This is a genomic window from Ureibacillus manganicus DSM 26584, from assembly GCF_000772945.1.
Taxonomy (GTDB): Bacteria; Bacillota; Bacilli; order Bacillales_A; family Planococcaceae; genus Ureibacillus; species Ureibacillus manganicus.
The window spans coordinates 1-57,671 of the sequence record NZ_JPVN01000019.1 but is presented as its reverse complement, the minus strand read 5'-3'; the positions used below and the strand labels follow the sequence as shown (position 1 = coordinate 57,671).

Annotated in this window: 68 protein-coding genes and 2 other annotated features (1 of these 70 running past the window's edge); of the genes, 59 read left to right on the top strand and 9 right to left on the bottom strand. The window is 33.8% G+C overall.

What is annotated here, in order from left to right; genetic code table 11:
• The 38 genes from CD29_RS14635 to lysS form a co-directional block, all read left to right on the top strand.
• On the top strand, positions 1 to 181 hold the end of the coding sequence (locus CD29_RS14635; RefSeq protein WP_036188415.1) for a GNAT family N-acetyltransferase. The gene continues 287 nt to the left of window position 1, outside the view; the window shows 181 of its 468 coding nt (coding positions 288-468); the start codon falls outside the window, past its left edge; it ends in the stop codon at positions 179 to 181.
• A gap of 106 nt (positions 182 to 287) precedes the next feature.
• Positions 288 to 536: a hypothetical protein gene (locus tag CD29_RS14630; RefSeq protein WP_036188414.1), complete on the top strand. Its 249-nt coding sequence runs from the start codon at positions 288 to 290 to the stop codon at positions 534 to 536.
• A 213-nt stretch (positions 537 to 749) separates the two neighbouring features.
• Positions 750 to 1,202 carry a MarR family winged helix-turn-helix transcriptional regulator gene (locus CD29_RS14625; RefSeq protein WP_036188413.1) on the top strand — a complete coding sequence of 151 codons (453 nt, stop codon included), beginning with the start codon at positions 750 to 752 and terminating at the stop codon, positions 1,200 to 1,202.
• Between the two features lie 13 nt (positions 1,203 to 1,215).
• Positions 1,216 to 1,734, top strand: a complete 519-nt coding sequence (locus tag CD29_RS14620) for a GNAT family N-acetyltransferase (RefSeq protein ID WP_036188411.1) — start codon at positions 1,216 to 1,218, stop codon at positions 1,732 to 1,734.
• A 56-nt stretch (positions 1,735 to 1,790) separates the two neighbouring features.
• Positions 1,791 to 2,192 carry a hotdog family protein gene (locus CD29_RS14615; protein WP_036188409.1) on the top strand — a complete coding sequence of 134 codons (402 nt, stop codon included), beginning with the start codon at positions 1,791 to 1,793 and terminating at the stop codon, positions 2,190 to 2,192.
• Positions 2,189 to 3,022 carry an aminoglycoside phosphotransferase family protein gene (locus CD29_RS14610; RefSeq protein ID WP_036188407.1) on the top strand — a complete coding sequence of 278 codons (834 nt, stop codon included), beginning with the start codon at positions 2,189 to 2,191 and terminating at the stop codon, positions 3,020 to 3,022. Before CD29_RS14615 ends, CD29_RS14610 begins: the two co-directional genes overlap by 4 nt.
• Positions 3,023 to 3,279: 257 nt before the next feature.
• Positions 3,280 to 4,224, top strand: a complete 945-nt coding sequence (locus tag CD29_RS14605) for a VOC family protein (protein WP_036188404.1) — start codon at positions 3,280 to 3,282, stop codon at positions 4,222 to 4,224.
• 55 nt (positions 4,225 to 4,279) lie between these two features.
• On the top strand, positions 4,280 to 5,530 hold the full coding sequence (locus CD29_RS14600) for a sensor domain-containing protein (RefSeq protein ID WP_036188402.1): 1,251 nt from the start codon (positions 4,280 to 4,282) through the stop codon (positions 5,528 to 5,530).
• 264 nt (positions 5,531 to 5,794) lie between these two features.
• The gene (locus tag CD29_RS14595) at positions 5,795 to 6,430 is read left to right on the top strand and encodes a nitroreductase family protein (protein ID WP_036188400.1); all 636 of its coding nucleotides are present in this window, start codon (positions 5,795 to 5,797) and stop codon (positions 6,428 to 6,430) included.
• Between the two features lie 127 nt (positions 6,431 to 6,557).
• The gene (locus CD29_RS14590; protein WP_036188398.1) at positions 6,558 to 6,977 is read left to right on the top strand and encodes a hypothetical protein; all 420 of its coding nucleotides are present in this window, start codon (positions 6,558 to 6,560) and stop codon (positions 6,975 to 6,977) included.
• Between the two features lie 725 nt (positions 6,978 to 7,702).
• The gene (locus CD29_RS14585) at positions 7,703 to 8,353 is read left to right on the top strand and encodes a 2OG-Fe(II) oxygenase (protein WP_036188396.1); all 651 of its coding nucleotides are present in this window, start codon (positions 7,703 to 7,705) and stop codon (positions 8,351 to 8,353) included.
• 222 nt (positions 8,354 to 8,575) lie between these two features.
• On the top strand, positions 8,576 to 8,767 hold the full coding sequence (locus tag CD29_RS14580) for a hypothetical protein (protein ID WP_235801848.1): 192 nt from the start codon (positions 8,576 to 8,578) through the stop codon (positions 8,765 to 8,767).
• Positions 8,768 to 8,886: 119 nt separating this feature from the next.
• Positions 8,887 to 9,408, top strand: a complete 522-nt coding sequence (locus tag CD29_RS14575) for a hypothetical protein (RefSeq protein ID WP_036188390.1) — start codon at positions 8,887 to 8,889, stop codon at positions 9,406 to 9,408.
• Between the two features lie 110 nt (positions 9,409 to 9,518).
• Entirely contained in the window at positions 9,519 to 10,079 is a 561-nt protein-coding gene (locus CD29_RS14570) for a GNAT family N-acetyltransferase (RefSeq protein WP_036188387.1), read from the top strand.
• Positions 10,080 to 10,132: 53 nt separating this feature from the next.
• On the top strand, positions 10,133 to 11,005 hold the full coding sequence (locus tag CD29_RS14565) for a lysophospholipid acyltransferase family protein (RefSeq protein ID WP_036188384.1): 873 nt from the start codon (positions 10,133 to 10,135) through the stop codon (positions 11,003 to 11,005).
• Between the two features lie 31 nt (positions 11,006 to 11,036).
• Positions 11,037 to 13,298: a PEP/pyruvate-binding domain-containing protein gene (locus CD29_RS14560; RefSeq protein ID WP_036188382.1), complete on the top strand. Its 2,262-nt coding sequence runs from the start codon at positions 11,037 to 11,039 to the stop codon at positions 13,296 to 13,298.
• Positions 13,299 to 13,360: 62 nt separating this feature from the next.
• Positions 13,361 to 14,227 (top strand): aminoglycoside phosphotransferase family protein, encoded by an 867-nt coding sequence (locus tag CD29_RS14555; RefSeq protein ID WP_081976279.1) that lies wholly within the window; start codon positions 13,361 to 13,363, stop codon positions 14,225 to 14,227.
• 99 nt (positions 14,228 to 14,326) lie between these two features.
• Positions 14,327 to 14,788: a VOC family protein gene (locus tag CD29_RS14550; RefSeq protein ID WP_036188377.1), complete on the top strand. Its 462-nt coding sequence runs from the start codon at positions 14,327 to 14,329 to the stop codon at positions 14,786 to 14,788.
• A 1,054-nt stretch (positions 14,789 to 15,842) separates the two neighbouring features.
• Positions 15,843 to 17,033 (top strand): hypothetical protein, encoded by a 1,191-nt coding sequence (locus CD29_RS14545; RefSeq protein ID WP_036188376.1) that lies wholly within the window; start codon positions 15,843 to 15,845, stop codon positions 17,031 to 17,033.
• A 97-nt stretch (positions 17,034 to 17,130) separates the two neighbouring features.
• Positions 17,131 to 18,306, top strand: coding sequence for a M20 family metallopeptidase (locus tag CD29_RS14540; protein ID WP_036188374.1), 1,176 nt, complete (start codon positions 17,131 to 17,133; stop codon positions 18,304 to 18,306).
• A gap of 144 nt (positions 18,307 to 18,450) precedes the next feature.
• Positions 18,451 to 19,617 (top strand): hypothetical protein, encoded by a 1,167-nt coding sequence (locus CD29_RS14535; RefSeq protein ID WP_036188370.1) that lies wholly within the window; start codon positions 18,451 to 18,453, stop codon positions 19,615 to 19,617.
• A gap of 132 nt (positions 19,618 to 19,749) precedes the next feature.
• Entirely contained in the window at positions 19,750 to 20,304 is a 555-nt protein-coding gene (locus CD29_RS14530) for a hypothetical protein (protein WP_235801847.1), read from the top strand.
• A gap of 15 nt (positions 20,305 to 20,319) precedes the next feature.
• Complete coding sequence (locus CD29_RS14525; protein ID WP_036188365.1) at positions 20,320 to 21,162, top strand: hypothetical protein; 843 nt, start codon at positions 20,320 to 20,322, stop codon at positions 21,160 to 21,162.
• 188 nt (positions 21,163 to 21,350) lie between these two features.
• A complete protein-coding gene (locus CD29_RS14520; protein ID WP_036188363.1) occupies positions 21,351 to 21,536 on the top strand; it encodes a hypothetical protein in 186 nt (61 codons plus the stop codon).
• Positions 21,533 to 22,177 (top strand): DsbA family oxidoreductase, encoded by a 645-nt coding sequence (locus CD29_RS14515; RefSeq protein WP_036188360.1) that lies wholly within the window; start codon positions 21,533 to 21,535, stop codon positions 22,175 to 22,177. The genes CD29_RS14520 and CD29_RS14515 overlap by 4 nt, the downstream gene beginning before the upstream one ends.
• A gap of 194 nt (positions 22,178 to 22,371) precedes the next feature.
• The gene (locus tag CD29_RS14510; protein ID WP_036188357.1) at positions 22,372 to 22,716 is read left to right on the top strand and encodes a MerR family transcriptional regulator; all 345 of its coding nucleotides are present in this window, start codon (positions 22,372 to 22,374) and stop codon (positions 22,714 to 22,716) included.
• Positions 22,713 to 23,162, top strand: a complete 450-nt coding sequence (locus CD29_RS14505; RefSeq protein WP_036188354.1) for an SRPBCC family protein — start codon at positions 22,713 to 22,715, stop codon at positions 23,160 to 23,162. The genes CD29_RS14510 and CD29_RS14505 overlap by 4 nt, the downstream gene beginning before the upstream one ends.
• Before the next feature lie 123 nt (positions 23,163 to 23,285).
• Positions 23,286 to 23,978, top strand: coding sequence for a Crp/Fnr family transcriptional regulator (locus CD29_RS14500; protein ID WP_052124185.1), 693 nt, complete (start codon positions 23,286 to 23,288; stop codon positions 23,976 to 23,978).
• A gap of 12 nt (positions 23,979 to 23,990) precedes the next feature.
• Complete coding sequence (locus CD29_RS14495; RefSeq protein WP_036188352.1) at positions 23,991 to 24,638, top strand: HAD family hydrolase; 648 nt, start codon at positions 23,991 to 23,993, stop codon at positions 24,636 to 24,638.
• Positions 24,639 to 24,690: 52 nt separating this feature from the next.
• Positions 24,691 to 24,891, top strand: coding sequence for a hypothetical protein (locus tag CD29_RS14490; protein ID WP_036188349.1), 201 nt, complete (start codon positions 24,691 to 24,693; stop codon positions 24,889 to 24,891).
• Between the two features lie 500 nt (positions 24,892 to 25,391).
• Positions 25,392 to 25,622, top strand: a complete 231-nt coding sequence (locus CD29_RS20325; RefSeq protein WP_140422915.1) for a hypothetical protein — start codon at positions 25,392 to 25,394, stop codon at positions 25,620 to 25,622.
• A 200-nt stretch (positions 25,623 to 25,822) separates the two neighbouring features.
• A complete protein-coding gene (locus CD29_RS14480; RefSeq protein WP_036188344.1) occupies positions 25,823 to 26,044 on the top strand; it encodes a hypothetical protein in 222 nt (73 codons plus the stop codon).
• A gap of 83 nt (positions 26,045 to 26,127) precedes the next feature.
• Positions 26,128 to 26,301: a hypothetical protein gene (locus tag CD29_RS20320; RefSeq protein WP_156111897.1), complete on the top strand. Its 174-nt coding sequence runs from the start codon at positions 26,128 to 26,130 to the stop codon at positions 26,299 to 26,301.
• A gap of 456 nt (positions 26,302 to 26,757) precedes the next feature.
• On the top strand, positions 26,758 to 28,413 hold the full coding sequence (locus tag CD29_RS14475; RefSeq protein ID WP_036188341.1) for an SLC13 family permease: 1,656 nt from the start codon (positions 26,758 to 26,760) through the stop codon (positions 28,411 to 28,413).
• A gap of 165 nt (positions 28,414 to 28,578) precedes the next feature.
• The gene (locus tag CD29_RS14470) at positions 28,579 to 29,955 is read left to right on the top strand and encodes a hypothetical protein (RefSeq protein ID WP_036188339.1); all 1,377 of its coding nucleotides are present in this window, start codon (positions 28,579 to 28,581) and stop codon (positions 29,953 to 29,955) included.
• 213 nt (positions 29,956 to 30,168) lie between these two features.
• A complete protein-coding gene (locus CD29_RS14465; RefSeq protein ID WP_036188337.1) occupies positions 30,169 to 30,567 on the top strand; it encodes a VOC family protein in 399 nt (132 codons plus the stop codon).
• Between the two features lie 18 nt (positions 30,568 to 30,585).
• Entirely contained in the window at positions 30,586 to 31,050 is a 465-nt protein-coding gene (locus CD29_RS14460; protein WP_036188335.1) for an SRPBCC family protein, read from the top strand.
• Positions 31,051 to 31,131: 81 nt separating this feature from the next.
• Positions 31,132 to 31,390 (top strand) — a binding site (T-box leader).
• Positions 31,391 to 31,593: 203 nt separating this feature from the next.
• Positions 31,594 to 33,054, top strand: a complete 1,461-nt coding sequence (gene lysS / locus CD29_RS14455) for a lysine--tRNA ligase (protein WP_052124184.1) — start codon at positions 31,594 to 31,596, stop codon at positions 33,052 to 33,054.
• A gap of 174 nt (positions 33,055 to 33,228) precedes the next feature.
• Here lysS and CD29_RS14450 read toward each other — a convergent pair whose 3' ends face one another.
• The 3 genes from CD29_RS14450 to CD29_RS14440 form a co-directional block, all read right to left on the bottom strand.
• Complete coding sequence (locus tag CD29_RS14450) at positions 33,229 to 33,654, bottom strand: SRPBCC family protein (RefSeq protein ID WP_036188333.1); 426 nt, start codon at positions 33,652 to 33,654, stop codon at positions 33,229 to 33,231.
• Between the two features lie 179 nt (positions 33,655 to 33,833).
• A complete protein-coding gene (locus tag CD29_RS14445; RefSeq protein ID WP_036188331.1) occupies positions 33,834 to 34,328 on the bottom strand; it encodes a hypothetical protein in 495 nt (164 codons plus the stop codon).
• A 46-nt stretch (positions 34,329 to 34,374) separates the two neighbouring features.
• Positions 34,375 to 34,650 carry a hypothetical protein gene (locus CD29_RS14440; protein ID WP_036188329.1) on the bottom strand — a complete coding sequence of 92 codons (276 nt, stop codon included), beginning with the start codon at positions 34,648 to 34,650 and terminating at the stop codon, positions 34,375 to 34,377.
• Between the two features lie 580 nt (positions 34,651 to 35,230).
• On the opposite strand from CD29_RS14440, the gene CD29_RS14435 reads away from it, so the two are divergent.
• The 7 genes from CD29_RS14435 to CD29_RS14405 all read left to right on the top strand — a co-directional run bounded on the left by CD29_RS14435 (position 35,231) and on the right by CD29_RS14405 (position 41,440).
• Complete coding sequence (locus CD29_RS14435) at positions 35,231 to 36,367, top strand: cation:proton antiporter (protein ID WP_036188327.1); 1,137 nt, start codon at positions 35,231 to 35,233, stop codon at positions 36,365 to 36,367.
• A 101-nt stretch (positions 36,368 to 36,468) separates the two neighbouring features.
• Positions 36,469 to 36,711, top strand: a binding site (T-box leader).
• 83 nt (positions 36,712 to 36,794) lie between these two features.
• The gene (tyrS, locus tag CD29_RS14430; RefSeq protein WP_036188325.1) at positions 36,795 to 38,009 is read left to right on the top strand and encodes a tyrosine--tRNA ligase; all 1,215 of its coding nucleotides are present in this window, start codon (positions 36,795 to 36,797) and stop codon (positions 38,007 to 38,009) included.
• A gap of 100 nt (positions 38,010 to 38,109) precedes the next feature.
• Positions 38,110 to 38,547 carry a hypothetical protein gene (locus CD29_RS14425; protein WP_036188323.1) on the top strand — a complete coding sequence of 146 codons (438 nt, stop codon included), beginning with the start codon at positions 38,110 to 38,112 and terminating at the stop codon, positions 38,545 to 38,547.
• Between the two features lie 118 nt (positions 38,548 to 38,665).
• Positions 38,666 to 39,232 carry a hypothetical protein gene (locus CD29_RS14420; RefSeq protein WP_169716191.1) on the top strand — a complete coding sequence of 189 codons (567 nt, stop codon included), beginning with the start codon at positions 38,666 to 38,668 and terminating at the stop codon, positions 39,230 to 39,232.
• 24 nt (positions 39,233 to 39,256) lie between these two features.
• Positions 39,257 to 39,559 carry a YciI family protein gene (locus tag CD29_RS14415; protein ID WP_036188320.1) on the top strand — a complete coding sequence of 101 codons (303 nt, stop codon included), beginning with the start codon at positions 39,257 to 39,259 and terminating at the stop codon, positions 39,557 to 39,559.
• Positions 39,560 to 39,609: 50 nt separating this feature from the next.
• Complete coding sequence (locus CD29_RS14410; protein WP_036188317.1) at positions 39,610 to 40,491, top strand: GNAT family N-acetyltransferase; 882 nt, start codon at positions 39,610 to 39,612, stop codon at positions 40,489 to 40,491.
• Between the two features lie 325 nt (positions 40,492 to 40,816).
• Complete coding sequence (locus tag CD29_RS14405; protein WP_036188314.1) at positions 40,817 to 41,440, top strand: ECF transporter S component; 624 nt, start codon at positions 40,817 to 40,819, stop codon at positions 41,438 to 41,440.
• Between the two features lie 105 nt (positions 41,441 to 41,545).
• Here the strand turns inward: CD29_RS14405 and CD29_RS14400 are convergent, their stop codons facing one another.
• Together CD29_RS14400 and CD29_RS14395 are read right to left on the bottom strand one after the other, a co-directional pair.
• Positions 41,546 to 41,917, bottom strand: coding sequence for an iron chaperone (locus CD29_RS14400; protein ID WP_036188311.1), 372 nt, complete (start codon positions 41,915 to 41,917; stop codon positions 41,546 to 41,548).
• Between the two features lie 37 nt (positions 41,918 to 41,954).
• Complete coding sequence (locus CD29_RS14395; protein ID WP_036188308.1) at positions 41,955 to 42,434, bottom strand: GyrI-like domain-containing protein; 480 nt, start codon at positions 42,432 to 42,434, stop codon at positions 41,955 to 41,957.
• A gap of 109 nt (positions 42,435 to 42,543) precedes the next feature.
• Between CD29_RS14395 and CD29_RS14390 the strand changes: the two genes are divergently transcribed.
• The 14 genes from CD29_RS14390 to CD29_RS14325 all read left to right on the top strand — a co-directional run bounded on the left by CD29_RS14390 (position 42,544) and on the right by CD29_RS14325 (position 53,309).
• Positions 42,544 to 43,503: a helix-turn-helix transcriptional regulator gene (locus CD29_RS14390; protein ID WP_036188305.1), complete on the top strand. Its 960-nt coding sequence runs from the start codon at positions 42,544 to 42,546 to the stop codon at positions 43,501 to 43,503.
• 139 nt (positions 43,504 to 43,642) lie between these two features.
• On the top strand, positions 43,643 to 44,284 hold the full coding sequence (locus tag CD29_RS14385) for a kinase (protein ID WP_052124187.1): 642 nt from the start codon (positions 43,643 to 43,645) through the stop codon (positions 44,282 to 44,284).
• A gap of 60 nt (positions 44,285 to 44,344) precedes the next feature.
• On the top strand, positions 44,345 to 44,842 hold the full coding sequence (locus tag CD29_RS14380; RefSeq protein WP_036188301.1) for a GNAT family N-acetyltransferase: 498 nt from the start codon (positions 44,345 to 44,347) through the stop codon (positions 44,840 to 44,842).
• A 52-nt stretch (positions 44,843 to 44,894) separates the two neighbouring features.
• Positions 44,895 to 45,803 carry a PhzF family phenazine biosynthesis isomerase gene (locus CD29_RS14375; RefSeq protein WP_036188298.1) on the top strand — a complete coding sequence of 303 codons (909 nt, stop codon included), beginning with the start codon at positions 44,895 to 44,897 and terminating at the stop codon, positions 45,801 to 45,803.
• Between the two features lie 378 nt (positions 45,804 to 46,181).
• Entirely contained in the window at positions 46,182 to 46,520 is a 339-nt protein-coding gene (locus tag CD29_RS14370) for a hypothetical protein (protein ID WP_036188295.1), read from the top strand.
• A 116-nt stretch (positions 46,521 to 46,636) separates the two neighbouring features.
• Positions 46,637 to 47,122: an NUDIX domain-containing protein gene (locus CD29_RS14365; RefSeq protein WP_036188292.1), complete on the top strand. Its 486-nt coding sequence runs from the start codon at positions 46,637 to 46,639 to the stop codon at positions 47,120 to 47,122.
• A gap of 190 nt (positions 47,123 to 47,312) precedes the next feature.
• Positions 47,313 to 47,822 carry a GrpB family protein gene (locus tag CD29_RS14360; protein ID WP_036188288.1) on the top strand — a complete coding sequence of 170 codons (510 nt, stop codon included), beginning with the start codon at positions 47,313 to 47,315 and terminating at the stop codon, positions 47,820 to 47,822.
• Positions 47,823 to 47,990: 168 nt separating this feature from the next.
• Complete coding sequence (locus CD29_RS14355; protein ID WP_235801849.1) at positions 47,991 to 48,845, top strand: methyltransferase domain-containing protein; 855 nt, start codon at positions 47,991 to 47,993, stop codon at positions 48,843 to 48,845.
• Entirely contained in the window at positions 48,835 to 49,230 is a 396-nt protein-coding gene (locus CD29_RS14350) for an NUDIX hydrolase (RefSeq protein WP_036188285.1), read from the top strand. The genes CD29_RS14355 and CD29_RS14350 overlap by 11 nt, the downstream gene beginning before the upstream one ends.
• Before the next feature lie 137 nt (positions 49,231 to 49,367).
• The gene (locus tag CD29_RS14345) at positions 49,368 to 49,844 is read left to right on the top strand and encodes a GyrI-like domain-containing protein (protein WP_036188282.1); all 477 of its coding nucleotides are present in this window, start codon (positions 49,368 to 49,370) and stop codon (positions 49,842 to 49,844) included.
• Between the two features lie 175 nt (positions 49,845 to 50,019).
• On the top strand, positions 50,020 to 50,370 hold the full coding sequence (locus CD29_RS14340) for a VOC family protein (RefSeq protein WP_036188280.1): 351 nt from the start codon (positions 50,020 to 50,022) through the stop codon (positions 50,368 to 50,370).
• Positions 50,371 to 50,408: 38 nt separating this feature from the next.
• Positions 50,409 to 52,379, top strand: coding sequence for a S9 family peptidase (locus tag CD29_RS14335; RefSeq protein WP_036188277.1), 1,971 nt, complete (start codon positions 50,409 to 50,411; stop codon positions 52,377 to 52,379).
• 145 nt (positions 52,380 to 52,524) lie between these two features.
• Entirely contained in the window at positions 52,525 to 52,722 is a 198-nt protein-coding gene (locus tag CD29_RS14330; protein WP_036188274.1) for a hypothetical protein, read from the top strand.
• Positions 52,723 to 52,823: 101 nt separating this feature from the next.
• Positions 52,824 to 53,309 (top strand): GNAT family N-acetyltransferase, encoded by a 486-nt coding sequence (locus tag CD29_RS14325; protein WP_036188272.1) that lies wholly within the window; start codon positions 52,824 to 52,826, stop codon positions 53,307 to 53,309.
• A 143-nt stretch (positions 53,310 to 53,452) separates the two neighbouring features.
• Here the strand turns inward: CD29_RS14325 and CD29_RS14320 are convergent, their stop codons facing one another.
• From CD29_RS14320 to CD29_RS14305, 4 genes are all read right to left on the bottom strand, one after another.
• Positions 53,453 to 53,881, bottom strand: coding sequence for a HEAT repeat domain-containing protein (locus tag CD29_RS14320; protein ID WP_036188269.1), 429 nt, complete (start codon positions 53,879 to 53,881; stop codon positions 53,453 to 53,455).
• 225 nt (positions 53,882 to 54,106) lie between these two features.
• Entirely contained in the window at positions 54,107 to 54,967 is an 861-nt protein-coding gene (locus CD29_RS14315; protein WP_235801846.1) for a glycine betaine ABC transporter substrate-binding protein, read from the bottom strand.
• 37 nt (positions 54,968 to 55,004) lie between these two features.
• Entirely contained in the window at positions 55,005 to 55,661 is a 657-nt protein-coding gene (locus CD29_RS14310) for an ABC transporter permease (protein ID WP_036188264.1), read from the bottom strand.
• Positions 55,654 to 56,793 (bottom strand): betaine/proline/choline family ABC transporter ATP-binding protein, encoded by a 1,140-nt coding sequence (locus tag CD29_RS14305; protein ID WP_036188263.1) that lies wholly within the window; start codon positions 56,791 to 56,793, stop codon positions 55,654 to 55,656. Before CD29_RS14305 ends, CD29_RS14310 begins: the two co-directional genes overlap by 8 nt.
• Positions 56,794 to 57,671 lie beyond the last annotated feature (878 nt).

Here is a 57,671-nt window from a genome sequence, read left to right as displayed (position 1 = left end):
TACTGAAATATTTGTGAGTGTCGATCCTATAGAGAACACTAAAATGGTAAAGTTAATAAAAAAGCACGGTTATGAAACTATTTCAGAACCATATATAAAAAAAGCAACTTATTATAAAGATGATGGTTCTTCTTTTGATAAAACCTATACAAGAATTGATTTGAAAAAGTTGTTGTACTAGCAGGGACTATAAGGAAGAAATGTTCAGTAATGATAATTTTGTATGAACTTCAATCTAATGAACAAGAATCATATTGTATATAACTAACTAAATAGGGAGTTATGTAATGAGTGAAATAGATAAAAGAAAAAGGCTAATTGAAGGTATTTTTGATTTTCTAATTACGAAAAAAGGAACAGTCATCATTTATTACGAAGGGAAACAAATCAAGATAATAAAGGATAAGGAAGCCGAACGTCTTATAAAAAGAATTGAAGAAGCTGCTAATGATCATACAAAAATACAATTGTTGTTAGCTAAAATTACGGGCAACTTCAAGCGCGGGAATGAGAAACAGGGAAAAAATAATAATTAGGGCATTTCTTTAAGGAGAGTTTTATTTTATAAATTTACTAAATATTACATCAAAAAACGCTCATTTCTGAGCGTTTTTACTTTCCGTTTATAAGTTTTAAACAGGATATAGTCTTCATGTTATTTTGTTGCAAATACAACAAAATAATTGTAAATTTAATTTATGCTATTGTTGTAATTACAACAAAATACAATTCTTAAAAAGGAGCTATAAATGCAGGATATTTTACGAGAAATCGGTATGATTGCAAGGGCACTTGATTCGATCAGTAATATTGAATTTAAAGAATTCGAACTGACAAAAGGACAGTATTTATATCTAGTCCGAATTTGTGAAAACCCGGGAATTATCCAAGAGAAATTAGCTGAAATGATTAAAGTTGATCGTACAACTGCTGCAAGAGCTATTAAGAAACTTGAAATGAGCGGATTTATTCACAAGAAAGATGACGAACAAAACAAAAAAATAAAAAAGCTCTTTCCGACTGAGAAAGGAAAGAATATTTATCCCTTTATTAAAAGAGAAAATGACTATTCCAACAGTGTGGCCTTAAAGGGATTTTCCGAAAGTGAAGCAGAAGTCATACTCCAACTCCTTCTTAGAGTTCGAAAGAATGTAGAAGTTGACTGGGAATTTGTTAAAAAGGGTAATAAGAGAATTTATTAGGAGTTGTTTATAGATGGATATAAAAATAAAAGAATGTAACTTTGAAGATGTACTCACACTTCAAAAAATAGGGATTGAAACGTTTGATGAAACATTTAGAGACCAAAATTCACCGGAAAATATGAAGTCCTACTTAGAAAAGGCATTTCACGTAGACCAATTAACAACAGAATTATCAAACCTTTCCTCACAATTCTTCTTGGCATACGTAAATAACGAAATTGCTGGCTATTTAAAAGTCAATACAAACGAAGCACAGTCTGAAGAATTGGGCAACGAAGCATTAGAAGTCGAACGAATTTATATAAAAGGCACATTCCAAAAAAATGGACTTGGCAAACTTTTAATCAATAAAGCGATTGAAATTGCAATGGAGCAAAATAAAAGGAAAATTTGGCTAGGTGTATGGGAAAAGAATGAAAATGCCATTGCCTTCTATGAGAGAATGGGGTTTGTGAAATCAGGAACTCACTCTTTTTATATGGGCGATGAAGAACAGACGGATTATATTATGACAAAAATTCTCATATAACCTTTATGACGGGATTCTTAAGCTATTAATAGAAATAGATTTTAAGGGGAGATTCTATGTCTTTAAAAGTGGGAGATTTAATTACGTTTCAAAGGATATTTACGAAAAGAGATGTTGAGCTGTTTATAGAAATTTCAGGTGATGCAGGTGTCCATCACCGAACAACAGATGAACAGGGGAGACTCGTCATTCAAGGATTACTAACAGCAACACTACCAACAAAAATCGGTGGAGACTTAAACGTTTTAGCTCGTACAATGCATTTTGAATTTTTGCGACCTGTATTTACAGGGGATACGATTACTTGCCATGTTAAAATTGATAAATATGAGTTGGACAAGAATAATCGAATAGCAATCAATACATCCTTTACTTGCAATAATCAGAATGAAAAAGACGTGTTAAAAGGGGATTTTATAGGTTTTATCCTCCCTTCAAATCATGAGGAGACTCGATGACACTAGGTAGAAAATTAGGTGAAGGTGGTACGTCGGAGGTTTTTGAATGGGAAGGCAGCACGAACAAAATCATAAAATTAGCAAAACCAAATGCAACGTTATCGGATTTGCAGAGAGAACTTAAGAACAATCAAATTGTATGGGAATTAGGAATTTCAGTTCCTGAAGCATTTGAAATTGTACAGGTGAATAATCGTCCTGGTATCATTTTTGAGAGAGTATATGGTGAAACAATCAAAGAAAGATTATTCACTCAACTAGCTAAAAAGATTGATAAAGGTGAACCCATTCTTGATTTGGTGGATGTTCGTAATATTGCTCGCCTATTAAGCAAGCTCCATCAACTAACACATCCTGAAATGCCCCAGCAAAGAGAATATTTAACGAGACAAATCTTGCGAGTGAACTATTTAAGTGAAATTGAAAAGCAAAGTGTAATTGATCATTTAGCACATTTACCAGTTAATAACAAAATTTGTCACGGCGATCCAAACCCTAACAATGTGATCCTCAAAGATGGTGAGCTTGTTTTAATTGATTGGAATGACGCCTCAATTGGAAGTCCAGAAGCAGATATAGCTGAATTCATCGTCATGATTAAATTTGCCGTACTACCACCCAATACACCAAAACAAATCGTTCACAACTTTGATTCCAATAGAGAAATTATCATCCGAGTTTTTATGGATGAATATACACTTCATACGGGTATGAACTGTAATGACATGGAACCGTGGATTGTTCCGATCGCTGCACGTAAGCTTTCTGCTGATGCGATTTCAGAGAAAGAAAAGCAATTACTTGTAAACGAAATTAGAAAAAGACTCTAGGTGTGTTATGCCGAAGGTAATACATCTTTAAATAGCGTTAATCCACGATAAGGATTAATGCTATTTTTTTTTGAAGCTTGTGCTATTATTGACAATCAATGAACTATTATGTTAAATTTATCTCGAATTTAAGATAATTGAGTTCAAGGTAAAATGTGAAAGCTATACAAAGTTCATTATTTGAAATATTAATACCCTCGTATATCTCGAATTCGAGATAATATGGAAACATATTAAATAAACTATAGGTGATACAAATGAAAAACATCGCAGGACATCATCACATTTCGATGATTACTAAAAATCTAAAAGTGAATAATGGATTTTACCAAAACATTCTTGGTCTACGTAGAGTAAAAGTATCAGTAAACCAAGATGATCCATCAATGGTTCATGTTTTCTATGGTGATTTAGTAGGCAGCCCTGGTACTGGGTTAACTTTTTTTGAAATGCCGTTGGTTGGAAGAACTCACAGGGGAACCGATGCGATTACTAGAATTGGATTATTAGTTCCATCTTTTGAAAGTCTTGTTTACTGGAAAGAACGTTTTACAATTCTTGGCGTAAAACATGGAGAAATTACGGAATATGCAGGGAGATCAGCACTCCATTTTGAAGATAATGATGGCCTAAGGTTAGTTTTATTAAATAACAATGAAGAAACTGTGCCTGAGTTTTGGACAGAATGGGATGATTCAAATGTATTACCTCAACATAGAATTGTTGGTATGGGACCTGTAGAAATAACAGTCCAGTCGTTAGATACATTATCAAATGTGTTACAAAATATTTTTGGTTATATCATTAAATCCAATTCTGACAATCAGGTAGTTTTACAATCAATTCAAGGTCAATCCTTTGGTGAAATTGTAATAGTCAAACATGGTGGACCAAAAGAGAAACCAGGCCGCGGAAGTGTTCACCATTTGGCGATTCGAGTAAAAAATAGTGATGACCTACGTTATTGGGAACAAAGAATAAAGGATTTTGGCTTTATCATTATGAAATTTACTGATCGTTACTATTTTGAAAGTTTATATTTTAAAGAAGAAAACGGCATAGTTTTTGAATTAGCAACAGACGGTCCAGGATTTACACGGGACGCTTCAATTGAAGAACTTGGATCGAAATTAGAGTTACCGCCGTTTTTAGAATCAAAGCGTAAAGAGATTGAAGCGAAAATAAGGGGTATTGAGTTTTAAAAGGTTTAATCCATTATGGAAGCGCTACTTCAATCTTTTAAGGGGAGGTTTACATATGACAATCAAACAAACGAATATCGATCAAAATATATTAGAACTAGTATGGAATAATACGAATGATGCTATATTCACTATAGGTTATGATGGACAAATACTTTCTGCTAACCCTGCTTTTACATCAATCTTAGGGTGGGTACAAGAAGACTTTAACAAACAAAATTATTTTCCGTTTTTTTCTAATATATCTGATGAGGAACATAAACAAATGTTGGCGTCTTTTAGGGAAGGTTATGATATTCCCTACTATGTAACCAAGAGGCGAAGAAAAGATGGAATAGTACTAGATATTCTTGCATCGTATCGTGCTATTAATAAAGGTGAAGTACTAGCTGTAGGTATGTATAAAGATTTCACAGAACAGATGGAAATTCAGCGAAAACTTCAAGCAAGTGAGGATTGCTACAGAAATTTGGTTGAATTCATTCCAGATGCCATCTTTATAGAAAAGAATGGGCAAATTACTTTTGTAAATCAACCAGCTATAAAGTTGGTAGGAGCAGCTTCTGCTGAAGAAGTTCTTGGTAAGCCAATTAGCCAACTAGTTGCAAAGACGGAATCACTAGACTTCATTAAGAGAATAAGAGATACTTCCTCTACGAATAAGCCAATTATTGAACAAATTTGTCGTTTTGATGGAACGCTCATATGGGGTGAAATTATTACGATGAAGATTAAATTTAAAGATGATGATGTACTGCAAATATTAATTCGTGATATAACAGCGAAGAAAAATTATCAGCAAAAACTAGAGTACTTAGCTTATCACGATCCATTAACAGGCTTATCAAATCGTCGCTATTTTACAGAACAAATTAATAGTGTATTTAAACAAGCTCATAAAGAAAATAAAAAGTTAGGAATCATGTATATCGATATCGATAAATTTAAAATGATTAATGATTCGTTCGGACATGAAATAGGGGATCAATTTTTAAAACAATTTGCAATACTATTAAAAGAAAATGTTCGCGAAGCTGATATTCTATGTAGAATTGGTGGGGACGAGTTCCTTGTATTATTAAATGGGCTTAAGGATATGAACGACGCTGCTTTAATTGCTTCAAAGCTGAACAAAGAAAGTCAAAAACCTGTGATGATATCAAATAATAAAATTGAAGCATCTTCAAGTATTGGAATTGCCCTCTTTCCCCAACACGGAATAGATTCAATGACTCTTATCCAACGATCTGATGAAGCGTTATACAGAGCGAAGAAAACACGTAATACTTACATATTTTACGAATAGAGTTGTCTATTAAATGAAGTTTCATTAATAGGTAAAAAAGACACATATTTGAGGGAAATCATCTTCAATGATGTAATTTTACGAGATTCATTATAGTAATTAATTTACAAAGAGTTTGAAAAAGTTCATTTCATTTTAGTTCATATTTGAGATAATGGAAATGTTGATATTTTACAATAATATGAAAATGAAAATGTTATATCAAAGAACTACCCACAAAGTTACCGACCATTAATACTACAGAATGAAACGGAGTATCGGAACATGACATTTGAAGAACTAGTAAAATCTCGCCATTCAGCAGTCAATTTTATAGAGAGTGAAAAGATGACGGATGATGATTTTAAAAAAATATTCGAACTAACAAAATTAGCACCAAGCGCATACAATTTGCAATTTGCAGATTATCTGGTCATCACTGACGTAGATAAAAAAGAAAGAATAAAAGAATTAGCTCATAATCAATATAAAATTCATACAGCCAGTGCAGTCGTTATTGTAATGGGGAACAAAAACAGTTTCGAGGATTTTGAGGCAGAAAAGATCTATAGCCCTATGAAAATGCTCAAAATGATGGATGAATTAGAATATGAAATGACGATGAATCAAATAAAAGGTTATAGAGAAGGATTAAAAGCAAATGGAAGTGCGTTAGACATGGAACTAGCACGAAATGTTGGTCTTCATGCAATGCTATTTATGTTAAGTGCGAAGCATTACGGATTTGATACATGTCCAATGCATGTACATAATGTGGATGAACTAAGAAAAGAATTTTCTATACCTGACCATCTTGTGCCAATATTGATGATTACTATCGGAAAAAGCGTTGATAAAATGCGTCCGCGCGGTTATCGCAAACCTGTTGGAGAGTTTGTTAATTTCAACGGATACAAGTAAATATGAAAAAATTAAAGGACTATCTATAGGATGGTCTTTTTTCGTGTACATTCCATTCTGCTGGAAAAGGAAGTATAAATATTCCACAACATTGTTAAAGATAGTAGTTGAGGAGGGACATCATAAATTGAAAAAAATTTTAGCTGTATTAATTTTCTTTTTAGTAATAACTATGGTAAACGGGCACACGGAAGTTTTTGCAGATGAACACAATACAACATTAAATGAATTAAATGATAGAAAAATACCGCAAACATTCCAATTTAAATACAATTACGATGAGCTATATAATTTCCTTGGAGTGACTGAGGAAGATTTTCAGTCCAAATGGGAAAGTGGTAATACAATTACTGAAATAGCGAAAAGACAGAATATTACTCAGCAACAGTTAATATTGTACCTAGCAGAAAAACAATTTAAATCGCTCGATAAAGCACTTGAAGATGGAGACATCGATCGGTACTTTTATTATGACTATGCAATTTCTTATATGAAGGGCGATATAATCGAGTTCATTAATCGAAATCCAAATAAGAAGGAAACATGATGTTACGCGTTAATATCTAATTGAGACTCGCTTTTATATAAGGAAAGAAATAAAGAAAGAACAGCTCAGATTTAAGGGGATGTTCTTTTTTTTTCACAATATTTTATTAGTAAATTCCGGTCAATTAGCAGAAGAAATTCGAATTAAAGTTTTGGAAAAAAGACTTACAGTATATTATTTCAGGTAGACCCCCATTATTTTCAAATTTAGATATTATTTAAATAACTTACGTGACAGAAGCCGCTGTTTTGGAGGCGGTGTTATATAAATAAGCCAAGAAATAAGACAGTAACCGTTGTTTTAATAGTGGAGTTGCCCCAAAAATCCAAGAGACGGGCGAGTTTCCAACCTCTAACCACTATCAAATCCACCACATTTAACTCTAAAACATAGAAAAAATCAATAAAAAAATTTTCAGATTAGAAAAAAAATAGAAGGAATTATTAACTTTACGTAGTATTATAAATTAAGTATTTTAATCATTCATTAGAAGTCTCCCATTTCTGTATGTAGTTTGTTGAATGCAATCAGTTATCCCTCAGAATGGGTTCAAGCTACTACTGAATGAAGTTAAATCTTCCGGCGACTGCACAGATTTTAAAGGTAATTATAGAGCTAGCTCGATAAAATCTGGGCGCACGTGTTTTAAGCTGCACCGAAAGCTTGCGACAGGTGCAAATACGCCAAGGCACATTTGATTAGAAACAGGGGTTGATGAATGAACGATGGAAGTTAGAGATGCAAAATTGAAAGAACAAACTATATTTAGCCATAATGGTAACAGAATTAAAACAGAAGACAGAGACATCAATATCATTGCTAGGTTTGAAGAACCGCTAGTAGTTGTTTTAGGCTCAGTACTGGATGATGAAGAATGTGAGGCGCTTATACAATTGTCAAAAGACCGCCTTCAGCGTTCGAAAATTGGAAGTACGAAAAAAGTGAGTGACATTCGAACAAGTAGCGGCGCATTTTTAACAGACATCAATAATGAAATCTTAGCTCGGGTAGAAAAAAGGATTTCACAAATTATGGAGATTCCTACAAATCATGGAGAAGGACTACATATTCTGAACTACACACCGGGTCAAGAATACAAAGAACATTACGATTATTTTGCTTCTACAAGTAAAGCAGCGAGTAACAATCGCATTAGCACGCTTGTATTATACTTAAATGATGTGGAAGAAGGGGGAACAACTTTCTTTCCAAAGCTAGGGTTAACTGTATGTCCACAAAAGGGTATGGCAGTTTACTTTGAATATTTTTATAATGATCCATTGTTGAATGAATTGACATTACACGCAGGAACACCTGTTGAAAAAGGTGAAAAGTGGATTGCCACTCAATGGATGAGAAAACAGAGAGTAAATTAAATTGTTTCGCTAAGATAAATTAATAGAAATAATAGAAAGAGCGCATTTCCTGTGGGGATTGTGCTCTTTTCTTTTTGAACCTATAGTACTTTTGTTGAAAATTATTCCATTTATATTAAACTACAAGTAAACTACTTAGCTATGATTGATAAATGAAATGACTAAGTAATAAGCTAATTTGAGCTTGTCTAATATTAGTTAAAAGGGGTGATTTACTTGCTCATGTTCGCAGAGATTTTACTATATATTTCGACTGGAATTTTAATTATATCTTCTGGCTTATTTTTGCGATACTTATTAAAAACAAAGAAACAGAGAAAACTTACAAAATTTGAATTTACAATGTATATTGTACTTCAAACTGCATTTATTTTATTTGGAATTAGTTTTATCATCACTAGATTTATCATTTAATAATTTAAACATTGATTGAATGAAATTGCTGCCTTTTTGTTGGCAATAGAAAAATTAGACAGGACTTCATGTTTATTACTAGAATTGTTTAATTAAATATATTTTGGAGGATCAAACTTATGGTCGAAATTGTAAAAACCTATAAACAATCTATTCCTGCACTTCGTTTTATTGGTATAAAATATGGTGATCAAGATCGAGTGAATGGAAGTTATGCAGCAAAATGGGGGGAATGGTTTGAAAGTGACCGTTTCAACAAACTGCAGTCTCTTTTAACAAATAACTTTAAGGACGACTATGAAGATGCTAACACAAATATCGGCCTTATGCGCTGGAAAGAAGGCGAGCCATTTGAATACTGGATTGGGATGTTTCTTCCAGAAGATGCGGTAGCGCCAGAGGGATTCGGCTATATAGATTTTCAAGCTTCTAATTTAGGTGTGTGTTGGGTAAAAGGCAGCATTCCAGAAGTATATCGTAATGAATTAGAATGTGCTAATAAGCTTTCAGAAGAAGGCCATGAAATCATTAAGGACGAACAAGAGGCTTGGTGGTTCTTTGAACGATATGGTTGTCCTCGTTTTACGAGACCTGATGAAAATGGAAACGTTATTTTAGATATATGTCATTTTGTTAATTAGTTGAAATAAAACAAATCTAGCTGCCAATTTGGCAGCTCTATTTTTTAACAAGGGTTTTCCAGAGTTTTGTAGAATTGAATAAGAATGATGTCGAATTAGGAGGGAAAACAATGTTTACATATAAAATCAATGAAGATACTGAATTAAGATTACTAGAAGTTAGACATGCAGAAGCACTTTTTGCACTAACTGATGAATCAAGATCATACTTAAAAGAATGGTTGCCCTGGTTGGATTTTACCCAAACAGTCAATGATTCGAAACAATATATTGAGGGTACGTTAAAACAATTTTCTAGTAATAATGGCTTCCAGGCCGGGATATGGTATAAAGGGGAATTAGCTGGAGTAATCGGTTTACATAGCATTAATTGGGCGAATCAATCGACTTCAATTGGATATTGGCTAGGTAAAAAATTCCAAGGTAATGGATTTATGACAATTGCATGTAAAGCATTGGTAGATTACTGTTTCAGCGAATTAAAGTTAAATCGGATCGAGATCCGTGTTGCAACAGAAAATGTAAAAAGTCAAAAAATCCCACAAAGAATAGGGTTTCAGAAGGAAGGTTGCATTAGAAATGCAGAATGGCTTTACGACAAGTTTGTAGATCATTATGTATTCGGTCTGTTACGCGAAGAATACAATAACAAAGAACTTCTAAGTGAGTAGGGACCGTCTTTAGAAATTATGAGTCAACAATAAAGAAAGGATGAGCTGATAATATGATGTGGCTTGTCCGTCTACTAGCAAAGATATATTTTAGTAAGATTGAAATAAAAGGAACATTTCCAAACGAAGCATCTTTTTATGTTAGTAATCATCGAAATGGTGTAGTAGATGGATTTGTAATTCTTTCCATTTTTAAACAGAAAATGAAAACTGTTATTGGGAAAAACTTAACGAAAAATGCAATTTTGCGCTATTTATTCCGGGACCAAATTGCAATTTATCGTTACCCAGTAAATATGAATGAAATGCGTCACAACAGAAAAGAATTAAGCAGAATCAACAAGGAAATAGAAAACGATACAAGTGTTTTGATGTTTCCAGAAGGTACGAGTCACTTAGGTAAGGGGCTTCTTGAAATAAGAGAAGGGGTATCACATGTGGTGTCTTCACTAAATGATCCTAAAATCGTACCCATTGGACTTCATTATGAAAAAGGGTGGAGCTTTAGAAGTCATGTTTTTATTCAAATTGGAGAACCAGTTACACTTACTTTGAACAATAAAAAAGAGACGACCGAAGAAATAAAAAATCAATTGGAACTTGTATATGACGACGGTTTGCAATTTAAAGAACCCAAAAAAAATCCTTTGCTTGCCATCTCTTTATTTCCTATTGTTCTATTATTCTTTCTTTCAAATTTGCTAGTTCTGTTGATTCCTTACTATGTCTCAAAAAAATTTGCCGATGATAACAACGTGATTGCTCTATGGCGGATTTTGTCTGGAGTGCCTATCTTCATATTGCAATCAATAATTTATATAGGCTTTTCAATTTTTTATCCATTTTTATTAGTAGGGTATTTGATTATTACCTTAATTGGTCTTTTTATTTATCGAATTTGGAAAGATGCAGCTGGACTAGATTAAACTGACCATTACTTTTGAAAAGGAGAACAATGTGAAAAAATATATTTCTACATTTCAAGAACAAGGTAGTACCCAGCAAGATGGTGGCAAGGGTCACAATCTAAAAGTGTTAACTCATAGCGGGTTTAATGTTCCTGAAGGACTTGTACTACATGCAAACTTCTATCAAGAGCATTACGAAAAACCAACTGCTTTTAATTATTCCGATACAGAAAAGTTATTGAAACAGTGTGAAGAAATGCAGACTAAAGTAAAAATTCAAGCATTACCTTCTGCATTGATAGAGGAGATCAAACGACATACCAATCCTAATTTTTTATACGCTGTTAGGTCCTCATCAACCTTCGAGGATTTAGAAGGATCTGCCTTTGCAGGACAACACGAAACCTTTTTAAATGTATCCGTAGATAAATTAGAAGATAAAATAAAAGATTGTTTTGCCTCTTTATGGAACATGCATGCTGTCGTTTATCGAAACGAACGAGGGTTTTCACAGGAAGAAGCAAGTATGGCCGTAGTCATCCAAAAAATGGTTCCGAGCGAAAGTGCAGGTGTGGCATTTTCAGTGGACCCTATTAGCGGAAAATTCAGCCGCGTATTAATAGAATCTAGTTTTGGACTTGGAGAAAATGTGGTTGCAGGGGAAGCTTTAACAGATACGTGGATAGTAGATACAAAGAATAACACAGTAAAAGAAAACTTAGCTGATGAAAAAGCGAGTTTAACTAAAGAAGAAGTGCTAAAGATCGCAAATCTCGCTAAACAAATTGAAAGACACTATGCATCTCCGCAAGATATCGAGTGGGCCATTTATGAAGGTGAAATCTATTTACTACAATCAAGACCGCAAACAACGATTCCTGCGTATCTCACTCGAGATGAATCTGCAGAACGTTTCCCAGATGCCATTACGCCACTCACATGGGATTTTGTTGAAGAAGGTTTTAATAGTTCACTAGAATACTCACTAAAACTAATGAATATTGACTTACCTACAAAACCATGGTTTGCAATGAAAAATGGGTTCGTATATGGAAATCAAACGGCTGTGGAAATCCTTGCGATGAAACGTCCACTCAAAATTTCTAAATTACAGGAAATAGCGCTCTTAGATGAAAAATACTTTTGGGCAGAGTCTTTAGCTAAAAAGTGGAGGGATGATTTATCCCTTTATTTAACTCGTATCGGGGAACTTAATATCTTACCAAAAGAATCAGATTCGCTGGAAACTTTTAGAGAATACTATGATCGATTGTTTTATACGGCAAATGAATATTTTAAGCCAAATATTGCGATTTCTATGACACAAAGCTTTATCGTGGGAACATTGTTTGAAGCATTGTACCACGTATATGGAGATCAACAAATTGCAAAAGAAAAACTCGACAATGTGCTATCACTTGCAAACATTCGTACAGCGAATATCAATGCAGAATTAGCTAGTATTGAAGATAGAAGTCTAACAAACTCTGAGTTTATATTATTCCTTGAAAAATATGGACATCGTGAGCTGACATTTGATTATTATTATCCAACTTGGGCGGAAAAACCAGAAGTGCTTATGGAATTAGTGATTCCATGTCAAACGAATACTCAAAGCAACGATGTTGGCATCGATACATTAAAAGAATTACTTTCTGTTCCATCAGATGACATTTCAAAGGCTTTATATAAACTAGCAAATCTTGCTATTATATATACGGAACTTGATGATGAAGAACATTTTCAAACAACACGCGTGAACTTACTAGCAAGAAAATCTATTGCTCGATTAGGAAGTAAACTTGGCTTAGAAGATCCATATGATTTATTTTTCTTAACGAAAAATGAACTTTTCGAAGTGTTAAATGGGAATGAAGTAAATGAGCGTGGGTTAATCGAGAAAAGAAAAGAATATCAAAAACTTTTAAAGACATCTCCTGATTGGAATTATTCTGAGCAAGAGGAAGAAGAAGTGTATGTAACAGACGGTATATTAAAAGGCGTTCCGGGAAGTGCGGGTATGATCGAGGGAGAAGTTTGTATCGTTCGAAGTATAGAGGAATTTAAATATGTAAGAGAAGGAAGCATTTTGGTAACACGAACAACGAATCCTGCCTGGACGACATTATTCTACTCCGCAAAAGGGCTTATTACAGAATCAGGAGGCCCATTATCCCATGGGGCTGTTACTGCGCGGGAGGTTGGTATTCCTGCTGTCATGAGTGTTCGAAATTGTTTAACGAGCCTTAAAAATGGAGATATCGTCATTGTAGATGGTACAAGAGGAACAGTTACAATAAAGGAAAATTAAATAAAGACTAGCAGAGTGTGTTCGCTCTGCTTTTTTCAACTTATTAGAAAGGGGAGATAAGCTTGTTACAGCGAGTCCTTGAGCAATTTAATTTAGATGTGATTTCAGTAGACGAGGTGGATGATTCTCATAGCTCAACCGTTTATAAATGTCATTTGAAGAAGGGTGAAACAATCTTCGTGAAAATCCCTTACACAAAATTGAAATTTGAGCGGGAACTTGAAGCCTATGAAATTTTAAAAGGAAAAGTGGCAACACCTGAACTGTTGGATTATTGGACAGGAGACGAGGAATGTCCTGGTGCATATTTATTGTCAGAATTAAAAGGACAACCTTTAACTATAGACGTATCACCAACTGCTGCCTATCATGTAGGAGTGCTACATGCGTCAATGCACTTGATACACCCACCTATAAATAAAGAGTTAAAAGGCATACAAAACGAATTTGCAAACTGGTCGAAATTTATAGAAAAACAATTTTATAGTTTTGCTGTAGATGTAAAAGATGTACTTGATGAGACTTTATATTTAAAGGCAATAGATATGTTTGAAAGAATGAAAGGTCAACTACCTCTACCAGATGGCCCTGGCTTTGTACATATGGATTTCCGTCCAGCAAATATCATTGTTAATGGTGACAAAGTTTCCGGGGTCATTGATTTTGAAAGTGTTCGATTTGGATCAACAGAAATTGATTTCACTAAATTGTACCGTGACTTTTTAAGTTACGATTCTAGGTTTTATCAATCATATAAAGAAGGATATAAAAGCATCAGACCGATAATCGATTTAGAGATTGTATTACCTTTTTATCGTTTTATTGACTCCTTCAATAGTATTGGTTGGTGCAAACGGCGAGGTATCGAAAAGAATGCTGCATTTCTTGAAGAAAATATTCTGAGATTAAAAGATTTCATTCTCCAATAAGTGTTTACTTGTAATGTTTTGACCGTTTATAAATCCAACTATTTTACGAGTTCATTAATTTACAAATTTTAGTATGCTTTATGTTAGGAGGGATTCTTTATGATAAAAGGCTTGTACGAAGCACATTTACCTGTTCGAAATTTAGAAATTTCAATTGAATTTTACAGTAAACTAGGTTTGAAATTTGCTTGGCGAGATGAAGATACCGCCTTCTTTTGGATTGAAGAAGGGAAAAGCTGGGTCGGTTTATGGGAGGGGAGAGAGTATGAAACTCAATACCATCCATCATTAAGACATATTGCATTTCGTGTCACCTATGAGGATTTAAAAGAATCTTTACAATGGTTGAAATCGATTCAAGTAGAAGCTGTCCCATTTGGAAATCGAACATCTGTCGAACCATTCATAAGACCACATCAAGGAAATGCTTCAGTTTACTTTGATGACCCAGACGGAAATAGTTTAGAACTGATGTGTTTTGTAGATGTACCTGATGAGCTGAAACATATTACTGAAAAATTTACATTTGGAGAATGGGAGAATTTAGTAAGTAATTTATAAAACTTTATTGTAACTCTATGGGCAAAGCAACTCTCAGTGCTCAAATGGAATTGGAATAAGCCTAAAAGGTAACAGATAACAGCTCTCAGTGCCCAAAAAGAATCGAAATTCACCTAAAAGGTAACAGAGAGTGTTCCTCAGTGTCCAATCAGATTTGGAATACGTCTCAAAGGTAACAGAGAAGGCTCTCAGTGCCCGAACGGAATCGAAATTCGCCTAAAAGGTAACAGAGAGTGTTCCTCAGTGCCCGAACAAAATTGGAATTTGCCTCAAAGGTAACAGAGAAGCGCTCTCAGTGCCCAAATGGAATCAAAATTCGCCTAAAAGGTAACAGAGAGTGCTCCTCAGTGCCCAAACAGAATCGGAAATTGCCTCAAAGGTAACAGAGAGTAATCCTCAGTGTCCAATCAGATTTGGAATACGTCTCAAAGGGAACAGAGAAGCGCTCTCAGTGCCCGAACGGAATAGGAATGCACCTAAAAGGAAACAGAGAAGCGCTCTCAGTGCCCGAACAGAATAGGAATGCACCTAAAAGGTAACAGAGAGTGCTCCTCAGTGCCCGAACAGAATAGGAATGCACCTAAAAGGTAACAGAGAAGCGCTCTCAGTGCCCGAACAGATTTGGAATACGTCTAAAAGGTAACAGAGAAGCGCTCCATTACATATCGTAATCAAAATCACAATTGGAATAAAAATATCGCTATCACTCTTTCAATCAGAAGAACCCGCCCATATCTCCTCACATCTCTATTTGTTATCCCAAACAACAAACGTAATAATGAAAATTGTTTCAAGTTAATTTATTTCCCATTATGTTCCAACGCCTACGTTCCTCAAGCTTCACCTACTATAATCTCAATAAATTACGCTAAATAGTTGATAAATAACAAGATGCAAACCAATTTATATAAGAAATTAAAGGAATTTCCAATAATATGAACGTATTATGACGTTGTAAGAAAATTGTATACAAATTATTTCCCGGCATGATATTATATGAAAACATTATTTATTAAAAATATTTTAATAATTTAGACAAAGGAGAGGTTTTCATATGCCGCAAATGGTCGCAATCGTCATACTACTATTCATCTTATATATAGGGGATTTTATCTCTATTCGTACAAAAGCTTGGATCCCTTCCATGTTCATTAGTGCGGTATTATTCTTAATTGGTTACTGGACATTCTTCCCACAAGATATCGTTGCAATTGCAGGGATTCCGAATACGGTTGCTACATTGCTAATCTATCTATTAATCGTAAATATGGGAACTCTACTGTCGGTCAAAGAGTTAATTGCACAATGGAAGACAGTTGTCATCTCATTATCGGGAATTTTAGGAATCGTTGTTCTGTTATTTGGAATTGCATCATTCATTTTTGATATGAATACTGTTATCGTTGCCATTCCACCATTGGTTGGGGGAATTGTCTCAGCTTTAATTATGTCAGATGGGGCTGCACAGGCAGGACTTACTTCATTATCAGTATTTGCCATTGTTATTTATGTAATGCAAGGATTTGCGGGCTATCCATTAACTTCTATCGTGTTGAAAAAAGAAGGAAAGAAACTTTTACAACAATTTAGAAATGGCGAGTTAGTAGTTAAAGAGGAAGTTGAAAAAACTGATAATACAACAGAGAAGAAACATGGTTTGAAAATTTTCCAAGTGCCTGAAAAATACAATACAGATTACTTTAAGTTCTTTAAAATTGCTTTAGTTGGTTGTTTAGCGTATTTAACATCTACTTTCTTAGCACCTGTGGTTGAAATTAATGGAGCTGTTCTTGCATTAGTGTTTGGGGTTATTGCAAAAAGTATCGGTTTCTTAGAAACACATGCATTACAGAAAGCAAACGGATTTGGTTTTGCAATTATGGGATTAATGCTGTTTGTATTTGATGCATTAAAAAGTGCAACGCCAAGTATGTTGTTAGATCTTTTAACACCATTAGTTGTTTGTATAGTATTAGGTGTTTTCGGAATGTATATTTTCTCATTCATTGCTGGTAAAGTACTAAAAGTAAGTAAAAACTTAGCATTTGCTGTATCGTTAACAGCTTTATATGGATTCCCAGCGGACTATGTCATTACAAATGAGGTCATTAAATCATTAACATCAGATGATGAAGAAAGAAAAGCATTAACTAGTGTTATGTTACCGCCAATGCTGGTTGGAGGATTTGTCTCGGTAACGATTGTGTCAGTAATATTAGCTGGAGTTTTCGTAACATTCTTATAATTATAAAAAATATGGTATATTATCTATAAATCTATTGGCTAATTAATAGAGTGAGTGTTCGCCAACATGAATCGTTTAGTATTTAGGAGGAGTAACAATGATCAATGAAAAAATAAAACAAGGTATCAAAAAATATGGAGAGGAACTTACAGCCATCCGACGAAAATTACACAGTGAGCCTGAATTATCATGGGAAGAATACGAAACGACGAAATTCGTTTCGGATTATTTAACACAATTAGGAATCGAACATAGAAAAACTGAACCAACAGGTGTAATCGCAAATATTAAAGGTGGGAAACCTGGGAAAACAGTCGCATTACGCGCAGATATGGATGCTCTACCAGTTGAAGAACTAAATACTGAACTTCCTTATGCTTCAAAGGAAAAAGGGAAGATGCATGCTTGTGGTCATGATGCCCATACGGCAATGCTATTAATTGCAGCTAAAGTATTGAATGAGCAGAAAGAAGACATACCAGGAAATGTACGATTAATTTTCCAGCCAGCTGAAGAATCAGTAACTGGGGCAAAAGCGATGGTTGAACAAGGTGCAGTCGAAGGTGTAGACAATGTATTCGGTATTCATATTTGGTCGCAAATGCCAACAAATAGAGTATCTTGCAACCCTGGTCCTACTTTTGCCTCTGCTGATATTTTCACGGTAACATTCAAAGGTCGTGGAGGACATGGTGCAATGCCTCATGATACGATTGATGCTGCTGTAATCGCATCTTCGTTCGTGATGAATGTTCAATCGGTTGTATCAAGAACAATCAACCCTCTACAACCAGCAGTTGTCACTGTAGGTAAAATGGTAGTAGGTACACGTTTTAATGTTATCGCTGAAAATGCTGTAATTGAAGGAACTGTACGTTGCTTTGATGGAGCAACTCGCGATCATATTGAGAAACAACTGCAAATTTACGCAGAAAATGTAGCAAATGTTTATGGAGCAACTGCTAAGGTTGACTATATTCGAGGATCACAAGCTGTAATTAACGATGAGGATAGTGCGAAATTAGTGCAACAAGTTGCAGCTGATGCATTTGGTGTGGAATCACTATATGATGAAAAACCTACAATGGGTGGAGAAGACTTCAGCTTTTATTTAGATGAAGTACCTGGAAGTTTTGCCCTTGTTGGTTCAGGGAATCCGGAAAAAGATACAGAATGGGCTCACCACCATGGGAAATTCAACGTTGACGAAGATGCACTTGTTACGGGATCTGAACTGTATGCTCAGTATGCTTGGGTGTATTTAAATAAATAATTTAATGAGAGATCAACCAGTCGAGGTTGGTCTCTTTTTATGTGATAAAAGGGCTAATTATTGCAAAATTGGTAAAATTTGAAACTTAACTCAAATTAAGACGTACTAATTAAGAATAGTATTAAATAAAGGGGTTTAGTTACTATGCTTAAAAAATCTTCACTTTTATATTCTGCTTTCATTCTATCCATTGTTCTTACTGGTTGTTCTTTTACCCAGTCTGATCAAACTACTGAAATGAATGATACAGATACTATCGAACAGAACATTGAAACTAATGAAATAGAAGAAGCTTCCGCAACACCAGAAGTACCCTCAATCGACCGTCAATACCATACGCTCACAGAGCCGGATTTTAAATATATAAGTGAGTATTTATTTAGCATTAAAGATCAAATTAAATATATTTCAAAAGACAGTGTAAATGGATTTGCAAACCATAGTCTTCATGGCTTCGGCTACCAAACAAAGGTTCATGCAAGGCATTTCGCTGCACAAGAAGAAAATCCAGAAGCTGTTGAGCGATTAGATAAAATGGCGATGCTTGCCGATAGTATTCATCGTGAGGAGAATACAGAAAATGTAATCGATATGATGTACGAGTTAAATAGCCTGATCGATGAATTGACTGTGATTCTAAATGTAAATCGTAATACGGCTACAGAATTAGCAGAGGAAGAGTATTTACAACAACTACATACGGAACTTCAATCGAGATATGATTTAACAGTTGTGGATGACCCTTCAATTTGTGCCAATGAAGAAGTGTTCTGCTTTAAGTATGAGGATTCCTTGAACACGATTGTACAAATGACGTTCGATAATGCCCAAATGGAATTTTATAACTTATTACTAAATTATCAGCTTCCAGAAGTGCCAAAGGAAGGGGATGAACCAGAGGGTTATTCTGGAATTGTATTCTATGAAAATGGTTATTCGTTTTACAAAGAGTCGAAAACTTTATTCCGAGCGCCCGATTATTCTTTTGATAAGGTTAAACCAACGGAAGATCAAATGTTCGGCATAGTAATATCATTGGCCCATTCATATGGAAGGAACTTTTATATAGATTTCTTTAGAACAAAGGTTGATGCAACAAGAACGTTTAATGGAATGGCGTATCTTAAGGAATTTGCTAGAGACAAAGTAGTATTAGATTGGATTGAGGAATCTTCAGAAGCGATTCAAAGATATATGAATGCTGAAGATGAAGATGAAACACTACGTATTGAAGCGTGGAAACAGTTAAACTATCTTGGGAATGTAGTAGATGTTTATATGTATGAAAATAATTTTAATTTTTACTATTGATTGAAGAATTGGGGTTTTTAAATGATAGGAAATAAAATAGCGTTTTTTAGCTCTCTCGTTCTTCTATCCATCTGTATGCTATTGTTTTTCCCGTACCCGAACCACCCAATGTATGGAATGCGATCATCTTTCATGTCGTTTCCGATCCGTGATCATGAGGGATATATAATGTTAGGAATTTTTGGGTCGATACTATTTGTCATTGCAATGATTTTACTTGTAATAGGATTGAAGAAATATCACTTTCGTTCAGTTCTTTTAGTAGCGATTATTTATTCCCTTTTACCGAATGCTCTCATTTTTATATATCAAGAAACTTTTGCAACGGGCATTTACGCTGTTTCATATGATCAGATGGGACGATGTGAATTCGATACTATTGACGAAGACTTAAAGATAATGGAAGGCGAGTGCCAACTAGAATTAAAAAATCATAGTAATAAACCAGTTACTTTTGAATTAGAATTTTTAGATTCTTATATAGCTAAAGAAAATCGTAGTGAGTCACTTATGAATGTTGCTGGACCATTTGCTATTACAATCGAAGGAAATCAAAAAAAGTTGATTGATCTAAAGGAAACACTCGACGTATCAACGATTCCGAATCATATTCATTCAGGATACTCTAATAATGTTCACATTAAGATAATTGATAACAAGGCTTCTCGAATATTATCGGGATTATAATTAGGGAGGAAAAATATGAATAAACTAAGGCTATCTTTTGTGATCCTTTTATTTTTCACTCTAGTAGGATGTTCGGGTGTAGATGAGAAGGTAAAGGAGTATCCAGGCGATTTGGCAAATTTCACTCAACAAACATCCGAATTTACAAAAGAAGATGCAGTTGCTATATTTTACGAACAACATGATGTTAAAAATTACGAAATCACAGATTTGATTTTAGTGAATGATGAGAAAATACCTGAGTTAAAAGCCGTTATTTCTTATTTTGATAAAATAGAAAATAATAGTAGTAATCTTGCTTTCATTTACGAAGATATAAGTTTTAGAGTTGGTTTTGCTGTAAATGAAGAGGAAGGCATTAGATCGTTTGAAAATGTGGAAGATAGTCAGCTAACATATATCGGAGACGGTACAGTAACTACATCTATCAGAAATGTAAAAACAAATGAAATCCTAGATTATAAAATAACCTTTTCCCGTGATGACTCTATCCCAAAAACACATTTTATAGTAGATTCTGAGGAACGACAAGCAGCAAATCAAGTAAGCTCAGTTGTAGTAGAAGAACGACAAAACGATGAGTATATTTTAATAAAAGAAATAATTCTACTTGAGGAAATTAAGACTGTGATCGAACTTCTTGAAAATACGAAGTGGGAAGAAAACATTAAAGTTACAATGGCAGGCGAGCCAGACTACCGTTTTACACTTGATTCAATAAACTATGCAATTTGGATAACCCCAAATGGAAATCGGTTAGAAGTCATTCCAGAGGGTCAAGCAAAATATACTAAACTTCCAATTGAGGATTCGATAATATTATTTAAAATACTGACAGGTAGAGAACTATCAAGGTAAAAATGTACTAGTCCATTCTTGGTTTAGTGCATTTTTTCTTTTTTAAATTAGATAATCTTTAATCTTAATAGTTTGACATAAAACCTGCTTGTAACTAAAATGATTACATGTAATAAAAATAGTAACGGATTAAGAAACATCATCTAGCTCTTTTCGGAAATACTTTATTAGTAGAGGAGGAATCGGAGATGTTAAATGATAAGGAAAAAATGGTATCTGACGGAAATAAAGAGGTTAGAAAAGTTCAACTAACGGAACTAAAAATGATTCAAGATTTAACAATCCTTGGGTCTGACGATTCTGCAGATTTTTTCTGTGATGTTAACACAGGAATCTGTGGCCCAGTCCCAGAAAAGAAAGAGGAAGAAAAATGAAAATAACAATTTGGTCTGATTTTGTATGTCCATTCTGCTACATAGGTGAGTCACATTTAGAAGAAGCATTGAAAAAATTTGAACATGCTGATGAAGTTGAAATCGAGTATAAGAGCTTCCTTCTTTCACCAGAATCACAATATACACCTGGAAAAAACTATTACCAAGCATTTGCGGATGAAAAGGGAGTTCCTTTAGAACAAGCAAAAGCCATGATGGGTCAAGTATTAGATATGGCGAAGCAATCAAGTGTGTCAATCAATTACGATATTGCGAAATTTACTAACACAGTTGATGCACATCATGTATTCCAATATGCGAAAGCAGAAGGAAAAGGCAATGAATTTTTCAAACGATTTTACGATGCACATTTTAACGAAGGTGAAGTTTTAAGTGATAACGAAACAATTGTCCGTTTAGCTAAAGAAGTAGGCTTAGATGAAGTAAAAGTACGTAATATTATTGAAACTAAAGAATATTCAAATGAATTAACACATGATCTTGCTGAATCACGTCAGGTTGGAGTTCAAGGAGTTCCTTTCTTTGTATTCGACAACAAATACGCACTATCTGGTGCACGTCCAGCAGAATACTTTACACAAGTACTAGAAAAAGTTTGGGAAGAAAAAGAAAGCAAGTAATTGTTAAACTACAAAATATTTTTGCATTTTCAAACAAATTAATAAAGCAAACAACATCCGACCACTTATAGAAAAAATTTGATCGGTTGTTGTTTTTTTAATAGCTTTTTTTAGGATAATAGTAGTTGAATAATAAATAATTGTATTGACTTAGTAGTGCACCCCACACTTTATGATATTTTTGGAGGGACGTTATGTATAAAATTAGTGACTTTTCAGAGATGACCGGTTTAAGTAAAGAAACTTTACGCTATTATGCAGAAGTTAAACTACTCGAGCCTGCTTACATTGATCCGAAAAATAACTATCGCTATTACGATGACGGAAGTTTTTTTCTTGCTACCCTCCTTATGAAATTGAGAGGATTTGGTTTTACGATTCAAGAAATGATTTCTGTTATGGAGGACGAGTCATTTGTTAATCTAGAAAACTTGTTACTTCAAAAAAGAAATAACATTCGAAAACAAATAAAAGAACTACAAAATCAAATTGAAGAAATTGAAATTTTTCTTCAATCTGGAAAGGATGAAAACAAGTGATTCAATGGAAAGAAGAAATTATAATCAATAAAAATATTGAAGATGTATGGAATCTGTTTCGTGACAAGAATATTAAAAGAATTATGCCGAAAGTAGAGGAACATAAGTTAATTGAAAAGAAGGAACATGAGGTTGGAGCAAAGCATGAGCAAACGTATCGAGAAGGAAAGCGAGTAGAAACTTATATTGTTGAAACTTTAGCTTATGAAGAACTTGTTGAAAGAAAACATAAGCAAATTCGTTTTGTGATTGGCAAAGCTTTCGAAGTGACTCTTAGCTTTACATTACTTCAGAACAGTAATACTCAAACTAAATTTACTTATGAAGGAACAAATAAAGGAGTAAATTTTGTGGGAAGAGCAATGTTAAAACTTGGTAATGAGAAAAGCAATTATAAAGTTGTAGAAGAATTTTTACACCGAGTAAAAAATGAAGCTGAGAATTAAATACGAAAGATTTCGATAGTTAAAATGCAGTTTGTCAGAGTACATGTTGCATTTTTTTTTTTTGGACATATGTCCTTTCTGTTATGATAAAGGTGAACTAAGATTGAAAGGAGGTTAAATAGAGTGAACATCTTGAATGATGAAAGTACAATCAACCAGTATAAGAAACAAATAAAAGAGAAGTATCCGATTGATACAGAAAATCTTGGTTGGCGCACCTACTCACCTGGAGAATTTATATATGAACAGGGCTTTCCAATTCCTTTTCTCTCCTTGCTAGTTAAGGGAAAGGTGAAAATATTCTCCACTTCTGAAGATGGGAGAAGATTGATTGTTACATTCAATAAACCTCTTGAAATTTTCGGTGAACTCGAACTTGTACAGCAAGTTAATACCATTCATTCCATTGAAGCAGTAACACCTGTTCATATTGCTACTTTATCATCTGAAACTGCAAAAAAATTGCGAGAAGACAGTGTTTTTAATGAAATCTTACTACAATCAATTAGTCGTAAATTTCATACGAAATCAATGAATCTATCTTTTCATTTATTGCATGAAGCAGATGTTAGATTCGCTAGCTATCTAGCTTCCGTATCACATGATGAGCAGGGAGTTTTTATTAATGCGCTCATTCCAAAGAATGAGTTAAAGACGATTGCTGAATTTATTGGTATTACGGTAAGACACCAAAATCGTTGTATCCAATCTTTTGAAAGAGATGAGCTTATTAAGCGAATCCCAGGATACATAGAAATTATTGACCCAAAGAGATTATTAAGCTATGCGCAGCAAAATATTTATGAAATGCAATAGGAGTGAATAGAAATGAAAGCAATTATTTTTGATTTTGATGGGACGTTAGCAGATTCGGGTGAATGCGGAATATTGGCTACACAAAAAGCATTTAAAGAATGTAATTTGTCCATTCCGCCAAAGGATATAGTAAATTATTATATGGGGATTCCCATTGAACAATCGTTTCATGAAATGACAAAACATACATTAGATGATCATCAATTTAACGAGTTGTTACATTGTTTTCGTCAAGCCTATAAAATTTATGAGGAGCAAACGATTACTGCTTTTCAGCAAATAGATGAAGTGTTAAATGCATTGATACAAGAAGGTTTGTTGCTTTTTGTTGTATCTAGTAAAAAAACGGATGTTTTACATAGAAATTTGCAAAAGCTTAAACTAGATCACTTCTTCACTGATTGGATTGGTTCCGACCAGGTAGAACATTATAAACCACATCCTGACGGTATCTTCAAAATTGTAGAACGTTATTCATTAGACGTATTTGAATGTGCAATGGTTGGTGACGCTATTTATGATCTTCAAATGGGAAAATCTGCGGGATGTAAAACGGTAGCAGTGAATTGGGGAAGTCATTCCAAAGAGCGGCTGTTAAAGGAAGAACCTACATTCTTTGCTCATGAAGTAAAGGATTTATTTCAATTGAATAATTTGTAACACGTTCAGAAAATTGGTTTGATAAAATTATAGATTTAAAAGGAGTTAGTAAATGGACTATAAACTTTTAGTTTTCATAAGCCTTATTTATTTAATTGCATTTTACATAGTTATTAGGGTAGCCGTTACGAAAAGTATAGAGAACTCAAAGTCGATTAACAAAATGAAAAAAGAAATGGTGGAATTAAGAAAGCAAATTAAATCCTTGGAAAATATTAAAGAAGATCAACAGATTATTGATAGGAAAGTTTAAATAAGATTAATCCTTCACGAAGTGTGTAATTCATTTGGATTACGCCCTTTTTGTTGGATTTAGGAACTTAATCCAATAATTACCGTATATAATGATAAGAAATATAGTGATCGGCAGCGTGCTCTTTATTTCATATTTTGAATAATTGCAGAACCCATGAGAGTTAGTAAGAGATGTGTTCTTGGGAAGGGGTCTAATGGACAAAGCGTAAGAAAAATCGTCTGAACTGTCCATGAGAAGGATCTCAACAAAAAAAGTTATTTATTTATGCTAAAAAATTAGCACTAGAGGAGGAGGGAATCGAGTTGGTATATACTGCAACAACACAAAAAGGTATATGCGGATTTCTATTATTTCTTCAAGTAGCAACTATTTTTCCCATAAAAAATTTAGGTCTTCTATATTTCCAAATTATATTTTCGATATTCCTCATTCTATGTCTTTTTCTTACTTTTGAAGTAAAGATTGATGAGAGAACTATACACTATAAAGTTTCCCTAATGGGAAGAACATTTTACAAAAAAACATGGGGTCCAAATGACCTCAAACAGTTGAAATTCACAAGAATTGGCTGGCAAACCAAATCAGTTGTTATTCAAGTGAAAAAAGGATTTAATATACGTCTATCAAATTTCACTCCTGATCAGTTATTTATCGATTTATTAAATTTCGCAAAACTAAACGATGTACCTATATACAAAACGAAAGATTATATGATTTTAGAAAAATAAACATACATTCAGCGTTATAATCCTCACTAAAAGGATAATACGCTTTTTTTTATAGAAACGTTAAATACACAAATATGCTTTGTCACGCTCTAAATATCTTTTGTAACATATGGAAATGAAAAACGACTAACTTAAAAGTAAGTGCAGCTATTATTAAGTCCATCAATAAGTAGTCGTTTATAGGGTGAAAGGGGAAGTATATGAAGCTATATTGGATTTTAGTAGCAGTATTTTACTTTTGTTGGATTCAGTTATCCCATAAATATGATGATATAAGCTGGTGGTCAATTTTCACTTCAAATAGATCAACGCACACACCGCTAATGGAAGAGCTATCTTTAGTTAAAGTGACTTTAACTGCAATCATATTTTTAGGTTTAGCTTATTTTTTAAACCGAATGCATCAGAAGAAAAAAAACTAGCCATATGTTAGCTGTTATATAATAAGATGAGTTTTTTGAACTTACGGGTACTTTTTTGAGATTTCAAATATTGGAGGTATAAGATGCAATTAATTCTTTATTTGATTATAGGAGCTATACCAGGCTTTCTACTTGGTGGCCAATTTGGAATTTTAATTGGTATTATTGGAGGTTTATTGCTTTGTATTGTAGACCAATTAAATAATATAATAGAAAAATTAAACAATTTACATTCGGTTACAAGAAAAAATGAGTAGATAAATAGAATTATAAGGTGATTAACCTCCCCCTACGAATAGCATTATTTGTAGGGGGAGGTCTATTTTGCACTTCTAATATATTAAATATTTTTGTGTCAATGAGCGTGCAACTATATTCATAAAATTCGGAAATTATTAAAAACTAAATATTTGTCTATTAAAACTCAATAATTAATACTATTTGATTTTAAGGAACACACTATACTATTAAAATCTTAAAATATGTCATACTGCTGATATGAATAGGTTATTACAATAGGAATAATATTATAATATAATTTATACATTTATTGAAAATGACTCAACTGTTATAGTACAATAATCACTTTTCCTTCTTTTCTGAATATTTAGGAACCCATTGTCTTTTTGAAAGAATTCACCGAAAATTAGAAATATCATTGTTATATAACAATGTTCGACAAAACAATACACATTATTGTAAGGGGGACATCTATGTTTTCATCTACTTGGAACCGACTATGGGGAATGCATGATCAAGTTAAAGACCTGTTCCGTTTTTTCATTAGTCCGAATACTTCTAAAATCGTAACAAAAAGTAACGAAAAGCAAGTTGCAGAAAATACGAGTAGTGATGGTGGAGGAGATTACAAGCGTAGCTATACAAAAGCGCAATTAATCGGACTCATTTTAGGACCAGTATTATTTGCTTTAACATTAATTTTCTTTAATCCAGAAGGTCTTACACCTGAAGCAAAGGGCGTATTAGCAAGTACGATTTGGATTGCTACTTGGTGGATTACAGAAGCAATTCCAATTCCAGCTACTTCCTTATTGCCACTTGTACTGTTTCCATTAACAGGTAGTTTGGATATGAAAACTGCGGCATCTTCATATGGTGACGAAACAATTTTCTTATTTATGGGTGGATTTATTATTGCACTTGCAATGGAAAAATGGAATTTACACCGCCGTATCGCGATGTCGATCATCTCAGCAGTCGGTACAAATATGGACCGAATTGTACTAGGATTTATGATCGCTACAGGTTTTCTATCTATGTGGATTTCAAATAGTGCTACTGCTATGATGATGATTCCAATTGGACTAGCTATTATTAAACAAGTTGCAGATGCATTAAAAAATGAGGACTCAAGTATTGATACATCACCACAAAACTTCGCGTTTGGTAAAGCATTGATGCTAGGGATTGCTTATTCTGCTTCCCTTGGAGGAATTGGAACATTAATCGGTACACCACCGAATACACTCCTTGCAGGTGCTATTAGCAAAATGTATGATATTGAATTATCATTTGCTGGATGGATGTTATTTGGGGTACCTTTTGCTTGGGTATTTATCTTTATCACATGGTTTTATCTAGTTAAGATTGCGTATCCTTCGAAATTGAAAACGTTACCAGGTGGACGTCAAGTAATCGATCGAGAAAAAGCGAAATTAGGAAGTGCATCGACAGAAGAAAAGCTTGTTTTTGCAGTATTTATATTAGCAGCATTTGCATGGATTACACGCTCATTCTTCCTAAGTAAATTTATCCCGGGGTTAAGTGATGGTCTTATTGCAGTACTTTTTGCAGTTATTCTATTTATCATTCCTTCTGTAAATCGAAAAGGTGACCGTTTAATGGATTGGAACACAGCTGTGAAACTTCCGTGGGGAATCCTTCTATTATTCGGTGGCGGACTTGCAATTGCTGCTGGATTCGTAAGTACGGGTTTATCCGTATGGGTAGGTTCACAACTTATGGGTCTTGAAGGTGTAAGCGTACTCGTAATGATCTTCCTTGTAGCTGCACTAGTTTTAGCCTTAACAGAAGTTACATCAAACACTGCAACTGCTTCTATGATGTACCCAATTATGGCATCACTAGCAGTAGCGCTTGGTATCCATCCGTATGCCTTAATGATTGCTGCTGGTGTTGCTGCATCATGTGCGTTCATGTTACCAGTTGCAACACCGCCGAATGCCGCTGTTTTCGGTTCTGGTTATTTAAAAATCACAGATATGATGAGAGCCGGTTTTGCGCTGAATGTGTTTGGTATAATTCTAATCACAATATCAATCTATTTTTTACTTCCTCTTTTCTGGGGAATCGATTTACACACAGTGCCAGAAATATTTAAACAATAAATTAGTTAATAAAGGAGAACAACACTTAGCTTTTAGTGTTTGTTCTTCTTTTTTTCTAGGAATTCGGATTTTATATTTCTACAATAATTTAAATTGTTTAAAAATTGGAACTTTTACAAAATTGTTACGTAAATACATTATATCCAAAAAAAAGGGGTGGTATTTATGAAGGAGTTTAAGAGGTTTGGCTTGATACTATTAGTAGTCTTCCTTTGTTTCGGATGTTCTGAAGTAAATGATCCTGAAGATAAAAGAGTTGAGTTAGTAGAATCATTTTTACATACTTTGTACAACGTGCAGTATGAAGAAACCTCAAAACTATATGAAGATATGGATCGACAACTAAAAGGGGAAGTAGTAGGAAAAACAGATTCACCAGATGCTCCGGAGTTAGGAGAAATGTACCCAAAAACTTTTGCACCATATTTTACTGAAAAAGCATTTACAGTTTCCTTAGCAAATGGAGATTTTATCTTTTTACCAAAAGTTACAATGGTCAAAAAAGCAGATTATAAGCTACAATCACTGAAACAACTTTCAAAAGTTGAAAAGGATGGGTATTGGGATTACAGATTTGAAGTCGAAATAAATGAAATTATAGGTGATCAAGTAACTCCTTATACAGATGAAGTACGATTATATGTAGAAGATGATAATGGTGAATGGAAGATTACTAATGTTCGTTTCTTTCATCAGGACTATGCAAACCCTGAGGAATTAGCGAAGTATGAACAAAATGATACAAAAAATTTCCGTAAATTTGATGATCGCACATTAGAAATTACAAAATATGAAATGTTTTATCGCAATCAATTTATGTATTCGAAAGAAGCTGTAGAATTTTTCGGCTTAACTGAAACGATACGAAAGTATGCTTTATTCCATCATTTAGAGCAGCATGATTATGGGTGGGATGATGAAACACGTAATAAGTTTCGCGAACGAGTAATATCTGCTTTTCAATATGACCTTCAAAATCCAGACTATAAGGCTTATCTAGAAAAGATGTATGACACTCTTGGAATTACAGCAGAAGATTATATCGAGTACTACTTACTTGTTAATAAAGAATACGAAATGCTGCATCAAGATGTATTTAATAAAGGAATTGGTTTAACTGAAGACGGGGCTTATCCAAGTGGCAATGCCGAGACGGCATATCAAGAACTTATAGGAATTTCAACAGCTGATTTAGATGAGCTAGCCCTACAGATGCCTGAGCCGCTTGAACCAATGGAACCTCAGTCTGATTTACCGTTTCTTTCAGAACACACTTGGCAAGCAGTAACTACAAATTCTGATGGAGAATATATTTTTATACAATCCATGTATTCATCATTAGACCTTAGTGATCCACATCGTTACCTTTTGTTTGAAATAGAGAGAGTTGTCAAAGGTGAACTATCCCGCTTTACGATAAAGCGATATCAAGATGCAGTTGCAGCATATGAGAACGATGACTCAGAGAAGATGAAAGTAGCAAAAGAACTTGCTCAGTACTTAGAAATTCTTGAAAGATCAATTGATAAAGAATTATATTGATTAACGATTTGAGAGCATTCACATATTAGATGAATGCTCTATTTATTTTAGAGTCAGGAAACGTGAGAATAAAAAGAGGTAAATTATTGGAAGAATAATTATAATTAATGGAGTAAACGAAATGAAATCGTATTAGTAGTAAATCGCTTAGTTAATAATTTATTTATTTATTTATTTATTTATTTATTTAATTATTTTAAGGGGAGATCTATTTTGAAAATCATAGTAACTAGTATTTTTGTTGAAGATCAGGACAAGGCATTAGAGTTTTATACAAAAAAACTTGAATTTCAATTAAAACATGACGTACCAGCTGGAGAATATCGATGGATTGCACTTGTTTCCCCAGAAGATCAAGACGGTACTGAACTAATACTTGAACCAAACAATCATCCAGCAGCAAAAGAATATCAAAAAAAGCTATTTACAGATGGTATTCCAGTAACAATGTTTGGTGTAGAAAATATTAATGAAGAATATGAAAGACTAACAAATTTAGGAGTGCAATTTAAAATGAAGCCTACAGATGTTGGTCAAGTCACAATCGCTATTTTCAACGACACATGTGGCAATCTAATTCAAATCGCACAACAAAATAATCCTAAAAATTAATGCGATAGGAGAATATAAATGACATTAACAAATAGAATTGCAACTGCAAAAGTAGAAATGCTAATTAGAAAGCCTGTAGAAGAAGTGTTCAAGGCTTTTATTAACCCCTCTATCACAACAAAATTTTGGTTTACTAGAAGTAGTGGGAATTTAGAAGTGGGAAAACGAATTCTTTGGGATTGGGAGATGTATGTTGTTTCCGCAGAATTAGATGTACTAGAAGTAGAACAAAACAAAAGAATACTTATCAAATTTGATGATGATACGACTGCAGAGTGGATTTTTACACCTCGAGCTGAAGGAACATTTGTATCAATTATGAATACCGGATATAAAGGTAGTTCGGATGAAATCGTTCAACAGGTGATTGATTCAACAGGTGGATATACGATTGTTCTTTGTGGTTTAAAAGCACTCCTAGAGTATAACGTGATCTTAAATCTTGTAGCGGACAAGTTTCCTGATGCAAACGTGAATAGTTAACGTTCGCTGTTTAAAAATTATTGGAAAAATTATTTGACTGAATATTTAAAATAGTATATTATATAGAAAATTTAAACGTAATATAATGCTATGATGAGAAGAGTAGTTTTGATTGATTATTTAAAGAGAGCTCCGGTTGGTGGGAAGGAGTAATAATGATCTTAATGAAAAAAGGCTCTGAGCTTTGCACGGATCTAAGAGTTCTTAGTGATACTGCAACGGGATCTCCCGTTATAGAGATAGGGTATACGCAAGTTTAATTGCCGTACCCGAAAAGGTTGATATGGCGACATATCAATAAACTGAGGTGGTACCGCGAATCTATACTCTCGCCCTCAAGATGAAAATCTTGGGGGTGGGAGTTTTTTTATTTTTATAAGATTATTTGAGAATTACAATGTTTGAATCATGTTGTATATAACGCTTCTCATGGTCAAATGAACAGAAATTCCAGAGAAATGTCCCATGAGCTGCCTTGCCAAATTCTTGCAAAATAGTTGGATTGATTACCTTCATAAATGACTAAAGAACGGAGTGAATAGTATGAGTAATGATCAAACATCCTTAAGAATCGAAAAAATGCTAACGTTACAATCAAATGGAGTTCAAATTTATCCTGAAAGGTTTTCTACAAACTATGATCTAAATGATGCAGCTCTGCTTGAAGATGGTACTTCTGGTATAAGAGTAGCCGGTAGAATAATGAGTATTCGAAACTTTAGTAAACTAACATTTATCACCATCGCAAACATACAAGGAAGTCTGCAACTTATCCTAAAAAAAGATGAAATTGGTGAGGAGCATTTTAATCAATTTCATCAATTATTCGATATTGGAGATTTTATCGGTGCGGAAGGACATATGTATTCAACGAAAACGAATGAAAAAACCCTTCGTATAGAAAGCTATGTTTTCCTAGGGAAGGCATTAAGAACACTTCCTGAAAAATGGCATGGGTTGAGTAACATTGACCTGAGATATAGACAACGTTACTTAGATTTAATGATGACAAAGGAGACGCAAAATCGTTTACTAGCAAGAACTAAACTAGTACGTGCCATTCGTAGATTTTTTGAGGACCGAGACTTCTTAGAAGTAGAAACTCCTATTCTACAACATACTTCTTCGGGTGCTTTAGCTAAGCCTTTTCGGACATATCATAATTCATTAGATACGGACTTAAACTTACGAATAGCACCAGAAACTTATTTAAAAAGATTAATTGTCGGAGGTTTTACGAGAGTTTTTGAATTTGCAAAGTGCTTTAGAAACGAGGGAATTAGTCCACAACATCTACAAGAATTTACAATGGTTGAAGGTTATGCGGCATACTGGAATTACGAAGATACTATGAAATTTATGCGTGAAATGGTTTTATTCGTTTTGGAACAAACCTTCAAAACGACTACAATTTCCATACAGGGTAAAACAATAGACTTTTCACAAGAATGGGATGTCATTTCTTTTAGAGATTTAATACTAAGAGACACAGGGATTAATATTGATTTTTTTCCGGATGTGAAAAACTTATATAAGGAAACGCTAAGAAGAAATATACATTTAGAAAATCCTGAAATTGAATCATTAGGTAGAGGAAATTTTATCGATCTTCTATACAAAAAAATGTGTCGACCGAAATTAATAAAACCTACTTTTCTTATTAAACATCCAATCGATTTATCTCCGTTAGCTAGGGCAAATGATGAAAATCCTACTCTCACAGACAGGTTCCAACTAGTGGTTAATGGCGCGGAAATCATTAATGCTTATTCGGAGCTGGTCGATCCTCTCGAACAGAGAAGAAGGCTAGAAGCCCAGGCTCTGTTGAAAAGTAATGGAGATTTAGAAGCAATGGAAATGGATGAAGATTATTTAACTGCAATGGAATATGGAATGCCTCCTATATCGGGATGGGGATTTGGCATTGAAAGACTACTGATGGTGTTAACAGATAGCGACACGATAAAAGATTGCGTTTTATTTCCATTAACTAAAAAACAATAATAACTTTGTAAAAGGAGCATTAATCCGAATCGGATTAATGCTCTCAATTGAAGGGGATTATTGGTGAAATCTATAAATCTTACTGCTCTAGTTTAGAGTTGTAAGGTCTAACGATAAAATGGCAGATCTGTTGGTAACCACAGAACTGCCATTTTTATTTTGTAGAATTGAAATCTATTTATAAGTTTGCTCAGCGTATCGTTTGAAATTATCTAAAATTGCCTGCCATCCTTGCTGTTGAAATTCGATTGGATGTTCTGTTTCGGCATCAAATGTTTCAATTACTTTTGTTTCGTTTCCTTGGCCTTGAAAGTTGACTGTTACTTTTCTTCCATCTTCCATTGTGTACGAAATAACCTCATGCAATTTCACTTCATTGTAGATTCCACCAAAATCAAACCCCATACTACCATCTTTTGCTTCCATTCTTGAAACAAATTTGCCCCCAACTTGTAGATCATTTTCAGCAAATGGTGAATGCCACTCATCAGAAGCAAAACTCCATTTTGTCATATGAGTTGGCTCTGTCCAATATTCCCATACCTTTTCCACTGGTGCCTGAACAGTTGTTTCTATTGTTACTTCTTTAAATTCTCCCATTATTTTCCCACCTTTTACTATAAATATTATTAGTTTTAATTCCTAAGATTAATTTACTCCAATATCATAAGTTTATATAGTAAAGATTATTCAAAAATACACAAAAAAAGAAGTAATATTCAACTTACTAACCGTTAAATATTACTATCTTCAATTCGTCAAGTTAATAGAAGTACAAACTAGTTTGATTTACATAAAACAATGATCTGATATGGTGTCGTTTGAGCAGGGATACTTTTTGTGGAAGGTCCATAGATTACGATTAAATCACGATTACCTGGAAATCTTGTAAAACCTTGCCCATTAGTTAATAACATTTTGGTAAAAGGAGATAAGTTTATTCGTAATTGACCATCGCTACTTACTAGTTGATTGTTAAAATAACTAACTTTTACATTTTGATTTGGATTCTCTTTAACCATTACTATTGCTTGATACTGAGGAGGATAAATAAGGATTGCAGGTAAATCTCCATCATAATAGCCAGTCACGCGATCGCCAATTCTGATCATTTCGTGGTTAACAAAGTAAGTAGATGGAGAAACCACGAAGTTTACGATTGAACCCGATTCATTTTCTAAAGTAAATAATTTGTAGCAACCATCATCATTTTGCCCAGTTAAAAATTCACTAATTGCTGTTACAGTACCATTAAATGAATAAAAATTAGTCATAGGATACCTCCAAATGTTCTAATCACAAGATATGGCTCGCATTATTTTAATAAAGTGTAGGGGTAGGTGGGCATGTAACAGCATCTATAAATCTTGGGTCAATTCCATAGAATTGCCAGAAGGCACCATTCCATCGATATCCAGATATTTCTCCATATTCAACACGAGTTGGGTAAAACCAAAATTGTTCCCCATTTATAAGCCATACATAAGTGTTTTGATATAAACAATCGACGATATAGGATATAGAGGGCTTTGGTGGTATGAAGGGTGGGGGAGGATATTGCGGTCCCATTGTTCCCTCAGGTTGGAAAAATCCCATATAAAGTCACTCCTTTAATTTCAATCCTCACATTATATGTTGAAAGAAAGTGAAAGGACTCACTCTAAACACGGCTAATTGTAACACCGAAGAAAAGTCGCTCATAAACTGCACAAAGTTGCGCAAAAGTTGCTCGTAAATTCGCACATGCGCTGAAGTTGCTCATAACCGTAAAAAAGTCGCTCATAAAATACCTAAAGTCGCTCATAAGCACACAAAAGTCGCTCGTAAATTTTCGGTGGCGCTGGAGTTGATCATATCTAGAAAAACTTGATCATAACCAGGGAAAAGTTGCTCATAAGCACACGAAAGTCGCTCATAATTTCGGGCTAGCGTTGAAGTTTTAACCTACTATTTTATCTACTAATCTTTAGATTTATGTTGGTCAATTAATTCAATAAACTCTCTTATAATAGAAAATATTAAACTTTTTGCGTATAAACCATTTACAAAGCAGAAAAATACTATTATACTAGAAAAATAAATTTTAATTATTGAACGCAACACATGGAGGAGTCAGTCATTACTGGCCCCTCTATGTGTTTTTTTATGTTCAAAATATATTTTATGGAGGTATAGGATGTTCATTTTACAAATTGTCATCATATTACTAGCTACGAAACTAGCAGGTGAGTTAAGTATACGATTAGGACAGCCCTCTGTTCTTGGTAAGATTATTGTTGGGATTATTTTAGGACCAGCACTCCTTGGTTGGGTTCATGATACTGAATTAGTAAGTGTCTTTAGTCAAATAGGAGTTCTTCTTTTAATGTTTTTAGCGGGGCTTGAAACGAATTTAAAGGATTTAAACGAAAATAAAAAATCCGCTTTGTTAGTTGCACTCGGTGGAATTGTTGTTCCGATTATCATGTCCTATATAGTTGCACAATTTTATGATTTCTCAATGCCGGAATCTATTTTCATAGGTTTACTATTATCAGCAACTTCGGTAAGTATCTCAGTGCAAGTGTTAAGAGAGCTTGGATGGCTTAATAGTAAGGAAGGATCGGCTTTATTAGGTGCTGCGGTACTAGATGACATTATCGTTGTAATCCTTATTGCAATTGCAATGAGTGTATTTGCAGGTGCGGATACGAATATAGCTTTGTTAATAGGGAAGAAAATTGTATTCTTTATTATCATCATTTTAGCTTCGAAATGGTTAGTACCAAAATTCATCCAAATCTTTTCTAAGTTTAAAGTGACAGAAGGTGTATTGAGCGCGGGATTAATCATTTGTTTCGGGTTTGCTTATTTTGCTGAATATGTAGGGGTTGCAGGGATTATTGGCACATTTTTCGCCGGATTAGCAATTGCACAAACGAATTATGGACATGAAATAGAAAAGCAAGTTCAGCCAATTGCTTACGGAATTTTTGTTCCATTCTTCTTTGTAAGTATTGGGTTATCAGTTTCCTTTGTAGGTATTGGGGATCAAATTGGATTTATGGTTATTTTCTCTATCATTGCAATTGTTTCTAAATTCATAGGTTCGGGAATAGGTGCTCGATTATCTGGATTTAATAATAGGTCCTCAATGGGAATTGGTGCAGGGATGATTTCACGAGGAGAAGTGGCACTAATCCTAGCTGCACTTGGATTAGAAGGTGGTTTATTACCAACTGATTATTATACTTCTGTAATCATTGTTATCATCGTTACAACTTTAGTAACGCCACCTCTACTAAAAGTTATTTTTGGAACAAGAAATGCTTAAAGAAAATTTTTAGTATTGACAAAATTATATTATTGGATAAAATAAGTAACAATTAAGATGTGCATGACAAAGATTTGTTTTCGACATTTCGAAGTATAATAACAAAGGCTATGATAAGAAAGAGTAGCAATCATGTAAACAAACAGAAAGCGACCGGTTGATGAGAGGTGCATGTTGAACGATTGTGAATACATCTTGGAGCTGTGTACCGAATTTAAGTAGGCTACACCGGTGGAGCACCCGTAATCATGTGCTGAAGTATCGTCAATTGACTGTACTTTCTGAGGTAAGTAATGTGAATTACTTACGAATTAAGGTGGTAACACGAGATAATCGTCCTTTTGGTATATCCAAAAGGGCGTTTTTTTATTGCCTTTTTCTTATCGAGCTTTCATTGATAAAAATCATATTTAAGGAGATGTTTCGTATGTTAGTTAAACCTGAAGAACAGTTGAAAATCATTAAAAAAGGAGTTCAACAAATTTTGGATGAACAAGAGTTATTCACAAAACTCGAAAATTCATACAATCAACAAAAGCCTTTAAACATAAAGTTAGGACTAGATCCATCTGCTCCTGATATCCATTTAGGTCATGCTGTAGTGTTGAGGAAAATAAAACAAATGCAAGATTTAGGGCATCAAGTAATTATTATTATTGGTGATTTTACAGGGCGAATTGGTGACCCAACAGGAAAAGCAAAAGGACGTGTCGCTCTAAGCGATGAACAAGTGAAAGCCAATGCAAAAACTTACTGTGAACAAATCTTCAAAGTATTAGAAGCAGAAAAAACAACTGTAAGATTTAACAGTGAATGGCTTTCTAAATTAACCTTTGAAGAAGTCATTCAATTAGCTGCAACTACTTCAGTTGCAAGAATATTAGAACGGGATGACTTTCAAAAACGCTACAATAATCACGTCCCGATTGGTATTCATGAATTTTTCTACCCACTTATGCAAGCATACGATTCCGTAGAAATCGAGGCAGATATCGAATTAGGTGGTACTGACCAAACCTTCAATATTTTGATGGGGCGTACACTTCAAAAACATTGGAATTTAGAAAAGCAAATAGCACTTTTCATGCCATTATTAGAAGGCCTAGATGGTGTAGAAAAAATGAGTAAAAGTCTTGGGAACTACATTGGGGTTAATGAACCAGCAGAAATAATGTTTAAAAAAGTAATGGAAGTACCAGATAATCTAATAATTAAATACTTTGAACTAGCAACAGATGAACATCCAGATGAGATTGAAAAAATAAAAAAACTTCTAGATCAAGGCACAAATCCAAGGGATATAAAATTGAAACTGGCTGAAATTATCACGAATTTATACTGGGGAGAAGAAGAAACGAAAAGGGCTATTGCATATTTCGAAGCTGCCTTTAGCAAAAAAGAAATCCCAGAAGACATTCCTGAATTGATAATTGAAATCGATAAGGAGACTCTACTGGACATAATCCCACAACTAGTTGAAATAGGGTTTGTTAAAAGTAAAAGTGAATTCCTTCGTTTATTGAAACAAAATGGCGTACAGCTCAATAAAGAAAAACTTAGTGAAGATGAGTTGGATCGTGTCTTAATGAACGGGGAAGTATTGCAAATTGGCAAAAAGAGATTCTTACAATTGATAAAATAGTAATCTACGAGGATTATTAATAAAGGAACATTAGTCCAAAGAAGGATTAATGTTCTTTTTATTGAAATTGTTAAGAGACCTTAGTATTGGAGGGGAAGGGATGTATAGTCGTGTTAGAAAATTCATTTGCTTAACAATAATACTTTTACTAGTGACGGGTTGCTCAAATACTGAGCCATTTGATGATAGGAACATTATATTTAAAGATGTTGAAACTAAAACGAGTGATTTTGAAATTTCTAAAAGGATTGAAATAACAAATCAAACTGGTTATGACTTAGTCAATCTGAAATTGAAACTTAGTTATACGACTAAAAACGATGACGCATCTGAGAGTGAAGAAAGTAATATTTTTGATGGGTTTAGCTTGAAAGCAGGGGAATCAAAAACAATCACAATTATAGTTGTTTTGAACGATAAAAATAATATAAACCTTGAAAATCCTACACTTGAATTTAGTGGAGAGTATACGGACTTTTATAAAAGAATACCTTTCGGAGTAGTGGGTCATTTAAGTGTACTTGTTGAACAGCAATAAGATTTCGTATGAAAGGGAGGGATATTCTATCACAAGTAGCGTTAATAAAAAGAAACCAAATATAAACATCCATCTATTTTTGGGATTAGGAACATGTATTTTAATATTGTCAAACACAGTGTTTAAGCTTCTTGATAATAGTTCATTGATATTTGCATTTATTTCATATGTATTATTTGCAGTGAGCTTTATATATTCTATTATTACTTTTTCTAAAATATGGTGGTTGTCTATTATTCAAATTATTACACTGTTTGTAGCAATCTATTTACCACAATATATACGAACTGAAGTGAATTTTTATCTTTATAAAGAAGATCGTGAAGAAATCATTCGAATGTTAGAAAGTGGTGAACTAAAAAAAGAGGCAGACCGTTACGGAAATAAAGGTTATAAATGGTATTATACTCCCCCGCAATATATGGGTTCGGTAAAATCACAAATGATAATGGCCACTAGGCATTCGGAAGATAAATTATATGTCTTTTTTCAATCTTCCGAACAACCATGGTTAGATTTCAGAGGTTTACAAGAAGGTTTTATTTATTCATCAACGGGTCAATATCCAACAGCACGAGAGTTTAATTATTCACATTATGAATACAAGAAGATTGACGAACACTGGTATTTTGTATCAGATGATTCAGAACGATTCAAAAAATCTTGTTTGTTATTATGTAACTGATCTATGAGAAAAGGAAGGTTAGAGATGGAACAATACTTGTATCAATTAAAATTAAAACCACACTACTTAATTAATGAAAATTGGACAGAAAAAGAGGAAGGGATTATAAGCCGCCACTTTCAACAGTTAAAGAAGTTTACGGAAGAAGGAAAAGTAATCTTAGCAGGGCGAACACTTAATGAAGATGAAAGTGGATTTGGTATTGTGATTTTTGAAGCTGAATCTGAAACTGAGGCAAATGAATTCATGGTAAGTGACCCTGCCATACGTGAGGGAATGATGGAAGGAACCTTATTTCCTTATCGCGTAGCGTTGATGAGAAAATAGTGAAAACGCTTGGGTTAGGATTGTATTTGATAAAAAATTGGAGAGAAAACATGACAGTATTCAAATTCTATAAGGATTACAAACACAATGAGGAATTAAGAACTAGTTTTAACTCGCTGGCAACAATAGTTTTCGGTATAAACTTTGAAGAATGGTATCAAAAGGGCTATTGGAATCAACGGTACATACCTTATTCTTTTGTTGATGAAGGAAAAGTGATTGCAAATGTTTCTGTTAACCTTCTGGATTTTGTTATAGAAGGTGAGACTAAAAGAGCGATACAAATAGGCACAGTTATGACACACCCTGATTACCGAAACAGAGGTCTTTCTGCGAAACTAATGAATCAAGTATTGGTAGAATATGAAAAACAGTATGACTTTATGTACCTATTCGCAAACCAAACAGTACTAGATTTTTACCCTAAATTTGGGTTCCAACAAACGAATGAAGTTCAGTTTTCGATTGATTACACACCATCAAACGGGAATGAATTTGGTCTTCAGAAATTGGATGGTAGTAACAAGGATCATCTTGATTTTATTTATAAAATTGCTTCTGAAAGAGTACCCGTTTCCAGTCGATTTGGAACGGCAAACACAGAAGGACTATTAATGTTTTATTCTATCTACGTATTTAGTAAAGATATATATTATGTAGAAGATGAAGAAGCAATAGTGATATTTATAAAAGAAGGCGAGCAAGTAAATATTTACGACATAATTAGTAGGGGAGTAGTGAATCTCGAAACTATTCTTTCTAAGATTACAGATAATGAAACAAATAGAATAGTGTTTCACTATAATCCTGATTATCCTGGGATTAAAACGCACAGTGAGATGTATCGTAGTAATGATGTGCTATTTGTTAGGGCGAGTGACAGTCAGAGCTTCCCATCAAACATAAAACATCCGATTACAGCCATAGCATAATATTACGGCATTAATTCGACAACCTAGATGACATTTCGTAGATTCTGTCAAAATATCCGTTACTACTAGTTAAATTTTCCATAAATTTTGGATCTATTGTCTAGTTGATCAGTATCTCTTTTTAGAATCATTGTCTTTTTGCAATTGACAACCTCTTTAGTAATCAACTAACATATTGTATTGATAGATTTCAAAATTAACTAATATTACTTTAAATCTTGGAAAAACTAAATCATAATCAAAAACAGAATGTACAGGATTCAGTATTTTTTCGGAAGTTTATGAATTTAGATTCAAGCTAATTTTTTTACTAAGGAGTAACATTTTGAAAATAAAAGACTTTACATTAACTACCACTTTTTTATCTATAATATTATTATTTGCGTTCACACCAATTGGGTTTATCCATTTAGGTGTCATTAAGGCAACGCTTATTCATATCCCAATCATCATGGCCTCCATTATTTTAGGACCTAAGATTGGCGCGGCTCTCGGATTTGTGTTTGGAATAACGAGCATTATTTCAAATACAGTTGCCCCTACATTATTATCATTTGCCTTTTCTCCGGCGATTCCTGTTTTGGGTACGGGACAAGGAAGTTTTTGGGCTTTATTGATTGCAATCTTACCGAGAGTAATGGTTGGTTTGCTTCCTTATTATATCTTTAAAATATTCCAAAAAGTTTTAGCAAAGAAAAAAACAAGTCAGAAAACAGCTTTTTTTCTAACGGGTTTGCTCTCAACGTTTATACATACAATTTTAGTTATGGGGTTAATCACGCTACTGTTCCAAGATGCATATGCACAGGCGATTGGTGTAGATAGTATCGGGGGAATCTTTATAGCTGTGTTCACAGTGTTCTTGACTAATGGTTTGGTTGAAGCAACACTAGCTGCTGTACTTACCGCAATAATAGCCCCACCATTACTAAAGTTAGCAAAAAAATAGAAATAAAATTGCGTTTATGATTAGTTCATCAATGAAAGTATTAAATAGTAAAGCAGGAAAGCGCCACTTACGAAAAATGGCGCTTTTCTCAATTTTACCCTATACTTATTTTCTCCAAAAGGTTGTACAATTTGCTTTATCCCAAATATTAAATTCAATCATTTTCTCAAGCAATGAGTAGTCCACTGGGTTTTTCCATGGAATTCTTATGATTTCCTTTGTGTAGTCGTAACCTGCCTTTACGATATCATCTTCTACATGTGATATTGTTACGCTTTCTGGAGCAACGGCCAAATGTTTTTTCGATACACTGAAGCCGATGATATATGTGCCGTGATCTGTAAACATTGGTTGATTCCATTTAATGACTGTCTCTAAATTTGGATATTTGTTTTTAATCCAATTAAATATTTCTTCCGTCTTTTCACGATACAAGGGATCGTCAATTCCCTTTAAAAAATCTTCAAAAGTCTCCATCCAATCCCCTCCTAAAAAAGTGAAAAGTTCTCACTTTCTAGTTTCTAACAACTGGAATCCACATTTCTCCATAGAACAATCCATCACGTTCTCCCATAATTACTGCAGCGTTTGGTCCACCTACATAAGAAACATCCGTTACCTCAGGCAACACTTGTCCAAAGGCAATGCCAGTTAGTGTATTCGCTAAATCTTCAGTAGATTGTGCTTCACCTTCGATAACGATATATTCGCCTTTAGGAAATTCAATCACTCTTGTAGCTTCCGGTAATGTTTTGTCTGTCATTACTCCAGCATAATGCATCATCTTATTATTTACAGCTTCGTTAACGATAAAAATGTAATCATTTGCAGCTAACGATTTTAAAGTGTCAAGCCTACCATCTTGTTGCACTGCGTTCCAAAAATCTGACTTTTCCTTCATGATACCTGCAAAATCAGTGTAAGGACTCTTAAGATCAGTTCCAAAACCTAGAACATTAAAGCTTTCTTTTTCTTCTAATTTATAATTTGCCATTTTCAAACCATCCTTTTTGTTTTATTTAACAAATGACTTGTGGACTTCATTTGATAGTTTTATCATAAGTTTAAATCATGTCAAAAAATGATACTGTTTAGGAGTTTTTATGAAAAAAGTTGAACGAATTAACATAATTATGCGATATATCAATAACCGTTCCCACTTTACAATCTCAGATATCATGCAAGAATTCAATATTTCCCGTTCGACAGCCATTCGAGATATCCGAGAAATCGAGTCAATGGGCATGCCTCTTGTCGCTGAAGTTGGGAGAGATGGCGGGTATTCTGTTATGAAAAACCAGGTCCTAGCTGATGTTCGTTTTACCGATTCTGAAGTAAAAGCACTGTTTATCGCATTTATGGCCACAAGAAATCAGCAGCTCCCATATCTTAAAAGTCGGCAGTCTGTTGCAGAAAAATTGCTAGGCCTCCTATCAGAAAACCAGCAAGACGATCTCGTTCTTTTAAATCAAATTTTGTTGTTTGAAGGCACTAATCCAAAAAATCCAAACTTACTTGATCTATCTGACCTTCCTCATCCCATGCTAGAAAAACTGATCCAAACAATTCTTATGGATCGTTATTTAGTAATCAAAGTGGAAAATGGAGATGATCAAGTGACTATTCCAATTTATCTTTTCCACCTTTATCGTGAAAAAAGCGTGTGGTTTATTGAAGGTTTTGATTTAAAAGTAGAAAAGAAGAAGGTTTTTCAAGTCGACCATTTAATCGAAGTCAAACCATATCAACCGAAAAAAAGACTGAGCAAGAAACAGATGTTAGAAAAACTAAGTACAAATGATGAAATAAACCTTATTATTGAACTCGGACCAAAAGCAATCGCTCAGTTTAAAAAGTACCATCCATTAAAATTGACTATTTCCTTTACGAATCCATACCAAGCAACAGCTATTTTAAAAACATATTTAAATGTAGAACAATCGGAAGAATTATTTGAAATGACCAATTGGCTACTATTTCTAGGTGATGATATCACTATCAAGAAAATGCCAAAGGAATTTAAAGAGATCATTCAAAGAAGACTAGGTAAAGTTTTTCCTTAATTGTACAAGTTATAAGCTCGGCTATTAAAAATGACAACCAATGATTTTCAACAAACAAGGCATTTTCCAAAAAAGGATATATTCTCATTTTGTTGAATTATTGAACTAAAGAGAGAAAGTATTGCAAAAGGAGCTAGGAATGAAGGAGTATGAATTAACACTTGAAAACTTAGTAAATAGAATATTTACTAAATATTTGACTCGATCCGATAAAAATCGTCCGTATATCGTAGCTATTGACGGTTTAAGTGGTGCAGGCAAAACAACATTAGTAAATAAGATAGAATCAGAACTCAAACAAAAGATTAATGTTGTTTTAATACATATTGATGACCATATTGTGGAAAGAAATAGAAGATATGATACAGGGTACGAGGAATGGTATGAGTATTATTATCTTCAGTGGAACGTTCAGTACCTCAAGGAAGTACTTTTTGAGAAACTATATAATAATAGTAAAATTTTATCCCTTCCTTTTTATGATAAAACAAGAGATACAACAAATCATAGGAGCATTTCTTTGTCACCTCAAACTATCGTAATTATAGAAGGTATTTTCCTACAAAGAAAAGAATGGAAAACATTTTATGATTATACAATTTTTATCGATTGTCCAAGGGAAGTAAGGTATACAAGAGTGTTAGAACGTGATAAGTATATTGGAGATGAGCAAGCAATACTTAATAAATATAATAGAAGATATTGGCCAGGAGAAGTACATTATATTGAGACTGAAAACCCTATGAAACTTGCTGATACTATTTATCATACAATTTACTAATAAGGTAATAGACTTTCAAATATAATGCTTTTAATATGTAAATGAAAAGGGTGTTGTTCAATGACAATAAGAGAGATTAAAATAGCAGATGCGGAGAATTTAATTAATCTTATAAAGGAAGTAGAAGCCACTTCTAATTATATGTTAATGGAAGCGGGTGAGAGAAATACAACAGCAGAACAATTCGCAAAGCACATTGAAAGAATTGAAAAACAAAGTAATTCTACAATTTTAGTTGCAGAAGAAGATAGCGAGCTCATTGGTTATATGATGCTAGTTGGAGGATCGACAAATAAAAATAAACACTCTGCTTACATTGCCATCGGAATCGTAGAAAGTTTGAGAGGGAAGGGAATAGGCACAGCATTATTTAATTATGCAGAGCAATGGGCTCAAAGAAACGGTATCTCTAGACTAGAACTAACAACAATCATTGAAAATAAAGCAGGTGTAGCCCTTTATAAGAAGCAAGGATTTGAGGTTGAGGGTATAAAAAGAAACTCACTTAAAATTAATGGTGAATTTGTTGATGAATATTATATGTCTAAACTATTATAACTTTCTATTTATTTACTAATAGATGTCCAAAGCTCAAACGGAGGAATAAACTATGAAAACGATCAAAGTCCATCATTATGACGCATTTAGTAAAGAACCGAATAAAGGCAATCCAGCGGGAGTCGTTTTAGACGGAGATCATTTAACTGAACAAGAAATGCAAGAAATCGCTTTAGAAGTTGGATTTAATGAGACTTCATTTGCATTGAAATCGGATTTTGCTGATATTAGAATTCGCTATTTTACACCAGGTCATGAAAATGACTTATGCGGCCATGCAACAATAGCAACCATATATGCATTAAAATCGAAAGGTTTACTAGGGGATAAAACAAACATCACTATTGAAACAAGAGCAGGGATATTACCAATACGTATTCAAAGCTTACCTAACAATGATTTTGCGATAACAATGAGACAAGCTTCACCCCAATTTATAGAATTCACTGGTTCAAAAGTGGATTTGGCAAATTCAATAGGAATCAATGTATCAGACCTTCATGAAGACTTACCAATTCTATATGGTAGCACAGGAATATGGACATTATTAGTACCAATAAAAGGAATAGAACCTTTTAAAAGAATGCAACCATCTAATAATGACTTTCCTTCTATATTAAAAGAATTGCCGAAATCATCAATTCATCCATTTTGTTTAGAGTCAAATGATCCAACAGCACATATGCATGCGAGACACTTCTCATCTCCTTTTTCTGGAACGATTGAAGATCCAGTCACTGGAACAGCATCAGGTGTGATGGGTGCGTATTATGCGAAATACGTAAAAAATAATGAGATTGATCAATCAGTTGACCTAAAAGTATCCCAAGGGAACGAGATAGGAAAAGAAGGTCGCGTGATGGTACACATCTCCAAAAAGTTAGACACCTATAATGTGGAAATATCAGGTAATGCAGTGTTTGTAAAGGAACTAACTATTTCTTATGGTAGTGAGTCGTAATTACTTTTTAAAATTAATAATGAGAAAATACCGAACAGCGTTGATCCACAAGGGTTTACGCTTTTTTTGTCGAACTTATTGACTGAGGTGCATTGTTGAATTATGAATAAAGGTTATAGGGGCTATTGATTGATTGCCTTTAATTAGGATAGATATTTCTAAAAATAAAGGATAAAATATCTGGAGGGTTTTCTAGAAATTGTTATTTAGACGAGAAAAATAAGAAATTTCAAGAAAAACCGTTTAAACAAGTTAATCAATCTAATATTGATAAAGCTTTTCTTGGTCAATTTAGTTTATACATTAGATTTAAAAAACTTATCTATAGTCTATTTTTGACATATTATCATAGTTTATATGTGAAAGGATGAATACGATATGTTTATTTCAGTTACCAGGTTGCATATAAAAAGTAAGAGAAAATTACCTAACTTTTTTTTTCATACAATAAAGTCAATTATTCAATCAAAAAATACAGAAGGATTAAAATTTTCTTCTTTTAACAAAGAAGGATGGGACACATATTGGACTTTAACAGTTTTGGAAAGCAAGGAACATATGATGGTCTTTCGAAATAATGGTAATCATCTAAAATCAATGAAAATATCACGAAATATTGCAGATAAATTAGAATTAATTTATTGGGTAGCAGAAGCTATTCCTACTTGGAATGAGTGTAAAGAAAGATTACATAAGAAGTATGGCAGAATTGAGTGAGGATTAATTTTCTTAAACGAATGTTTTGCATAATCTAAGATACTATAAACTCAATATAACCACTAACGATCCAAGTTGTTGAAAAATTATCCTTTTATTATAGGAAGTGAAAGTAGATGCAATTTCATATAAGGGTACGTGCAGGGGCAATAATTATTGAAGATAATAAAATATTACTAACACAATATAATGACCCTGTAAGAGGGATTGTCTATGATTTACCTGCTGGTGGAACTGAACCAAATGAATCTATTATTCAAGCAGTAAAAAGAGAAGCGAAAGAAGAAGCATGTATTGATGTAGAAGTTGGTCCATTAGCATTTGTCTATGAATATACACCACATCTTAATTTTGGGAAATTTGGGGATACACACACTTTAGTGATGATGTTTGAATGTAAATTAAAAACTCACTCTATTCCAAGACTTCCAGAAAATCCAGATCCAAATCAAATAGGTGTTAAATGGCTCCCACTATCAGAGTTACAAAATGTTGAGCTTTATGCCAATATTGGTTCGTATTTACAGGATTATACTATAAATGGTAGAAACATTGACTTAATAGAGGAACATAAATTAAATCAGAAAAATAATTTTAATTGAAATGATATACCTATAATCAACAAAGAGATGTGATCGTTTGAAAATACCACACTTTTTTATTCAACTAATGAGGGATAGAGGTCAAAAAGTGTCGCTTTCATTGAAGTATTGTACTAACTAGGCAGGTTAGTTGAATAAGAAGAAATTAAAGTCTGTATATAAAGTAGAAATAAAAGGTGGATATAACAATATGAAAGTTCGGCTTACAGATTATAGTGAAGATTGGACTCGATTGTTTCAGGCAGAAGTTAATTTTCTGAAAACAATATTTGGAGACGAGATAATAAGATGTGAGCATTTTGGGAGTACGTCAGTTAAGGGAATGAAGGCAAAACCTGTAATTGACATGATGTGTATCGTGAAAAGCATAGAGAAGATTGATTTATTTAATAACCAATTAGGTTCTCTTGGGTATGATATTGCTGGGGAATGGGGTATTGAAGGTAGGAGGTTATTTAGAAAAGGCGGGGAAAACAGAACCCATCATATTCATTTTTATCAATTTGGTAATCCTGAAATTGAACGTCATATAATTTTTCGTGATTATCTGAGGTCTCATCCCGAGGAAGTAGCTAGGTACAGTCGCTTCAAAGAAGAATTGGCTCAACGTTACGAATCCACAAGTGAATATAGTCCAGCAAAAAAGAGATTCGTGAGTGAGCTGGAACAAAAAGCACTCTATTGGTTTTCGGAAAAATAGAGAACTTCAAATTCTTGTATAAAAGATACTTAAAGTAACGGATGTTTTTTTTAGTAAAAGCTATTTAGCTACCATGGAGTTTCTAGATTGCGTAGAACTTTTTCATATTTTTTCGTTACAAAAGTAAAGAGGAGGACTAAGATGGAAAAGTATTATTGAGATACCCAACTGGAATACCTCAAAAGAACTAGAGATTTATATTATAACGATGACTATTTAGAGTTTTTAGTAAGTAGAGTTTGGAAGATTACTAAACCAGTACATATTATTGATTATGGTTGTGGTTATGGGTATTTGGGACTTAAATTACTACCCCTTTTACCAAAAGGTTCTAAATATACAGGTATAGATAAAGGACAACAATTGATTGATAAGGCAAAAGAATATTTTCATAACCTGCCTTTTGAAACGGAATTTATTTTAGCAGATACAACTGAGATAGAATTAGAGAGAAAGTACGACATTGCTGTTTGTCATGCGTTTTTATTACACATGTCCCAACCAAAAAGAATGCTTCAAGCTATGGTAAATTCTATTGTAAATGGTGGGAAAATAATTTGTTTTGAACCACATTGGATTTCCGGTATGTCATCATACGAGCTTGAAGGATATAATCAATCACAGGTTGTTCCACTTGGAATTCTTCAGAGATTATTTGAAGATAGTGCAAACAAAAGTGGTGAAAATGGAAATATTGGAGTAAAAGTACCTCAATACTTATTAGAACTGGGCGTAGAAAATATTGAGTGTCGAGTCAGTGATAAGGTTAATTTCCTCCATCCTGATATGAATCAACAAGATAAACAAAAATTGTTTAATTCGCTAAAAGAAGACGGAGTAGGTGGAGAACCCGCAAGTAAAGAACAGTTTATTGAAAGTTTGTATAAACGAGGGGTCACAGTTAATGAAGCACAGGAACAATTTGTGGCTGAAATGCTCTTTTCACAAGTATTTAACATTGATTCTTCATTAATATACGCTCCCAGCATGAAAATTACTTTTGGAGAAATTAATGCGAAATAGAGGTTCTGTAGTAATCATACAAAATGATAAGGTAGGATTAATTCGTAGAATTCGAGATGGATCTGTTTATTATGTTTTTCCTGGTGGTGGAATAGAGAATGGGGAAACACCAGAAGATGCAGCAAAAAGAGAAGCATATGAAGAATTGGGAGTAGAAGTAAAGGTCAATGAGTGTATAGCAAACGTTGATTTTAAAGGAACTCAATACTTTTTCTTAACTGAAATCATTAATGGTACATTCGGAACTGGACAAGGTGAAGAATATACAGACAAAGAGAGAGATAGAGGAACTTACATGCCTATATGGGTAGATATAAAAAGATTATCATCTATTGATGTTAGACCGAAAGAAGTAGCTATAAAAGTTCAAAACTTATTCAAGTAACGAAGGCGTTAATCTAGAAAGGATTAAAGCCTTTTTTGTTGAAGTTATTATATTAACGGGGAAGTTAGTTAATATAGAAGGTATTTAAAAATTTATTCTAAAAACAGTTAATTTGCTAATGAAGGGAGATATAAAAAATGTCAGAAACAATATTACAAAATAAGACTATTAAAGAACTAGATGAAATAAAGTTAGTAGGGTTCCGAGTTTTATGTCCTGGTGATCAATATATAATCGAAATACCAAGAGCATCAATACTATTAAGTGAACGAATTAGTGAAATTAAACATTTAGTCAATCCATTAATACAATTTGGTGCATTTGTTGTAGAGAATGGTACGGATGATGAAGATGGGTATTGGGTTTGCACTGAAGTTAAAGAGTACGAAGATATTCCTTCTGGTATGGTGACTCTAACAGTTCCTCCTCAAAAATATGCTGTTTCAAGATTTAAAGGTGTTAATTATAAAATAGCAGATGCCTATAATGACTTACATTTGTGGATTGAAGATAATAAATTTAAAAGGATGAAAGATAAATGGCATTTAGAAAAATTCTATAGTTGGAAAGACCTTGAAAATGTAGAAGTAGATTTATTAGATACTGTTGAATAATAGTTGCTGTAGCTGCTAATTTTTTCTAATGATGTTTGTAAAGAATTGTCCATTATCAAAGTGATTTTGAAATAATCAGGAACGTTTTTTCACTAAAATTCAAATTAAATCAAAAGAAGGGGAAATATAATATATAACGAACTTAACCTATAATAGCAAAATTTGGAGGTAATTTATGAATCCCATATTAAATCAAGTTGGCACAATATTTATTCCGGTAAGCAATATTGAAAAAGCTCGTGACTGGTATTGTGACATATTAGGGTTACCAGCAGATGGTGAGATATTATTTGGTCATTTATATATTGTACCTATGAATGGAACTGGAATTGTACTAGATAGCAAAATTTATTCAAAGGATACTATTTTCAAAACACCACCTTTTCATTTGAATACTAACAACATAGAACAGGCATATGAGTATATGAAGAGTAGGAATGTAGAATTAACAACAGAGATTGAGCATAACCATTGGTTTAATTTCAAAGATCCTGACGGAAACCATTTAATGATATGCAAATGTTAATCTTAGTTGGTAGGAATCGTGAAGGGGAATGAAGGAGAATGGATAAAAAAACATATTTAAGTATTGAAGATATTATTTCATTACCAACATTATCAGGTACAAACATAAGTGATGATGGGAAAAACGTAGCATTTGTCAAGAAGACTGCTAACTGGCAAGACAATAAATATAGGATTCATGTATGGATATATGAAAAAGTTAAGGGACAGTGTTACCCATTAACATCGAGTGACATAGATAGTACATACCCAATATGGTCTCCAGACTCTAGAGATATCGCATACCTTAGTCCGGTTGGTGAAAGTGATAATAAGAGAAATCAAATCTTTGTTAAGTCAGTAAATGGTAATACGGGGATTCAAATGACTGATGTGAAAGAAGGGGTCAGTAAATTTAAATGGGATCCTACTGGTAAGGGTATTTTTTATGTTGCACAATCAAAAGATTCTGAGGCGTTAACGAAACGTAAGGAACTATATGGAGATTTCCATATAGTTAAGGAATACCAGAATAATAGTTTATATTACATAGAAAAAGAGATGCAAAACGATACATATGAACACAAAAATTTAGTTATATATCAACTAACGGATGGTAAGGATTTTCATATCCATGAGTTTGATATTTCAAGTGACGGGAAAAAGGTTGTATTAATGGCTTCCCCAAGTCCAAATATGGCGGATTTTATTAATGGGGATTTATACATCCTAGATATTAAATCTGGTGAGTTAAAAAAGATGGATATAGATAAGCTGTTGGGAGGGAGCGTTTGCTTTTCTCCTGACGGTAGCAAAATATGCTACTCAGCAAGCATTAATGAGAAGGATCGCTATAAAACCCATATACAAGACAGTACACTTGAGATATATGATTTAACTATTGGGAAGCTAATTCAACCTTTAACAGATTTTGATAGTACCGTTGTCCCATTACGTTGGACAGATAAAGGAATTTTAATTAGATGGCAGCATAAGACGAGTTATGTTATTGGGTTGTTATCTGAGGACGGCACTGTGGAAATTTTAAGCGAAATAGATGGCAGCTTTATTATGGACGCTTCAATAACAAGGGATGGAAATCATATAGCATATAATCTGGCTTTACCGAATGAAACCTTTGAACTCTATTTAGATAAAAGAAAAATAACCAATGAAAATAGCATTTTCAAAGGAAAGCTTAAAAGTAAAAGAGAAATAATCTCTTGGCAAAGCAGTGATGGAGTTGAAATAGAGGGGGTTTTATCAACCCCAGTAAATTTTGACACAAACAAAAAATATCCCTTATTAGTTGTAAATCATGGTGGTCCGGCTTGGGCTTCCTTTCCAATATTTTCAGACTGTTTTAATGGGAAATATCCTATTGAACAGTTTATCGAAAAAGGCTTTATAGTTTTAGAACCGAACTACAGGGGAAGTTCTGGTTATGGTAATGAATTCTTAAAAGCAAACTATAGAAAAATGGGAATTGCTAACTACGATGATGTTATATCTGGTGTGGATAAACTAATTGACAGGGGGATTGCAGATATAGATAGAGTAGGGGTTATGGGATGGAGCTACGGGGGATCTATATCAGCTTTTTGTTCTACATATAGTAGTAGATTTAATGCTATTTCAGTTGGAGGTGGAATTACTAATTGGAGTTCCCACTATGTAAATACAGATATCCCTTACTTTATTCGGATGCATTTAGGAAATGATCCATGGAATGACCCGGAGATATATTTGAAAACATCACCAATGACATATATTAAATCAGCCTGTACACCTACTTTAATCCAGCATGGTGATATGGATGCAAGAGTTCCAATAACGAATGCATATGAGCTATATCGAGGATTAACGGATTTGGAAGTTGATACAGAATTAATAGTATTTAAAGGAATGGCGTATAGTTCAGATCAGCCAGGAATTAATGTGGCTATTATGAAGCAAAATTTGATGTGGTTTTCACACTATATTCTTGGAGAAAGTATGGAAGATTTTACGGTTTTACCATTAATAGATTGATATTCTTACAGGAGAAACAGTCTTCACAAGATTTAGGTAATTAATCTAAGGAGGGTTAATGTCCTTATTGATACCCAAGAATCGGGAGTTAGATAGTTTAAGGGAGGTTTTAACCTTTTAGATTGGAATAGGGGAGTGAATTTATATGATAAATGAACCTACAGAAAAAGATATTACTGATATGGCAGAGAAGTTAGGGCTAAATAAATCTGAACCTTTAAAGACCCCTCTGTTCCAAGGTGACTTTGGTTACACAATAAATCTACCAGTTCTAATTTCAATGCTAATACTATTGTTGGCAGGAATTTTCCTGTTTATTTATTGGAAGTTAAGGAGAAGTTAATTAAAATTTTTAAGTTATTCTTAAAACTAAGTAGAGTTGAAGAAGGATTTTATAATTTTAAATCAAATTGTTTATGAAGTGTTTTTAAGGGGGAGCTTTAAATGAATATAATCATTCGTAAGATGGACTACGAAGATACAAGTCAAGTTCAAAATATAGCGAAAACAACTTGGAATGCTACTTATGAGGGAATAATTCCTCTAGAGGTACAAAATAAATTCTTAAAATCTGCTTACAATGACGAAATGATGAAACGACGCTTAGAACGTTCTATTGTGTACGTCGCGGAAGTTGAAAATAAAGTTGTCGGTTTTGCAAACTATTCCACAGTCAGGGAAGGTGGGATAGTTGAATTAGCTGCTATTTACCTTTACCCAGAATTTCAAGGTAAAGGAATAGGTACTGCTTTGTTACAACAAGCAATTGAAGAATTAGATGGTATTAAAGAAATTTATATAAATGTAGAAAAAAAGAATATGATTGGATTGACCTTTTATAAAGCTAAAGGGTTCGAAATTGTTAAAGAGTTTGATGATGAATTCGAAGGACATATTTTAAAAACAGTACGGATGGTTATGAAGATATAATTATTTAGCTAATGTAGGCGTACAGGAGTATTTTCATTAAAGGTACAATTTAAATTAGTTTAATAAGGCGAGGCACTGAATTGAAAAAAGAAAAAGTCATCCCCTTAACATACAAAGGGAATGACTTTTTTTCAATCGTTCAGTTATAGTTTTGACCAGCGTTCCTCTAACCAGTTCATAAATTGTGCACCTTTATCGCCTTCATATGCATCATAGACATCTAAACGCATACGCTTTAGCTTATCTGCAAAGTCTTCCAATGTGTGGTCGTTTGGTAAGCTCTTTTTCACACGTAAGAAAATTTTGTCTGTGCCCTTAATAATATCAAAACGTGCAGGTGATGGTTTCTCAACGTCCTCGCCAAACGCTACAAGTGCTTCGTAAGCAGCCATTTGAACTTTGTAAACAGTATCATGCTGCATACGATTTTTTAATAAATCAATAATCTTGTCTTGCTTATAAGCAGATAACGTTTCAACTGCGTCTAAACGATCACGCCAGCTAGACGTATAATTGGCCTGTTTTTTTAATGTTTCGTACTGCTCAGGTAATGCTGTTATAAATTGTTTCAAGTAATTGCACCTCTTTTTTTAACTAGAGGAAAAATGAATTCTTCTTCTGCTTTCCCTATTATACGTTTTTTAGGTTGAAAAAGCGATGAATAGCAACGAAGACTTTTTATCTATGATATCCCTCAATTAGGAATTAATTTCTGTGCCAGGCATACTCATAATCTCCTGGCTACAATTCTCCTTATGCCTAAACGCTTTCTATTAGTATGCACGATCTTCTTTAGTTTATTTATCTTCAATTAGCCCCGAATCAATAAGAAATTCCTGTGCAATCCGTTCGACCATCATTCCATCGTTGTCGACTTTTCCATTCATGATTTGCATCGTTTCTTCATCAATCTTGCCTTTAAGAAGACTTAGTACTTCTTCTAGCTCAGGATATTCATTTAGCGTTTCTTTGCGAACAAGAGGTAGTGCATGGTACGGTGGGAAATAAGATTTATCGTCCTCTAACACACGTAAATCGTATATTTGAAGCTGTCCGTCTGTTGTGTATGAGTTAATCACGTCCACTTCACCTGCGTTGATGGAGCGATACATCATTCCGTGGTCCATACCTTTAACGTCTTTAAATTGAATGTCGTACTCTTTTTGGAAGCCAGGCAATCCATCTGGTCTATCGATAAATTCAAAGACTGCTCCTAACCTGAAATCTTGGGAATATTTAGCAAAGTCACTAAACGTTACAACACCTAGTTCTTCTGCTTTCGTCTCATCTAGTGCTAGCGTGTAGGTATTGTTAAAACCAAAAGTGTTCAATGCCACAATGCCATCTTTTTCAACAAGACGTTTTGTTGCTTCTAACGTTTCTTCTGCTGTTCCTGGTTCCTCGTGGTAATAAGTAACCACTATCGTTCCTGTATAATCAGGAATCACATCGATATGTCCATTTGTCATTGCATTCCAAACAACGTTCGAACCACCAAGATTTTCTTTATAGAGTACTTCGATACCCAATTTATCTTCAATTAACTGTCCCATAATATTTGACAATATAATGCTTTCTGTATTATTTCTAGATCCGAGTCGGAGTGTATCCTTCTCGATAAAAATACATCCTGATAGCGTACTTATAATAAGAAACATAAGCATTACTAGTGAAATTTTTTTACTTACCCTCATCTTATTTTCTCAATCCTTTCGGTGTTGTCCAGCGTTCAACAGCACTAAAGAAAGTTTCGATGACAATCGCAAGAAGGGTAGCTGGAATTGCTCCGAGTAAAATTAACCCATCAATACCACGTGTAATGCCTAGGAAAATAAAGTCACCAAGTCCACCTGCTCCAATAAAGGCAGCGAGAGTAGCATTTCCTACATTAATAACAGCAGCTGTACGGATACCAGCCATTATAACTGGAATTGCAAGAGGAAGTTCCACTTTAAATAAAATTTGCATGTTCGTCATACCTAATCCTCTTGCTGCCTCAATAGTCGCCTGGTCAACATCTTTAATACCGGTATAGGTGTTTCGCATAATCGGAAGTAATGAGTAAAGAAACAATGCCGCAATAGCAGTGTATACACCAATTCCGAAAATCGGGATCATAAAACCAAGCAAAGCTAAACTTGGTATTGTCTGTAGGACACCTGTTCCGCCAAGAATAATATTCTTCAGCCAAGGTACACGTGTAGCTACAATTCCAAGTGTTACTGCTAGGATGGTAGCGATTATCATTGAGAAGAATACGAGTTGAATATGAACAAATGTAGCTTCAAGTACTTCTCCCCAGCGTAACTGTGTTTGCTCAACGAGTTGTTGCCATATATTCATATTATTCATCTTGATCTTCCTCCTCCGTTTCTATCCACTGACTAGATAGGGCGGAAAGTAAGGAGCCCCGTGTGACGAGTCCTACAAGTTTATGGTCTTTGTCAACAATCGGAATCATTCCAAAAGGAGCAACATCAATGAGAACAATAGCATCTTTCGCTGTTGCAGTATTAAGTAAATATGGCTCTGCAGGTTGCATAATTTCATCAATCGTTTTGACGGTACCCAATTTTTTGAGTAGATCGTAAGCAGATACGATACCTATCAATCTACCATCAGTGTCTTGGATAATAAGATTCGTGATTTTCCGTTGGCGAATAAGTGATATCGCCCTTTCAGGAGATTTCTGAGGAGAAGAAGTAACAATGGATTCTGCCATAATTTCGGTTACTGGCATCAGTTCAGGATTCTGGGTAATGCGGTGCTTACCAATAAAATCTTCTACGAATCCATGAGTTGGTTCATGTAGTAATTTTTCTGGAGTATCTATTTGAAGTATGTCTCCATCCTTCATAATTGCAATCCGATCACCCATCTTTAAAGCCTCATCGATGTCATGGGTTACAAATACAATTGTTTTTTTAAGTTTTTTGTGTAAAGTGATCAGTTCACCCTGAAGTTGTTCACGTGTAAGTGGATCTAGCGCACTGAATGGTTCATCCATTAAAATGATATCTGGATTTGCAGCAAGTGCTCTTGCAATTCCAACACGTTGTTGCTGTCCACCTGAAAGTTCTTTTGGATAACGTGTTGCATGAATTACTGGATCCAGTCCTACTAATTCGAGCAACTCTTTTACACGGGATTTGATGTCTTGCTTATCCCAACCTTTTAGTTGGGGAACAATTGAAATGTTTTTTTCGATTGTATAATGGGGGAAAAGGCCGATTTGCTGAATAACATAACCGATATTGCGTCTGAGTTCAGCAACATTATAAGAGGTGATATCTTTGCCGTTTATTGTAATACGCCCACTTGAATGAGGGTTAATTCGGTTAATCATTTTCATTGTTGTTGATTTCCCCGAACCACTCGGCCCAATCAGTACTAGCAATTCTCCTTCCTGGATTTCAAAACTAAGAGATTTCACAGCTTGAAACCCACTGTCGTACACTTTTGATACACTTTCAAATTTAATCATAAGAACCTCCAATTCTTTTTAAACTGCATTCAGATTTTTGAAAATTCAGACATCATGTTCCAGACTTTTTCTCTTTTAAATAGTGTCTAAACTTTTAAAAAATTGATCACTCTTAGTAGAGTAATATGTTAATACTGTAACATTAAATTTTTGTAAGGTTCAAATTAGGTATTTAGACATAGTCAGTTTTTTGTTTGTATATTTGTGCTATATAAAACTTTGAAAAGTGAAAATGGTATCGTGTTTGAAAATAATCTCCCATAACTAGATACATATATGTTAACGGCTGTAAATAAATTGGCAAAAGCGCAGGGAATAAAATTATTCCGAATATCAAAATTTTATAAAAAATATATCATCTAACAGTACTAAATAATCCCTAATCGAGTAAGTAAAATGATTCTTTTTACACAAGAGAGAGGGAAGCTGATATGTTAATAACAATTTCCCCTAATCGTGAACTAATTAAACGATATTTCATTTTCACGTAGGAAGATGAAGTTGTAAAATGCCAAATTTATCTGGAGTTTGATTAGAAATTATCATGAAAAGTAAGTAGTGAGGTTTTATAAACTTTTAAGAAGAAGTACGTACTAAATAAGACCTTTAACGCCAGGAATTCCACTAGAAAAAGGTCTTCATAAGGGGGATGAAGACCTTTTGTGCCAGGAAATCCACTAGAGAAGGTCTTCATAAGGGGGATGAAGACCTTTTGCGCCAGGAAATCCACTAGAAAAGGTCTTCATAAGGGGAATGAAGACCTTTTGCGCCAGGAATTTCACTAGAAAAGGTCTTCATAAGGGGGATGAAGACCTTTTGCGTCAGGAATTCCACTAGAAAAGGTCTTCATAAGGGGGATGAAGACCTTTTGCGCCAGG

Coding starts and splice junctions, on each gene's coding strand:
- CD29_RS14375 (WP_036188298.1), top strand. CDS start 44,895: ATGAAAACGATCAAAGTCCATCATTATGACGCATTTAGTAAAGAACCG.
- CD29_RS14425 (WP_036188323.1), top strand. CDS start 38,110: ATGTATAGTCGTGTTAGAAAATTCATTTGCTTAACAATAATACTTTTA.
- CD29_RS14380 (WP_036188301.1), top strand. CDS start 44,345: ATGACAATAAGAGAGATTAAAATAGCAGATGCGGAGAATTTAATTAAT.
- CD29_RS14450 (WP_036188333.1), bottom strand. CDS start 33,654: ATGGGAGAATTTAAAGAAGTAACAATAGAAACAACTGTTCAGGCACCA.
- CD29_RS14360 (WP_036188288.1), top strand. CDS start 47,313: ATGAAAGTTCGGCTTACAGATTATAGTGAAGATTGGACTCGATTGTTT.
- CD29_RS14630 (WP_036188414.1), top strand. CDS start 288: ATGAGTGAAATAGATAAAAGAAAAAGGCTAATTGAAGGTATTTTTGAT.
- CD29_RS14385 (WP_052124187.1), top strand. CDS start 43,643: ATGAAGGAGTATGAATTAACACTTGAAAACTTAGTAAATAGAATATTT.
- CD29_RS14395 (WP_036188308.1), bottom strand. CDS start 42,434: ATGGCAAATTATAAATTAGAAGAAAAAGAAAGCTTTAATGTTCTAGGT.
- CD29_RS14335 (WP_036188277.1), top strand. CDS start 50,409: ATGGATAAAAAAACATATTTAAGTATTGAAGATATTATTTCATTACCA.
- CD29_RS14410 (WP_036188317.1), top strand. CDS start 39,610: ATGACAGTATTCAAATTCTATAAGGATTACAAACACAATGAGGAATTA.
- CD29_RS14610 (WP_036188407.1), top strand. CDS start 2,189: ATGACACTAGGTAGAAAATTAGGTGAAGGTGGTACGTCGGAGGTTTTT.
- tyrS (WP_036188325.1), top strand. CDS start 36,795: ATGTTAGTTAAACCTGAAGAACAGTTGAAAATCATTAAAAAAGGAGTT.
- CD29_RS14365 (WP_036188292.1), top strand. CDS start 46,637: ATGCAATTTCATATAAGGGTACGTGCAGGGGCAATAATTATTGAAGAT.
- CD29_RS14525 (WP_036188365.1), top strand. CDS start 20,320: ATGAATAAACTAAGGCTATCTTTTGTGATCCTTTTATTTTTCACTCTA.
- CD29_RS14530 (WP_235801847.1), top strand. CDS start 19,750: ATGTCGTTTCCGATCCGTGATCATGAGGGATATATAATGTTAGGAATT.
- CD29_RS14435 (WP_036188327.1), top strand. CDS start 35,231: ATGTTCATTTTACAAATTGTCATCATATTACTAGCTACGAAACTAGCA.
- CD29_RS14330 (WP_036188274.1), top strand. CDS start 52,525: ATGATAAATGAACCTACAGAAAAAGATATTACTGATATGGCAGAGAAG.
- CD29_RS14350 (WP_036188285.1), top strand. CDS start 48,835: ATGCGAAATAGAGGTTCTGTAGTAATCATACAAAATGATAAGGTAGGA.
- CD29_RS14515 (WP_036188360.1), top strand. CDS start 21,533: ATGAAAATAACAATTTGGTCTGATTTTGTATGTCCATTCTGCTACATA.
- CD29_RS20325 (WP_140422915.1), top strand. CDS start 25,392: ATGGGAAGAACATTTTACAAAAAAACATGGGGTCCAAATGACCTCAAA.
- CD29_RS14520 (WP_036188363.1), top strand. CDS start 21,351: ATGTTAAATGATAAGGAAAAAATGGTATCTGACGGAAATAAAGAGGTT.
- CD29_RS14495 (WP_036188352.1), top strand. CDS start 23,991: ATGAAAGCAATTATTTTTGATTTTGATGGGACGTTAGCAGATTCGGGT.
- lysS (WP_052124184.1), top strand. CDS start 31,594: ATGAGTAATGATCAAACATCCTTAAGAATCGAAAAAATGCTAACGTTA.
- CD29_RS14510 (WP_036188357.1), top strand. CDS start 22,372: ATGTATAAAATTAGTGACTTTTCAGAGATGACCGGTTTAAGTAAAGAA.
- CD29_RS14545 (WP_036188376.1), top strand. CDS start 15,843: ATGCCGCAAATGGTCGCAATCGTCATACTACTATTCATCTTATATATA.
- CD29_RS14400 (WP_036188311.1), bottom strand. CDS start 41,917: ATGGAGACTTTTGAAGATTTTTTAAAGGGAATTGACGATCCCTTGTAT.
- CD29_RS14540 (WP_036188374.1), top strand. CDS start 17,131: ATGATCAATGAAAAAATAAAACAAGGTATCAAAAAATATGGAGAGGAA.
- CD29_RS14310 (WP_036188264.1), bottom strand. CDS start 55,661: ATGAATAATATGAATATATGGCAACAACTCGTTGAGCAAACACAGTTA.
- CD29_RS14345 (WP_036188282.1), top strand. CDS start 49,368: ATGTCAGAAACAATATTACAAAATAAGACTATTAAAGAACTAGATGAA.
- CD29_RS14595 (WP_036188400.1), top strand. CDS start 5,795: ATGACATTTGAAGAACTAGTAAAATCTCGCCATTCAGCAGTCAATTTT.
- CD29_RS14490 (WP_036188349.1), top strand. CDS start 24,691: ATGGACTATAAACTTTTAGTTTTCATAAGCCTTATTTATTTAATTGCA.
- CD29_RS14475 (WP_036188341.1), top strand. CDS start 26,758: ATGTTTTCATCTACTTGGAACCGACTATGGGGAATGCATGATCAAGTT.
- CD29_RS14550 (WP_036188377.1), top strand. CDS start 14,327: ATGATAAAAGGCTTGTACGAAGCACATTTACCTGTTCGAAATTTAGAA.
- CD29_RS14370 (WP_036188295.1), top strand. CDS start 46,182: ATGTTTATTTCAGTTACCAGGTTGCATATAAAAAGTAAGAGAAAATTA.
- CD29_RS14445 (WP_036188331.1), bottom strand. CDS start 34,328: ATGACTAATTTTTATTCATTTAATGGTACTGTAACAGCAATTAGTGAA.
- CD29_RS14305 (WP_036188263.1), bottom strand. CDS start 56,793: ATGATTAAATTTGAAAGTGTATCAAAAGTGTACGACAGTGGGTTTCAA.
- CD29_RS14340 (WP_036188280.1), top strand. CDS start 50,020: ATGAATCCCATATTAAATCAAGTTGGCACAATATTTATTCCGGTAAGC.
- CD29_RS14535 (WP_036188370.1), top strand. CDS start 18,451: ATGCTTAAAAAATCTTCACTTTTATATTCTGCTTTCATTCTATCCATT.
- CD29_RS14585 (WP_036188396.1), top strand. CDS start 7,703: ATGGAAGTTAGAGATGCAAAATTGAAAGAACAAACTATATTTAGCCAT.
- CD29_RS14480 (WP_036188344.1), top strand. CDS start 25,823: ATGAAGCTATATTGGATTTTAGTAGCAGTATTTTACTTTTGTTGGATT.
- CD29_RS14570 (WP_036188387.1), top strand. CDS start 9,519: ATGTTTACATATAAAATCAATGAAGATACTGAATTAAGATTACTAGAA.
- CD29_RS14565 (WP_036188384.1), top strand. CDS start 10,133: ATGATGTGGCTTGTCCGTCTACTAGCAAAGATATATTTTAGTAAGATT.
- CD29_RS14625 (WP_036188413.1), top strand. CDS start 750: ATGCAGGATATTTTACGAGAAATCGGTATGATTGCAAGGGCACTTGAT.
- CD29_RS14470 (WP_036188339.1), top strand. CDS start 28,579: ATGAAGGAGTTTAAGAGGTTTGGCTTGATACTATTAGTAGTCTTCCTT.
- CD29_RS14600 (WP_036188402.1), top strand. CDS start 4,280: ATGACAATCAAACAAACGAATATCGATCAAAATATATTAGAACTAGTA.
- CD29_RS14440 (WP_036188329.1), bottom strand. CDS start 34,650: ATGGGATTTTTCCAACCTGAGGGAACAATGGGACCGCAATATCCTCCC.
- CD29_RS20320 (WP_156111897.1), top strand. CDS start 26,128: ATGCAATTAATTCTTTATTTGATTATAGGAGCTATACCAGGCTTTCTA.
- CD29_RS14415 (WP_036188320.1), top strand. CDS start 39,257: ATGGAACAATACTTGTATCAATTAAAATTAAAACCACACTACTTAATT.
- CD29_RS14575 (WP_036188390.1), top strand. CDS start 8,887: ATGGTCGAAATTGTAAAAACCTATAAACAATCTATTCCTGCACTTCGT.
- CD29_RS14615 (WP_036188409.1), top strand. CDS start 1,791: ATGTCTTTAAAAGTGGGAGATTTAATTACGTTTCAAAGGATATTTACG.
- CD29_RS14605 (WP_036188404.1), top strand. CDS start 3,280: ATGAAAAACATCGCAGGACATCATCACATTTCGATGATTACTAAAAAT.
- CD29_RS14460 (WP_036188335.1), top strand. CDS start 30,586: ATGACATTAACAAATAGAATTGCAACTGCAAAAGTAGAAATGCTAATT.
- CD29_RS14315 (WP_235801846.1), bottom strand. CDS start 54,967: ATGTTTCTTATTATAAGTACGCTATCAGGATGTATTTTTATCGAGAAG.
- CD29_RS14620 (WP_036188411.1), top strand. CDS start 1,216: ATGGATATAAAAATAAAAGAATGTAACTTTGAAGATGTACTCACACTT.
- CD29_RS14580 (WP_235801848.1), top strand. CDS start 8,576: ATGTTCGCAGAGATTTTACTATATATTTCGACTGGAATTTTAATTATA.
- CD29_RS14390 (WP_036188305.1), top strand. CDS start 42,544: ATGAAAAAAGTTGAACGAATTAACATAATTATGCGATATATCAATAAC.
- CD29_RS14325 (WP_036188272.1), top strand. CDS start 52,824: ATGAATATAATCATTCGTAAGATGGACTACGAAGATACAAGTCAAGTT.